Here is a 54,918-nt window from a genome sequence, read left to right as displayed (position 1 = left end):
GTGCGGCCGTTCAGCCTGATGCCCTACATCGGCGTCGCCGCCGCCTACGCGCTGCTGATCGTCTCGCTCACCCGCGGCTCGCTGGACGTCCGCGTGTGGGGCGTGGTCATCGGCGTGCTGCTGGTGACCGGCATCGTGGTGACCCGGCAGCTGATCGCCTTCACCGACAACGCGCGGCTGCTCGGCGAGGTCGACCGCAGCATGCAGGCCCTCGCGGCGCAGGAGGAGCGGTTCCGGGCCCTGGTCCAGCACTCCTCCGACATCACCGTCATCGCCGGGGCCGACCATGTGGTGTCGTACGCGAGCCCGGCCGTCGAGCGCACCTTCGGCGTACCGCCCGAGTCGGTGATCGGCCGGCGCATGGACGAGCTCACCGTGGCCGAGGGGCGCGACGAGTGGCGGGCCCGCCTCGACGACCTGCTGACCCGCCCGGGCGCCAGCATCACCCTGCGCCTGCGGGTCCCGCACCTCGACGGCCGCGCGCGCTGGCTCACGGCCGTGGTCACGAACCTCACGCACGTGCCGAGCATCGGCGGCGTGGTCTACAACGCGCACGACATCACCGACGTCGTCGCGTTCCAGGACCGGCTGCGCCACGAGGCGACCCACGACGCGCTGACCGGCCTGGCCAACCGGGCCCTGTTCGCCGAGCGCATCGCGGCCGCGGGCGGACGGGCGTCCGTCCTCATCATCGACCTGGACGGCTTCAAGGCGGTCAACGACACCTACGGCCACCACGCCGGCGACGCGCTCCTGCGCGCGGTGGCGGCCCGGCTGCGGCACTGCGTGCGCCCCACCGACACCGTGGCCCGCCTCGGCGGCGACGAGTTCGCGGTCCTGCTGCCCGACACCTCGCTCGCCTACGCCGAGGACCTGACCCGCCGGATGCACGAGTGCTTCGCCGAGCCGGTCGAGATCGACCAGGCGCTGGTCCCGATCCGGGCCAGCATCGGCGCGGCGTGCGGCGCCCTGGCCGACGCCGACGCGCTCCTGCGCGACGCGGACGCCGCGATGTACTCGGTGAAGCACGGCCTGCGCGACCGCGCCGCCCTCTGATCCCAGCGGTCGTGTCTCAGAGGTCGTGGCGGTACCAGGCGTTGGCCTCCACGTAGGTGGCGAGATCCCGCTCCGGCTCGCACACCACCGGCCCGAGCCCGCCGGCGACGACGACCGGCCCGGGCGCGTCGAACGGCAGGCCGGTCCACGCCCGCCACCGCTCCAGCGGCGCCGTGATGGTCATCGAGTGCGGCGCGACCGCCACGAACCGCCCGCCGGCCCGCTCGTGCACGCGCAGCCACGGGTCCTCGGCGGTGCCGTCGGCGCGGCGGCGGGCCACGTACTGCGCGAGCGGCACCAGCGGCTGGAGGTGCTTGCGGGTCGGGCGCACCGGGGCGAACAGCGCCGGATGCCCGAGCGCGGCGGCGTTGCGCCGGGCCAGCGCCAGCAGATGGCCGGAGACGCCCCGGCCGCGCAGCTGCGGCCGGACGGTCGCGAACAGCGCCGACACCTGCGGCCCGGTGGTCCCGGCGAGGGCGTCGGCGGCCGCGGACAGCAGCACCGCGTCGTAGCCGCCGCCGGGCAGTTCCCCGTCCTCGCCCGCGGTGAAGGGCAGCGTGCACAACATCCCCGCGGGCGCGCCGGTGTCGCGCTCGACGGCCAGCAGGGTGTACTGCGGATGCCGCTGCACCAGGGCCGGGAAGAGCGCCGCGGAGACCGGGTCCTGGTACAGGAACGGGGCCACGGTGGGGTCGTCGAACGTCGTGATGAGCGGCAGGCGGTCGGGCCGCTCGGCCAGCGTCGTCACCTCGAGCCAGGCGAAGTCCATGGAGATCAACCTATCGGTCCGCGCCACCGGTCCGCGGAACGCATGTTCTGCCCGGCAAACGCATGCGTGCGAGGCCTTCAGCGGCCGTTCGACCGGCCGATGTGTATACCGGTGGATCAGACCTTGCCCCGCCCGGGATCGGCGGGACAAAGTAGCTTGCAGCGCGCGGGAAGGAGTGGCGTGACGAGGCGGGTGACCTGGGCATATGCGCTCTGTGCGCTTGCGCTTGCCGTCTGTTACCGGCTGTTCCCGGACGCGGGCCTGCTCTGTTACGTCGGGCTCGTCGCGACCACGATCGCCGCGATCGTCTACGGCGTCCGCGCCCACCGGCCCCGCCGGAAGCTGCCGTGGCTGCTGTGGGGCGGCGGCTCCCTCGGCCTCGCGGCCGGCACCGCGGCCTCCCTGGTGCAGACCGACGTGCTGCACTCGGACCGGTTCCCGTCGGTCGCCGACGCCATCTCGCTCGGCGCCACGTTCCCGCTGCTGCTGCTCGGCCTGCTGATGCTGAGCCGCTCCGGGGCGGCGAACCGGGACTGGGCGACCGTCATCGACTCGCTCATCTTCACCGCCGGGGCGGGGCTGCTCGCCTGGGTGTTCCTCATCGACCCGTACCTCAGCGACCCCGGCCTCAACGCCGCGCAGAAGGCCGTCGCCAGCGCCTACCCGCTCGCCGACGTGATGCTGCTGGCCATCATGGTGCGGATGGTGCTGGAGGCCCGCCGCAGCTGGAGCGTGGCGCTGCTGCTCACCTCCGGGGCCGTGCTGCTCGTCTCCGACGTCGCGTTCAGCCTGCGCCGGCTCGACGGGGAGTGGGGCCTGGGCAGCTTCGTCGACGTCGGCTGGATCGTGTTCTTCGCCGCGGGCGGTCTCGCCGCGCTGCACCCGTCGATGGCGCAGCTGTCCGAGCCGCGGGTGATCGGCTCAACGCAGGTCAAGCCGCGCCGGGCGGTGCTGGGCGTCGCCTCGCTCGTCGCGCCCGGGATCCTCTTCGCCGAGGCGCAGTCCGGGCCGGTGCACAACGGGACCGTCATCGCGGTCGGCTCGGCCGCGCTCGTGGCGCTGTCGCTCGGCCGGGGCGGGCTCGCCGCCCGCAGCGTCGGGCACACGCTGTCCCGCGAGCGCGCGCTGCGCAAGGCCTGCGAGGCGCTGCTGTCGGCGACCGAGGTGGGCGCGGTCGAGGCCGTCGTCCGCCGGGCGGTCGGCTCGCTGCTGCGCCCCGGCACCGCCCACCGCACCGTGCTGCGCGTCGGCTCGGGGCGGTGCGAGGCCGTCATGAGCATGCAGTACGTCGCGAAGCTGCCCGAGGAGTCCGCGCGCGAACTGGACGGGTTCGAGCTGGCGCTGTACTGCCCCCTGAGCGTCGGCGGCGTCCGCCTCGGCGAGCTGTGGGTCGCCGCCGACGAGCGGGCCCTCGTCACGCTGCAGGAGTCGGCGCGCGTGCTGGCCGGCCAGGCCGCGAGCATGCTCGACCACATCGCGCTGAACCGGGAGATCGTCCGCCGCGACAGCGAGGCCTACTTCCGCACCCTGGTGCTCAACGCCGCCGACGTCATCCTCATCGTCGGCGACGACGACCGGGTCAGCTACGCCAGCCCCTCGGCCCAGCCGCTGTTCGGCCTGGACCCGATCGGCGCGCACGTGTCCGACCTGCTGGTGTCGGACGAGCGGATCCGGCGCGCCGACGGGTCCGCCGCCGACGTGGAGGTGACCGTCCGCGACCTGACCGGCGAGCCGACCGTCGCCGGCCGGGTGCTCACCATCCACGACGTGACCGAGCGCCGCCGCCTCGAGCGCGAGCTCATCGACCGCGCCTACCTCGACCCGCTCACCGGCCTCGGCAACCGCCTGCGCTTCCAGGACTGCGTGCAGAGCGCGACCGCCGCCGCCGTGCTCATCGTCGACATCGACGGCTTCCGCACGGTCAACGACACCATGGGCCAGGACGTCGGCGACGAGCTGCTCAAGGCGTTCGGCGAGCGGCTCGCGGAAGTGTGCCCGCGCGCCGCCGTGGTGGCCCGCCTCGGCGCCGACGAGTTCGGCGTGCTGGTCGAGCGCGCGGCCGTCGCCGAGGTCGAGGCGCTCGCCGCGCGGATCGTCGAGGACTTCCGCCCGCCGTTCCTGGTCCGCGGCAGCGTGGTGACGGCCCTGCCGAGCGTCGGGGTGGCCATGACGGCCGACGCCGCCGACGCCGCGCAGGTGCTGAGCGAGGCCGACGTCGCCCTGGACAGCGCGAAGGGGACGCCGGAGCGCTGGCGGCGGTACGAATCCGCGATGCACGCCCACACCCTGCGCCGGATGCGGCTGCGCACCGACCTGGACCAGGCCCTGGCCGAGGACGCGTTCGTGCTGCACTACCAGCCGATCGTCGAGCTCGCGACGGGCCTGCCGCACGGCTTCGAGGCGCTGGTGCGCTGGCAGCACCCGACCTTCGGGCTGGTGCCGCCGCTGGAGTTCATCGAGATCGCCGAGGAGTGCGGGCTCATCGTCCCGCTCGGGGACTGGGTGATGCGCCACGCCATCGCCACCGCGGTCGAGTTCCGGAGGTTGTACCACTCCGACGCCGCCCCCACGATGAGCGTCAACGTGTCCGTGCGCCAGTTCCGCTCCCCCGGCTTCGTCCAGCGGGTGCTGACCGAGCTGGCCCAGGCCGACCTGCCGCCCGGCGCACTCACGGTCGAGATCACCGAGAGCCTGCTGCTCGGCGACGACGAGCACATCCACGCCGACCTGGCCACCCTGCGCGCCGCCGGCGTGCGGGTCTCGATCGACGACTTCGGCACCGGGTACTCGTCGCTGTCCTACCTGCACCGCGTGGCCGTCGACGCGCTCAAGCTCGACAAGTCCTTCGTGGACACGATCGGGACCTCGCGGCGGCAGTACGACCTGGTCCGCGGCATCGTCCAGCTCGCCCGCACGCTCGACCTGGAGGTGGTGGCCGAGGGCATCGAGACCGAGGCGAACCGCCAGCGCCTCGTCGACCTGCGCTGCGGGTTCGGCCAGGGCTACCTGTTCACCAAGCCGCTGCCCCGCGACGAGGCGCTGGCCTGGCTGCAGTCACCGGGCCTGGTCGAGCCGGCCGCCTAGAGCTCCAGGATCCAGTGGTCGCACCGGATCGGTACGCCCTCGTAGTCCACGTCGCACGGCCCGTGGTTCACGAACCCGGTCCGCCGGGCCACGACGCCCGCGGCCCGGTTCTCGGCCCCGATGAACGCGTGGACCTCGCGCACCAGCCCCGACGCCCGCACCTCCTCGACGGCGAGGCGCACAGCCCCCGCCGCGAGCCCGTGCCGCCGCGCCCGGCCCGCCAGCAGCATGATGCCGAGCTCGTGGATCTCGCGCCCCTCCCAGGCGCTGCGGAACACGGCCACGACCCCGGCGGGCTCGTCGTCGGGGTCGGCGAGGATGGTGCGGTACCACTCCCGCTCCCGCCCGGCGACCCGCCGCTCGTGCACGGACTCGGCCCGCCCGCCCGGCGCCGGCCCGCCGAGGTGCGCCATGACCTCGGCATCGCCCTCCAGCTCAGCGGTGAGCCGGCGGTCCTGTTCGGCATACGGCCGAAGCCTCATGCATTGATCATCTCAGACTTCGGCCGGAATGATCGCCAGGAGCTGCGTCGGCGGCTCGAGCGCGTCCACGATCGTGTCGCCCTCGAGCCACAGCCCCCCGGCCCGGCACACGAGCGCGGCGGCCGCCTCGACGGGGCAGGGCAGCAGCGCCCCGCAGGCCCCGCACCGCGAGGGGTCGTCGGGATCCCGCTCCAGGTGCCGGGTCTGCAACTCGGCGGCAGTGGTGACGAGAACGCTGTCTGGATCGAGATGCAACATGCGCAGATCGTGCCGACGGGCGGCGTGACCGGTCCGCGAAGAAACGGGTGATCCGCCCTTTCACCCTGCGCTCCAGGCCACCCGCTCCGGGCCGCCCGGCCTCCGCTACGGGCCGCCGGGCAGGAAGTAGGAAGCGCCGAAGGACACCAGCACCGCGGCCGCGGCCACCACGCCGATCAGCAGCAGCTTCCCGGTCGGGCCGAGGCCCCGCCGGCGGGGCGGGCGCAGGCCGCGCCGCACGCGTTGCACACGGGCCGCGCGCACGGCACGGCGCTCGACGTCCCGGGCCCACTCGGGCTCCAGGCTCTCGAAGGGATCGCTGCTCACGGCGTCCGAGTATGCAGGATCCCGGGCGCCGGAGCTGTCCCCTGACCGGCCGCCTCGATGCGGTCCAGGGCGGCGTTGCGCGGCACGTGCCGGTGCAGCAGGTTCGCCTGGCCAGCGGCCAGGATCCCGGCCACCACCGGGGTCTCGGCCTTGCGGATCTCCAGGTCCGCCTCCTCGGCGGCGGCGAGCGCCAGCTGCGCCGCGACCGGGCCCGGCAGCGCCTGCCAGGCCGGCAGCAGCGTGTCGTTGATGGCGTCGTCGTACCACTGCGGCACGGTCGGCGGCGGCAGGTGCCCGGAGCGCCAGCGGCGCACGAGCGTGAGCGCCCAGCGGTCCCAGAAGGCGAGCTGCGCCAGCACGGTCGCGGCGCTCCAACCGGGCGTCACCGGTTTGCGTAGACCCTCGTCGCCGAGGGAGTCGATGAGTGCAGTCAGCCGTTGCCGCGCCGCGGCGTTCTCGTCCAGGGGTACCCGCTCCACCCACTCCACGGTACGGACCACGGTACCGTCCCGCATGATCAACTAGACCCCGGCGCGAGGGCCGATTCCCGCCAGCGCAGAGCGTTTCACGGGGGCACGCTGAGGGCATGTTCACTGTTCACGCGATCGACGCCGAGACCCTGGAATCCGTTCGCCGCACCGGCCGGGACGCCTCCGGCAACGCGCCCGAGCCGTGGCTGGCCGAGGGAGGCGAGCCCGTGCGCTGCTGCCTGCGCGACGCCGAGCCGGGCGAGCAACTGCTGCTGTTCGGGTTCGACCCGAAGCTGCCGCCGGACAGTCCCTACCGCGAGCTCGGCGCCGTCTTCGCCCACGCCGAGCCGTGCGCGGGGCCGGCGGCGACCGGCTACCCCGAGGGCTGGCGCGGCCGCCCGCAGGTCCTGCGCGCCTACGACGCGCGCGGCTGGATCCACCCGTCGACCCGCACCCACGACGGCACGAACCCCGAGGCCGAACTGGCCGACATCCTGGCGCATCCGGAGGTCGTGCGCGTCGACAGCCGCAACATCGCCTACGGCTGCTACATGTTCACGGTGACCCGCTGACCGCCGGTCACGGCGCGGCGCGAGGTCCCCGGTCGCGAGCGACCGGGGACCTCGGATCATGCACGCACGTTATGAGCAGGTCACCGCCGGCACGGCGTTGGTGCCGTTCCACGACGCCAGGAAGCCGAACGTGGCCGGCGGGGTGGCGTTCCACGACGCGGGGGTGACGGTCACGCTCGCCCCGGACTGGCTCACCGTGCCGCCCCAGAGCTGACTGATCGTCTGGCCGTTGGCGAACGTCCACTTGACCGTCCAGCCGGGCTTGGTCCCGGCCACGCTCACCTCGCCCTGGAACCCGCCCGGCCAGCTGCCGACGATCTTGTACGTCGCCGTGCACGCGCCGGCCGGCGGCGGGCTGGTGGAGGCGCTCGCGGACGGCGACACGGACTTGGACGGCGACACGGACGGGGACGCGGACGTGACCGACGGCGAGGCCGAGGACACCGTGCCGCCGAGGCCGGTCACGATCGCGTTGTAGGCGGTCGGCTTCTTCGCCAGGTTCTCGTCCCACGGCAGCGCCGCGCCCTGGCCGGAGAACGTCGAAGGCACCCACGAGTACTTGTCGGTGTAGTCCCAGATCGTGATGCCGACGCAGCGGGTCACCGCCACGCAGGCCTTCACCACGTTGTTGTAGTACGTGGCCTGGGTGGCGTCCTTGGTCGCGTCCCGCGGCAGGACCATGCGCACGTCCAGCTCGGTGATCGCCACGTCGACGCCGAGGTCGGCGAAGCGCTGCAGGTTCGCCTGCATGTTGGTCGGGAAGCCGTACTGGATCGCCAGGTGCGCCTGGAAGCCCACGCCGTCGATCGGCACGCCCTGGGCCTTGAGCGTCTTGACGAGGTTGTACATCGCGTCGGCCTTGGCGCCCTGGCCGTCGGTGTTGTAGTCGTTGATGTAGAGCTTCGCGTCCGGGTCCGCCGCGCGGGCGGTGCGGAACGCGTCGGCGATGTAGTCGCTGCCCATCGCCGTGTAGAACGGCGAGGTGCTGCGGAACGTGCCGTCGTCGTTGAAGGGCTCGTTGACGACGTCCCAGGCGAAGACCTTGCCCTTGTAGTGCGCGGCGACCTGGGTGATGTGATTCTCCATCGCCGCCTGCACCTGGGCCGCGGGCAGCTGCGAGACCCAGCCGGGCAGCTGGTTGTGCCACAGCAGGGTGTGCCCGCGGACCTTCATGTTGTGCGCCTGGGCGAACGTGATGACCGCGTCGCCCTTGGTGAAGCTGAAGGAGTTCTGGGTCGGCTCGGTGCTGTCCCACTTCATCGCGTTGCCCGGGGTGGTCTGGCCGAACTCGCCGCCGCCGAGGATCGCGGTGTAGGCGGTGTCGGTCAGCTCCGGGTTGTCGGTGGCGGAGCCGAAGTACCGGCCGCCGGCCGCGGCGAGCGACTGCAAGGTCTGCGTCGCCGCCTCGGCCCGGGTGATGACGAACGTGAAGGTGCCGGCGGCCACGAGCGCGGCCGCGCCTGCGATCAGTGCGCGTCTCATGACGAAACCCCCGCGAGGTGATCCTTGATGCCCTGGCCGAACGCGGTCGCGGTGCCGTTGTAGTTGCTGATGAGCGACGGGCCGCTCGAGCAGTCCCAGGTGTTCCAGGTCCAGCCGAGGTAGCCGATCCCCTTGCCGTCGGCCCAGTTCATGAGCGTGTCGACGAAGCCGTGCGAGCAGTCGTTCTCGCCGATCTCGGTCAGCGCCAGCGGCACCTGGGCCGCCACCGGGGCGAGCTGGCTGTCGTAGCAGGAGGTGTTGGAGCAGGTGTTGAAGTTGTAGATGTGCGCGAACGCCGCGATGTTGTTCTGCGGGTCGGTCGGCTTGTACTGCAGCCACTGCGTGAGGTCGTTGGAGTACGCCAGGCCGCCGATCATGATGACGTTCGTGGCGCCCGTCGCGCGCACGGCGTTGACCAGCGACTGGAATCCCGCGACCGAGTAGCCGATGCCGTTGCAGGTGCCGCCGTCGCGCCAGCAGGCCCAGCCGGTGCTCGCGCTGCCGGTGGCCCGCTCCGGGTACGGCTCGTTGAACAGGTCGAAGATGATCGCGTCGTTGCCCTTGAAGGCGTTGGCGACGCCGGTCCAGAAGCTCGGGGCGTACTGCGCGTCCGGCATCGGCTTCTGGCAGGTCGCCTTGACGTCGGAGCAGCCGGCCGACGGGCCGGTGTACTGCCCGTAGTTCCAGTGCATCTCCACGATCGGCGTGATGCCGTTGCTGACGAGGAGGTTGACGTAGGCCTTGACCGCGTTCTGGTAGTTGGCCCCGCCGTAGGCCGCCTGCACGTTGCTCGTGCCGACCCAGCACTCCTCGTTCAGCGGCACCCGCACGGTGCGGATCTTCCAGGTGCGCATCGCGGTGATGGAGGCCTGGTCCATCGGCCCGTCCCAGATGCCGTTGCCCTGGATGCACGCGAACTCGCCGCCGGAGCGGTTGACGCCCAGCAGCCGGTACGTGGACCCGGTGCTCGTGACCAGCTTGTTGCCGCTCACCTTGAGCTTCGGGGCGGCCCCGGCCGGCGGCGGCGACACGGACACGGAGGGGGACACCGACGGGCTGGCCGAGGCGCTCTTCGACGGGCTCGGGGAGTTCGTCGTGGTGCCGTTGCAGGTGATGCCGTTGAGCGTGAAGGCGGCCGGCTTCGGGTTGGAGCCGGTCCACGATCCGTTGAAGCCGATGCTGGTGCTCGCGCCGGTGGCGAGGGCGCCGTTGTACGACAGGCTGGCGGCCGTCACGTTCGCGCCGGACTGGGTGTAGGTCGCCGACCAGCCCTGGTCGACGTGCTGCCCGGCGGCGAAGGTCCAGCCGAGGGTCCACGACGACACGGCGTCGCCGAGGTTCTTGACGGTGATGGCGGCCGTGAAGCCGCCGGGCCAGTCGCTGGTGGTGTACGTGACCTGACAGCCCGCGGCGGCCTGTGCCGAGGTCGGCAGCAGGACCGCCCCGGCCGACGCGAGCAGCAGGCCGCCGGCCACCGCCAGGGTGGTTGTGCGGTACCGCATGTGGGCTCCTTGGGAAGCTTCTCGGATGGCGGTTGGAAGCGCTCCCATCCTTCGCCGCGTCCCGGGGCAGTCAAGCGCTTCGACACGTTTGTCCCCGTTGTCCGAGACGAGGACTGAAATTTCCACCGATGCGATTCGGAGCGTATACTCCGTTTCCATGGAGCTCGTCGATCGATTCCTGGCCGCCGTCGTCTCACCCGACCCCGGAGCCCTCGCCGACTGCTACGCCGAGCGCGTGGTCATCGAGATGCCGTTCGCCGTGCCCGGGCTCATGCCGGCCCGGCTGGAGACGACGCGGGAGGAACTGCGGACCCGCTTCCGCGCCGGCACGGCGGTGCGCCGCTACACGGACCTGTCGAACGTGCGCGTGCACGAGTGCGCCGACGGCTCGACCGTCATCGTGGAGTACGACGTCAATGGCCTGATGCACGCCACCGGCGAGCGCTTCGTGCTCCGGTTCGCGATGGTGATGACCCTCGAGGACGGGCTGATCGCCCACACCCGCGACTACGCCGACCCGATCGCGGGCGCACGGGCCCTCGGGCGCCTGCCGGAGCTCGTCGCGGCCCTCGGCGGCCGACCGTCTTAGGAGTCGAGGTCCTTGCGGATGTCCTCGAGGATCTTCGAGGTGTCCATGGGCGGGCGGGCCTCGACGCACAGCCGCTCCATCGCCTCCGCGTAGAGGTCGACGTCGTCGCGCTTGTCGAGGTACAGCGCCGACGTCAGCTGCTCGATGTAGACCACGTCGGGCAGGTCGTCGTCGGGGAAGCGCAGCAGCGTGAACGCGCCGCCGGCCGCCGCGTGGCCGCCCGCGTTGAACGGGATGACCTGCAGGCGCACGTTGGGCAGCGTGTTGTTGATCTCCAGCAGCGCCTCGATCTGCGCGCGCATGACGTCGTTGCCGCCGATCGGGCGGCGCAGCGCGGCCTCGTCGACGACCATCCACAGCTTCGGCGGGTCGGGCCGGTGCAGGATCTGCTGGCGCTGCATGCGCAGCTCGACCCGCCGCTCGATCTCGTCCTCCTTGGCCCGGCCGTGGCCGAGCAGGACGACCGCGCGGGCGTACTCCTGTGTCTGCAGCAGCCCCGGCACGAACTGCACCTCGTAGGTGCGGATGAGCGCCGCGGCCGCCTCGAGCCCGAGGTAGGAGTGGAACCAGCTGGGCAGCACGTCGCCGAAGCGGTGCCACCAGCCCGGGTTGTTGGCGTCACGGGCCAGCGCCAGAAGGCGCGAGCGCTCCTCGGGGTCGTCGACCCCGTAGAGGGAGAGCAGGTCGGCGACGTCGCGCTCCTTGAAGCCGACGCGGCCGAGCTCCATCCGGCTGATCTTCGACTCCGACGAGCGAATCTCCCAGCCGGCGTCCTCCCGGGTCACCCCCTGAGCCTCGCGCAGGCGCCGCAGATGGGCGCCCAGCAGCATCCGGAGGACCGTTGGGCCTCCGGACGCTCCTCCTTCAGTTAGACCGGTCGTCACCGTGCTGCCTCCGGGACCGTCATGGTCGAACAGTCGCGAGCCGCGAGCCTCCCCCGCGACCGGAGTAAGCATGCCATGACCCGACAGTAAGCGGGAGTGGGCTCGCTCGGGACGGCGGCGGCGAGCCTGCTCGATCTTCGAATGCTGATTACTCAGCCGCTAACAGATTGTCGAAGTCACCGTCGCCGGCGCCGCCGAGGAAGGCGGCGATCTCCTCGTAGGTGTAGATGAGCGCCGGCCCCTCGGGGTCGCGCGAGTTCCGCATGGCGAATCCGGCCCCCCCGGGCAGGCGGGCCAGCTCGACACAGTTGCCGCTGGGGTTGCTGCGGCGGCTCTTCTGCCAGGTCACACCGGGGAGGTGGCCGGCCGGCATCCCGTTATACGTCTGCTCCATCGACATCTCTCTGACGACCTTGGTTGAAAGTTCACCAAGCACCCGGCATCTGCACGTGCATCGGCTCTTGCTTCTGCAGCCGATAAAGCGCATGCTAGCGCATGTGCGGATGTCAGGGGTCGCTCACAGCAAGTGATCAAAACCAGACATTCGGACCCAAATGATCGGGTGACTTCCCCAGCTGCGATCTGAAGGGACGAGCGCATGGATCCCCTCGCCTTCATGGCCGGCGCGGCCGCGGCGGCTGGGGCGTGCGCGGCTCTTCCTCTCTACGTGCGCGCGCGACGCGCGGAGCGCCTCGCGGCCCGGCTCGGTGCCGAGCTCGAGATCGAGCGCCACGCGGCCAGCCACGACCCGCTCACCGGCCTGCCCAACCGCCGCGCCTTCTACCAGCGCGGCACCGTGCTGGTCGCCGACCGCGGGCAGCACCCCCTGGTCGCCGTCGTCCTCGACGTCGACGGGTTCAAGCAGATCAACGACGTGTTCGGACACTCCGCCGGCGACGAGGTGCTCGCGACGACCGCCCGGCGCCTGAACGCGTACGCCGACGGCGGGCTGGTGGCCCGGCTCGGCGGCGACGAGTTCGCGGGCCTGCTCCCCGGCGGCTCCGGCAGCACGCAGGAGCAGGCCGACCGGCTCGCCGAGGCCCTCGCGGCCCCGATGCGGCTGGCCGGCCAGGTTGTCACCGTGAGCGTGTCCGTCGGGCTCGTCCCCGTCGAGCCCGACGCACACCTCGCCGACGCCGTGCACCGCGCCGACGCGGCCATGTACCGCTCCAAGGGCACCCGCCGCCGCCCCCACGCGGCCGCGCCCCCGCTCACCGTGCACGCGGCCGCCCGCCTCGGCGACCACCAGCACCTGGTGCACACCACGCTTCGCCTCGGCAAGCCCCGCGACACCACCTCCCCCCGTCCGTCCACGGCGACGTGAAGGATTCGCAATGGAGCTCCCAGACCTCGTCCGCCAGCGCCGCCGTCACCAGCCGCGCCCGCGCGGGTGGCTGGCCGCCAAGCTCAAGCGCGGCGAGCTGTGCCGCGACTGCGGCCGCCCGTGGCCGTGCGACGAATACGTGACGGCCCGCAACTCGGTGCTCGTCTACGCCCTGCGCCGCCTCGAGGTCGTCCGGCCCGGGAGCCTTGGGTGACGTCCGCGGCCCACATGCCGGCCCGCCCCGAGTGGCGGTGCACGGGATGTGCCGACCCGTGGCCGTGCGCGGCCAAGCGGGCCCAGCTCGTCGCCGAGTACGCGGAGAATCCGGCCGAGCTGCGCACCCTCATGGCCCTGCGGGTCGCCGACGCGGCCGAGGACCTGCGCCAGTTCGGGGCCGAGCAGCTCTGGCAGCGCTTCCTCGGCTGGACCCCGGCGCCCGGCCAGGGCCCGGTCATCCGCTGGGTGGCGAACCCCCCGCTGGGCGGCGACCGGCGCCGCCCGCCGGCCCGCCAGCAGATCGACCCCCGCACCAGCGGCACGGCCGCACAGGCCGCCGCCGCCCAGGTCTCTACGCTGCCCGGGCCACCACCGGGTAGTGGTCCGAACCGGATTCCGCCGCAGCGCCGGTCACGACGCGGCACTCGGTGAAGCGGGCGGCGCTCGCCGGCGTCGCCCACAGGTAGTCCAGCCGCATCCGCGTGAACTCGGCGCCCCCGCCGCCGGAGGTCGGCACCGTCCAGCCCGCCCCCGAGCCGCACCGGCGGAAGAGGTCCACGAGCCCCCGCCGGGCCAGCAGCGCCGTCGCGCGCACGTCGGGCCGTCCGCGATCGAGGTGGCGGCGACGGTACTGCGGTGCCAGCGCCGACAGCCGCGCCTCGTGCGAGTCCCAGGGGTCGAGCGTGTTGAGGTCGCCCAGCAGCACGCCCTCGCCCCGCCGCCGCAGGAACGCGGCCAGCCATCCCGCCTCGGCGACGCGCACCCGGCCCCAGTAGGGGCACAGGTGCGCGGACACGAGCGTCAGCGCCCCGAGCGGCGTGGCGACCCGCACCCAGGCCGCCGCGTGGAAGAACGGCCGCGCGATGCGCCCGGCGCCGAGCACCCGCAGATGCCGCGCGACCAGCAGCCCGACCGGCTGCCCCCGCCACGAGTGCGCCACGACCGGCCGCATGCCGGTCAACGCGCCCAGATCCGGCTCCCCGCGCAGTTCCTGCACCGCGACGACATCCGGCGACTGCGCCGCAATCACGTGCCCGATCTGCTCCAGCCGCCCGGCGCCGCCGAGTTTGATGTTGTACGTCATGAGCGTCAGCGACATATCGTGCCCTCGTGAATCATGCAGTACAGCCGGCCGTGCAGGCAGCCACAGACGCCCTGCGCGACGCCCGTGCCGAGGCCACCCGCACCCTGACCGACCTCATCCGGATCCCCAGTGTGGGCGGGACGCCCGAGGAAAGCGAGATCGTCCACCGCGTGGCGGACCTCCTGCGGGCCGAGGGCGTCGAGCTGGACCTGTGGCGGATCCCGGTGCCGGAGCTGGAGTCCCGCGCGGACTTCCCGGGCATGGAGGTGGCGAGGGCCGAGGCCTGGGGCCTGGTCGCGCGGATCGGCGGAACGGACCCGGACGCCGGGTCGCTGATGCTGAACGGCCATCTGGACGTGGTACCCCCGGGAGATCCCGGCACCTGGTCCACCTCGCCGTGGTCGGGCGACATCCGCGACGGCCACGCCTACGGCCGCGGCGCCTGCGACATGAAGGGCGGATTCGTCGCGGCGCTCCACGCGTTCCTGGCCATCCACCGCACCGGCACCCGCCCGCGCGGTGACCTGCTGCTGGCCGCCGTGATCGGCGAGGAGGACGGCGGCCTGGGCACCTACGCGGCCCTGGACCGCGGCTGGCGCGCCGACGCCTGCGTGATCACCGAGCCCACGGCCCTGGACGTGCTGGCCGCGAACGGCGGCGCCCTGACCTTCCGCCTGCGGGTGCCCGGCCTGGCCGCCCACGCCTGCGCCCGGACGTCCGGCGTCAGCGCGGTGGAGAAGTTCCAGCTGATCTTCCCGGTGCTGCGGGCGCTGGAGGCCACCAGGAATCGCCGGGTGGACCCGATGATGCGCCGGTGGGACATCGCCTACCCGCTGGAGGTGGGGACGGTCCGGTCGGGCGACTGGGCCTCGACGGTGCCGGACCTCCTGGTCGCGGAGGGCCGCTTCGGCGTCGCGCTGGACGAGCCGGTGGACAGCGCCCGGGCCGAGTTCGAGTCCACGGTGGCCGAGGCGTGCGCGCAGGACCCGTGGCTGCGGGAACACCCGGTGACCGTCGAGTGGTGGGGCGGGCAGTTCGCCAGCGGCCGCTGCCCCGACGGCACCGGCCTGGTGCAGCGGGTCGTGGAGACGCATCGGGCGCTGACGGGCGCCGAGCCGGCCGTGGTGGGCGCCCCGTACGGCTCCGACCTGCGCCTGCTGACCGCCGCCGGCGTCCCGTCCGTCCAGTTCGGCCCCGGCGTCGGCTACGGCCACTGCCCGGACGAGCGGGTCAGCCTGGAGCAGGTCCACGCCTGCGCCGAGACGCTCGTACACCTAGCGCTGAAGGTTGGCCACGCAGCGTAGTTCTTTTGCAAGTTCGGGCATTCGAGGGTGCGGAGCCATTGACCCGTTGCTGTTAAGACAGTTAACTAAAAAACCGGGTCGGCCATCCGATCGGTCGATTGCATATATCGATGGTCTTCATATAGTGATGGGTATGACTGGCTTACCGTTACGCGAACCGACGTTCCTGGTCTTGACCGCCTTGGCAGCCGAGTCACAGCACGGCTACAGCATCCTCGACGATGTCCGGCGCATCTCGGAGGGCCGGGTCCGCCTGCAGGCCGGGACCCTCTACGGCATCCTGGACCGCCTGAGAGCCGACGGCCTGATCGAGGTGGACCGCGAGGAGGTGGTGGCGTCGCGACTGCGCCGCTACTACCGGCTCAGCCGCATCGGCCGGGACCTGCTGAGCGCCGAGACCCTGCGCCTGCACCGGAACGCGGCCGCGGCCGACCGAAGACTGCACCTGGCCTCCGGCGAGGCCGCAGCGTAGAACCGCCGGCCCCACCGTGCACACGGTGGGGCAACACCCCGCGCCGCTAGCGCCGGGCGCCGAAGACCCCGGGCGTCACCCCGACGTGGCGCTTGAAGTGCCGATGCAGGTGCGCCTGGTCGTGGAACCCGGCTTCGGCCGCGGCCTCGGCCGGCTTCCGTCCGGCCAGCAGCAACCGGCGGGCCAGCTCGATCCGCCGGCTCACGAGGTACCGGTGCGGCGCCAGCCCGAACGCGGCCGTGAACGTCCGGACCAGATGCCCGGGATGGCTCTCGAGCAGCAGCCCGGCCTCCCGCAGCGTGATCCCCTCGGCGAGCCGGTCCTCGAGCAGCTCCCGCAGCCCCTCCGCCAGCCGCCGGGGCCGGGCCGGGTCCTCCCGGTGCCGCCGGTCGAGGTGCGTGAGCAGCCGCGACCGGATCAGCGCCAGCCGGCTCTCCGCCTCGAGCTCCTCACCGGCCCGGCCGAGCGCCTCGTGCAGCTGATGGATGCGCAGCCGCAGCGCCGCGTCGCGCAGGCCGGACGCGTCGACGGCCGCGCCGGCCAGGCCGGGCGGCAGGACCGACGAGTCCAGGTAGACGACCCGCTTCCGGAACCCGTCGTGGGTCGCCGCGCGCCCGTCGTGCGCCACCAGCGGCGGCAGCAGGGTCACCGAGGCCCCGGCCGCCCCGCGCCGGTGCCGGTCGAGATCGAACCGGATGGCCCCGGAGTCCACGATCAGCAGCGTCCAGACGTCGTGGACGTGCGGCGGGTACGCGTGATCGACGAAGTGCGCGTGGAAGACCTCGGCCACCCCGGGCACCCGGGGCCGCCACGCGGCCACAACTTCGTCGCCCACGTGCACAACGTACAAGCCACGGACCGCCGCGGCGGCAAGGCTCGGCCCATGACCTTCACCACCAAGATCGCCGTCCTGCTGCGCGACGACCTGCCGACCTGGCAGCGCCTGAACGTGACCGCCTTCGTGATCTCCGGAATCGCCGGCACCGAGCCCGGCCTGCTCGGCGAGGACTACGAGGACGCGGACGGCACGCGGTACCTGCCGATGCTCGGCCAGCCGGTCATGATCTTCGAGGGCGACGCGGCGCTGCTGGCGCAGGCCCACACGAGGGCCTTGGACCGGGCCTTGGCCTGCGCGATCTTCACCGACGAGCTGTTCAAGACCGGCAACGACGAGGACAACCGCGCCGCGGTGCGAGCCGTGCCGAGGCAGGCCCTGTCCCTGGCCGGCCTGGCGGTCCACGGCCCGAGGAACGCCGTCGACAAGATCCTCAAGGGCGCGCGACTGCACGGCTGACGTGCCATTTCAGCGGTACGTCAGCGACGACCCCGATCCTTGTTCCCATGGACACGACTCCCCTGCACCTCCAGCTCCCGCCGGAGGCCGCCCCCGACGCGATCATCGAGCGGCTGCCGGTGCGCAACCTGCTCGACCGCCTCCCCCCGCGCCGCCGGGCCGTGCTGGTGCTCCGCTACGTCTGCGACCTCTCCATCGAGCAGACCGCCCGGACCCTGGGCTGCAGCACCGGCACGGTGAAGAGCCAGTCCGCGCGCGCCTTGGCCACGCTGCGCACGCAGGCGGCGCGGGCCGGGCTCTGAATTTTTTGTCGTACCCGGGTGCCAGGATGCCGGCATGTACTTCGTGGAGCGCGGTTACGGAGTTCCTGTCCTGGCGGTGCACGGCTTCACGCCCGACCACCGCCTGATGCTCGGCTGCCTGGAGCCGATATTCGCCCGGATACCGGGCTACCGGCGCCTGTATCCGGACCTGCCCGGCATGGGCCGCACTCCCGGCGACGGCATCGACTCGTCGGACGACGTGCTGGCCGCCCTGGACGCCTTCGTCACCGAACACATCGGCACCGAGCCGTTCCTGCTGATCGGCGAGTCCTACGGCGGCTACCTGGGCCGCGCGGTGGCAAGCCGCCGCCCGGACCAGGTGCGAGGCCTGGCCCTGATCTGCTCGATCGGCACCGCGGTCGAGCACGCCGAGCGCACCGTGCCCGAGCACGCGACCCTGCGCATCGACCCGGACCTGGACGCCGATCCCGGCTTCACCGAGATGGCCGTGGTGCGCACCGCCGCGGCCTACGAGCGCTTCAAGGCCGAGGTGCAGCCCGGCCTGGACGCGGCCGACGAGGCCACCCTGGCTCGCATCCTGCAGCGCTACGCCCTGTCGACGGAGCCGGAGTCAGGCCCCCCGTTCACGAGGCCGGCGCTCATCCTGTGCGGCCGGCAGGACGGCATAACCGGCTACGAGGACCAGTATGCGCTGCTCCCCCACTATCCGAGGGCGACGTTCGCAGTCCTGGACGTGGCCGGCCACAACCTGCAGTTCGAGCAGCCAGAGCTCTTCGAGGCCCTGCTGACGGAGTGGATGACGCGCACGACCACCGGCTGAATCGCTCCCAGCCCCACCGTGTACCCGTCGCCCACAGCGCCTTCAACATGCCGAAGCCGGGGCTGCCCTTGTGAGTACGGCCCCGCAGGTAAGGCACCAACGCTAGGCGGCCCCGGCTTCGGCATGTTCCCCCTAGGTGTGGGCGACGGGTACACGGTGGGGCAACACCCCCATCGGCACCCAGAGCCCCCGCCGGAGGCGCCCCTGTCCCTCATGAAGTCGGAAAGCCACCCGCCGGAGGTGAAGGTTTGCGCCGAATCCGCTCGGGAACGGGCAAGCGATGAGCGGCGACTCCGCACCCGGTCGATGGCGCGCCATCAGCGTAGTGCTGGTGGCCGCCTTCATGACGCTGCTCGACGTCAGCATCGTCAACGTCGCGCTGCCCTCGATCCGGTCCGACCTGGGACTCAGCTCCGGCGCCCTGCAGTGGGTGCTGTCCGGCTACGCGCTCACGTTCGGCCTGCTGCTCGTGCCCGCCGGCCGCTTCGGGGACGCCCGGGGCCGGCGGAATGTGTTCATCGCCGGGCTCGCCGCCTTCACGCTGGCCAGCGCCGCCGCCGGGCTGGCCACCACGGCGCTCTGGCTGGTGGTGGCGAGGCTGGTGCAGGGAGCCGCGGCCGGAGTCGTGAATCCCCAGGTCTCCGGGCTGATCCAGCAGCTTTTCGCGCCGGCCGAGCGGGGAAGGCCGTTCGGGCTCCTGGGGGCCACCGTCGGAGTATCCACCGCCGTGGGTCCCCTGCTGGGCGGGCTGCTGATCCAGATCTTCGGGGCGTCCGAGGGCTGGCGCTGGATCTTCTACATCAACCTGCCGATCGGCATCGTCGCGATCGTGCTGGCCGCGAAGTGGATTCCCGGACGGGACGAGCCCGGGCAGCGCGAGACGCTCGACCCGATCGGCGTCGTGCTGCTGGGCATCGGCGTCGTGCTGTTGCTGCTGCCGCTCGTGCAGGAGCGCGAGTGGCACGGCGCGGTGAAGTGGCTGCTGGCGGCGGCGGCCGTCGCGGTGCTGGCCGGGTTCGTGGCCTGGGAGCGGCACTTCGGCCGCCGCGGTACGCCGGTGATCGACCTGGACCTGTTCCGGGTCCGCTCCTACGGCCTGGGCTCGCTGCTGGGCCTGTGCTACTTCGGCGGCTTCACCTCGATCTTCTTCACGTACACGCTGCTGCTCCAGAGCGGCCTGCACTACTCGGCGCTGGAGGCCGGTCTGGCCACCACCCCGTTCGCGCTGGGCTCCGCGGTCGCCTCGGTCGCCGGCGGCCGCACCGTGAACCGCTTCGGCCGCCCCCTGGTCGTCGCGGGCCTGATCCTGGTGGTCGGCGGCCTCTGCGCCACGGTCTACGCCCTGCACCTGGTGCCCGGGCACGGCGCCGGGTTCGCCACCGCGATGCCGCTGCTCGTCGCCGGAGTCGGCAGCGGCCTGGTGATCAGCCCCAACCAGACGCTGACCCTGGCCGAGGTCCCGGTCAGCCGGGCCGGAAGCGCGGGCGCGGTGCTCCAGACCGGCCAGCGCATCGGAACCGCGGTCGGCATCGCCGCCGTCGGCGCCGTATTCTTCAACCAGTTGGCCAACCACGACAACAACTGGACGCGGGCCTTCCAGGCCTCGCTGCTCGTGACGATCGCCTTCGTCGTGGCCGCCCTGATCGCCGCGACGATCGATGTGGTCGCGGCCCACCGGCAGCGCACAGCCCCGGCCGAAGATCGAGGCGCGCACGGCGACATTCCCGGCGACCAGAAGCACTAGCACCGGCGCACGGGAGCAGCAGCCCGGCGACCAGGCCAGGAGCACGCGCAACGCGGGCGCCGGCATGACCCCGGCAACCGCCCGGCACCACCACAACCGGCCCGGCATCGCGGCGAACGCTCTGGCGGCATGCAGCGGCGCCGGTGGCGCTCAGCTCCGGTCGAGGGCCGGGGTGCGCACGGCGGCGGCGCTCGCGGCGACGAGCAGCGCCAGCAGGGCGGGCAGGGCCAGGGCCACCGGCAGCGGCACGGCCTGGGTCGCCGCGCCGATCAGCACCGGGCCGGCCAGGAAGCCCGCGTATCCCATGCTCACCGCGACCGACAACGCCCGCGCGGGCTGCGACGGATTGCGCGCGGTCGCGGCCGAGAACACCTGCGGGGCCACGCAGGACAGCCCGGCGCCGAGACAGGCGAAGCCGGCCACGCCCGAGTACCGCTCGTCGATCAGCAGCGCCACCCCCAGGCCCGCGGCCGCCAGCAGCCCGCCGAGCCGGACCAGGTTCGCCGGCCCGAGCAGCACCGTCAGGCGGTCCCCGACCAGGCGGCCGGCGGTCATGGCGATGGCGAACGCCGCGTACCCGGCGGCCGCGAACCCCGCGGTGCCGCCCAGGTTGTCGCGCAGGTACACGGCGCTCCAGTCGGCCGCGGCGCCCTCGCCGACGAGGGCGCAGAAGGCCAGGGCGCCCAGGAGGTACACGCCGTCGAGTCGCCCGGTGCTCACGTCGCCGGTCGCGTCCGCCTCGGGCTCGGGCGCGAGCCAGCGCAGGGCCCACGCCGCGAGCCCGACGGCCAGCGCGGCGACCAGCAGGAACGTGCCCTGTGGCGACCAGCCCAGCTGCGCGCACAGCCCGCCGAGCGCGGCGCCGGCGAACCCGCCGATGCTGTAGACGGCGTGGAACGAGGAGATGATCGGCCGGCCGTACGCCCGCTGCACCCCCAGCGCGTTGGCGTTCATGGACACGTTGAGGATGCCGTGGTTGACGCCGAACACGAGCAGCGCGACGGTGAGCAGCGGCAGCGACGGGGCGTAGGCGGCGGGAAGCAGCAGCACCCCCTCCAGCAGCGCGGTCGGGGTCGCGACGCGCACGCTGCCGAACCGGTCCACGAGCCGGCCCGCGCCCAACTGTCCCACGATGGCGCCCGCGGCCAGGCCGAGCAGCGCCACGCTCAGCCGCCAGTCGTCCAGGCCCAGCCCGTGCTTGATCGCGGGCACCCGGGACGTCCACGCCCCGAGGGTGCCGCCGAACAGCAGGAACAACAGGCACCCGGCGACGCGCGCGCGGCGGAGCTGAACTGGCACCAGCGCACGCTACCCCGCCCGCGGCCACTGCGCGCACCCTAATTCCGCGTCGCGAAAAAACAGCCCCACCGTCAACACCGCCGCCGTCAAACATCGACGTCCTCAAGACCGCCGCCGTCACGTGGGCCCGAGCCGCGGCGAGGAATCGCGACTCACGCGGGCGTCGCGGAACCGCGAAACGAATCGCGGCCGCGGCGGGGCCGGGCGGCTCACGCGCGTCGCCGGGGAGAGTCGCGGCGCGGCGCGGAGGGCGGGGCCGGGCGGCTCACGCGCGTCGCCGGGGAGAGTCGCGGCGCGGCGCGGAGGGCGGGGCCGGGCGGCTCACGCGGACGTCGCCGACAGGCGGAGCGCGCCGGAGCGAGTCGTGACGTGCCGGGCGCCCCGTGGGGTGCCGATCGGGCGGGTGGCGGGCCCGCGGCGGGGTTGTTCGAGAATGTGGCATGCGTTTTGGCATTCTGGGGCCGCTCGAAGTCCTCGATGACGACGGCAACGTCGTCGCGGTCGGCGGGCCCAAGCCTCGGGCGCTGCTCGCCCTGCTGCTGCTCGAAGCCGGCCACGTCGTCCCCCTGGAGCGGCTCGGCGGCGAGAGTCCCAACGCGCTGCAGACCCAGGTCTCCCGGCTGCGCAAGGCGCTGCCCGGCGGTCTCGTCGAGTTCGTCGCCGGCGGCTACCGCATCGCCGTCGACCCCGAGGACGTCGACGCCCACCGGTTCGGCGCCCTGGCGCGGGAAGGCCGGCAACGGCTCGCGGCGGGCGACGAGCGCGGCGCGGCAGTCGTCCTTCGCGCCGCGCTGGCGTTGTGGCGCGGCCCGGCGCTGGCCGACCTGGCCGGAGCCGCGCAGGCGGTGCCGCTCGAGGAGGCTCGGCTCGCCGCCGTCGAGGACCTCGTCGAGGCCGAGCTCGGGCTGGCCGAGGGCACCCCCGTCGGGCCCCTGCGCCGGCTCGTCGCCGAGCATCCGTTCCGGGAGCGGCTGCGGGCCCAGTTGATGCGGGCCCTGCACGCCGGTGGGAGGACGGCGGAGGCGCTCGAGGTGTTCGACCAGGGGCGGCGGCTGCTCGCCGAGGAGCTGGGGACCGATCCGTCGGCCGAGCTCAGCGCCGTACACCTGCGGCTGTTGCGGCCCGAACCGGCGGCCCCGGCCCGGCGGGGGGTGCCGGCGCCGCTCACCCGCATCATCGGGCGCGGGGCCGAGCTCGAGCGGATCGCCGCGCTGCGGGATGCCCGGCTCGTCACGCTCGTCGGGCCGGGCGGCGCCGGGAAGACCCGCCTCGCCGTCGAGGTCGCCACGGCGGGCGCCTGCTTCGCCGATCTCTCCGCCGTGTCCGACGAAAAAGCCGCGTCCGACGGAAAAGCCGCGTCCGACGGAAAAGCCGCGTCCGACGGGGAAGCCATGTCCGACGGGAAAGCCGCGTCCGACAGGCAAGCCGTGTCCGACGGGGAGGCCGTACCGCACGCGGTGGCGGCCGCGCTCGGGCTGCGCGACGGCGGGCTCGCGCCCGCGGCCGCGACCGATCCCGTGCGCCTCATCGTCAACGCCGTGGGCGAGCAGGAGCTGCAGCTCGTGCTCGACAACTGTGAGCAGGCGCTCGCGGCCTGCGCCGCGCTCGCCCGGGCGCTGCTCGCCGGGTGCCCGCGGCTGACCATCCTGGCCACCAGCCGGGAGCCGCTCGGGCTCACCGGGGAGGCGCTGGTGCCGGTCGGGCCGCTGCCCGCCGACCCGGCCGTCGCGCTCTTCGCCGAGCGGGCCGCCGCCGTGCGCCCGGGCTTCGCGGTCGGGCCCGGCAACGAGGCGGACGTCGCCGGGATCTGCGCGCTCGTGGACGGGTTGCCGCTGGCCATCGAGCTCGCCGCGGCCCGGCTCCGCCAGCTCGACCTCGCCGAGCTGGCGGCGCGCCTCGCGCAGCACGAGCACTTCGCGCTGCTCTCGCGCGGGGACCGTACCGCGGCCGACCGGCACCGCACGCTGCACGCCGTCGTCGACTGGAGCTGGCGGCTGCTCGGCGCCGAGGAGCGCTCGGCCGCGGCGCGGTTCTCCGTGTTCGCCGGCGGCGCGAGCCGGCGTGCCGCGCTCGCCGTGTGCGGGATCGAGGAGGACACGCTCGCCGATCTGGTCGATCGCTCGCTGCTGGTCGCGCGCGACGGGCGTTACCGGATGCTCGAAACGATCCTGCTGTTCTGCCGCGAACGGCTCCCGGCCGAGGAGCGGGACCGGCTCCAGCGCGCCCACGCCGAATATTTCCTCGCGCTCGCCCGGGAGGCCGACCCACATCTGCGCCGCGCCGAGCAGCTCACGTGGCTCGCGGCCCTCGCCGCCGACCACGAGAACCTCATGGCCGCGCTGCGCTGGTCCGCGGCCGCCGACCGGCCGGCGGCGATGCGCCTGACCGCCGCCCTGGCCGCGTACTGGTGGCTGGCCGGCCGCCGCCACGAGGTCGCCCCGATCGCGGCCGCGCTGCTGGACGGCCCGATCGAGGGCCTGGAGGAGGAGTACGTCAGCTGCGTGGTCCACGCCGAGTCGCGCGCCTCCGCCGAGCACCGCCGGCGCGCGGGCGAGGTGATGGCCGCCCTCGACCGCCCGCTGCGCCACCCGTTCGGCGCCGCGGTGTGGGGCATGGTGCGCGTGCCGGGCGTCGGCCCCGACCCGAGCCCCGTCATCCTCTCCGGCGACCCCTGGAACCGGGCGCTGCAGGACCTGGGGCTGGCCCTGCTGGCGGTCCTCGGCGGCCACCCCGACGAGACGGAGATGCTGGACGTGCTGGCCCGGTTCCGCTCGGTGGGCGAGCGCTGGGGCATCGCCCAGGCCCTGGACTGGCTGGCCCACCTCGCCTCCTGGCGCGGCGACCACGCCCTCGCGCACGAGCGGTGGGCCGCCGCCCTGGCCGCCTTGGAGGCGCTGGGCGCGGTGCAGGAGGCGGCCGACGTCCTGTGCCGTCGTGCCTCGGACCACCTCCGCCAGGGCGATCCGGCCGCGGCCGAGGCCGACTTCCGCCGCGCGACCGGCTCGCCGTCCGCGGAGCTGGGCCTGGCCGAGGTCGCCCGCCACCGCGGCGACCTGGAGGCGGCCGCCGCGCACCTGAGCCGCGCCGGGCACGGGACCCGCCCGGGCGACCCCGGCACCGTCTACGTCCGCGCGAGCATCCTGACCGCCCAGGCCCGCCTGGCCGAGGCGGAGCACCGTCTCGCCGACGCCGCCCGGCGGCACGACGAGGCGTGGGCGGCGGCGCAGCTGGCCCCGCTCGCGTCGAGCTTCGCCGACGTGCTCGAGGGCCGCGCGGGCCACGCCGTGCTGACCGGCGACGCGCGGGAGGCCGCCCGGCTCCTGGGCCGCGCCACGGCCCTGCGCGGCACCGCGGTGGCCGGCGACCCGGACGTGACCCGCACCGCCGCGGCCGCGACGCAGCGCCTCGGCGCGGACGCGTTCGCCGCGGCCTATGCCGAGGGCCTGCGCGGCGATGCCCGGTGACGGTGCGGAGCCGGGCGGCCACCGATCCGCGATGAGACCGGGGCCGGTCCAAATACATCGATCGTTCTCGCAGTGAAGCATTTAACATCAACTTCATGGCACCGTCAGCAGCGCAGCAATTCGCCGAGATCAGCACGCCCGAACCCCCCGGGCCGCCCCGCATCCTCATGCGGCAGGCGGTCGTGCTCGGTGGCAGCATGGCCGGGCTCATGGCCGCACGGGTCCTGTCCGACCACGCCGAGCAGGTGCTCATCATCGAGCGCGACCCGACCGAGGGCACCGGGCCCCGCCCCGGCGTGCCGCAGGGCACCCAGGTGCACGCCCTGCTGCCGGCCGGGCAGACGCAGCTGGACCGCTGGTTCCCCGGCTTCAGCGAGGGCGCGGTCGAGGCCGGGGCGCCGGACTACGGGCGCACCGACGGCCGGGTGTACATCAACAACAGGCTCCGCGAGGTGCCCGACCCGCCCCCGCAGCGCCCGATCCTCATCACCACGCGGCCGTTCCTGGAGTCGCAGGTGCGCCGGCGGGTGCTGGACCTGCCGAACGTGACGATGGCCTTCGGGCGGGCCGAGAACCTCGTGTTCACCGAGTCGGCCGTGCGCGGGGTGCGGTACGTGCCCGAGGGTGCCGAGGAGGTCACCGAGATCGCGGCGGACCTCGTCGTCGACGCGATGGGGCGCTCGAGCCGGCTCAACGACTGGTTGGAGGAGCACGGCTGGCCGCGGGCGCCGATGCAGCGGATGCCGATCAAGCTCAACTACGCCTCGGCGCTGTTCGAGCGCGACGAGTCGGTCAGCGACGCGTGGGTGGTCATCACCCAGGAGACACCGGGCGGCGGGCGGGTCCCGCGCATCGGCGGGGTGCTCTCGGTGGAGGACAACCGCTGGCTGATGCTGGTCGCCGGGTACGACGAGGATCGCCCGTCCCGCGACGCCGCCGAGTACGCGCAGCGCTGCCGCGCGTACTTCCCGTCGATGTTCGGCGACATCGCCGAGCACGGGCGGATGATCGGCGGGGTCATCACGTACCACCAGGCCGACAGCCGCCGCCGCGACTTCGACACGCTGGAGCGCCTGCCCGCCGGGCTGGTCGCGGCCGGGGACGCGGTGGCGTCGTTCAACCCGGTGTACGGGCAGGGGATGACCTCGGCCACGCTGCACGCGTCGTGCCTGTCGGCGTGGCTGCAGACCGGGCCCGACGTCACCACGACGCCCGCGAAGCCGTACTTCGACAGGGTCCGCGTCATCGTGGACGCCGCGTGGCAGGTGTCGACCTTCGCCGACCTGGGCCTGCCGCACATCACGTCGGGGCAGCCGCGGGGGTACCGCGTGATCCGCTGGGCCGGCGACCTGCTGCTGCGCGCGTCCATGAAGGACGAGCCCACCTGCCGGCGCCTCAACAGCGTGACGGCGATGGAGCAGCACCCGGCGGCGCTGGCCAAGCCGGGCGTGGTCCTGCGGGCGCTGCGGCTGCGGCTGCTCGGGCGGGTCTAGCCGAACGCGAGCGTGAACCGGGGCGCGGCCACGATCGGCCGCGCCCGCGCCACCCCGGGCGTCCGTGAAGGTACCGGTCACCGCCGAATGTTCACCCGCCACGCGTCGATCCCGTCACGCGTCTCGGAGGAGCGTGTGCGTCATGACCTTGAACAGGCGTGACGTGTTGGCCGTGACCGGCCTCGGGCTGGTCGGCGGCGGACTGGGCGGGGCGTTCCCCGGCGCAGGGCCGGCCGCGGCGAGCCCCGCCGACGAGCGGACCGGCACCGGGATGCGGGACGGGTACGGGCCCTTACGGCGGGCGGGCAAGGCGCTGGCGCTGCCCGCCGGGTTCTCCTACCGCACGTTCGGCGCGGCCGGGACCCGGATGAGCGACGGGCTGGCCACGCCCGGGTGCCACGACGGGCAGGCCGTGTTCGACGCCGGACGCGGGCGCGTGCGGCTGATCCGCAACCACGAGATCGACCTGGACATCCCGGGCGCCGGGCGGCGGGCGCTCGGCCCGCGCAACGCCTACGACCGGGCGGCGCCGGCGGGGTGCACCTCCTCGCTGTACGACATCGGCTCCGGAAAGCTTGTGGAGAGCTTCCTCGTGCTCAACGGCACGCTGTCCAACTGCAGCGGGGCGGCGACGCCGTGGGGCTCCTGGCTGTCGTGCGAGGAGACCACGGACGGCGTCAAGGCCGGGTTCGAGAAGCCGCACGGGTACGTCTTCGAGATCCCCGGCACCGCGCGCGGCCCGGTCGAGCCGGTGCCGCTCAAGGCGATGGGCCGCTTCGAGCACGAGACCGCGCCGGTCGACCCGCGGACCGGGATCGTCTACATGACCGAGGACAACGGCGACCCCGGCGACGGGTTCTACCGGTTCGTGCCGCGCCGGCCCGGGCAGCTGGCCGCGGGCGGACGGCTGCAGATGCTCGCCGTGACCGGCGACAAGGCCTACGACACGGCGACCGGGCAGCGCGTCGGCGAGGTGCTCGACACCCACTGGGTCGACATCGACGAGCCGGACCCGTCCGACGCCGAGGAGAACCCGGGCTCCGTGTACTCCCAGGGCCGCGCCAAGGGCGGCTGCCGCTTCCTGGGCCTCGAGGGCTCCGCGTGGTCGGACGGCGGCGTCACGTTCGTGGCCAGCGAGGCCGGCGACGGGGAGAACGGGCAGGTGTGGCGGTACGTGCCGGCCTCACACGACGCCGGCAAGCTCCAGCTGCTGTTCGAGTCGCCCAACCCGAGGACGCTCAACCAGCCGGACACGGTCGCCGTCTCGCCGAGCGGGATGCTGCTGCTCGCCGAGGATGGCGACGGCGAGGACGAGGCCGGCGGGGACAACTGGCTGCGGGTGCTCACGCCGTCCGGGTTCGTCGCCAACCTGGCCCAGGTGATCGAGCCCCTGGACCTGCACTACTGGAACCCGGAGGACTTCCCGCAGCCGGGGCCGACCGGGGCCAGCGAGCTCGCGGGGGCCGCGTTCACCGGGGACGGCAAGTACCTGTTCATCAACGTGCAGTACCCCGGCGTGACCTGCGTGATCACCGGGCCGTGGCACGCAGGGGGCCGCTGAGCCGCAGGCGGCCGCGGGTCACGGTCCGGGTGGCGACGGTGAGCCAGGCGGCCACGAGCAGCACGTAGAGGGCGACCGCCAGGGTCGCGAACATGGGCGAGCCGGTCTGGCGGGCCAGGCCGGCCGCGCCCGTGACGCAGGTGCCGACCGGGAACGTGAACGCCCACCAGGCCGGCGTGAACGGCAGGCCACCCGGGGCGCGGGCGGTGCGCAGGGTCACGGCCGCCGCGAAGGCGAGCCACAGCAGGGCGAAGCCGAGCGCGGCCACGCCGTAGAGCAGGGCGAAGACCTCGGCGCCGCGGCCGTACTCCGGGGACAGGACGGTGCCCGCGGGCCCGGCCAGCGCGTGCGCGGCGGTCACCGACTGGCCGAGCGGGCCGAGGACGATCCACAGCGTGGGTACCGTCGCCGGCTCGCCCGGCCCGTGGTGCAGCAGCCGGCCCCAGAGCTGGGCGATGATCGCGACGGCCGCGAAGAGACTGATGCCGAAGAGCCCGTAGCAGCACAGCAGGGCGTCGGGGCGTACCGATGCCGGGAAATGGGCGATGAGGGGCGCTCCGGTGGCCGCGGACACCATCGGGGGCACCACGGGCATCAGCCAGGCGCCGGTGACGACGGCGTCGCGGCGGGCGCTGAGCAGCAGCGGCACGGCGACCGCGGTCACCAGGCCGAGCAGCGTGCCGGCCAGCCACAGCGCGACGGCGACCGCGACCAGCGGCGTGAACAGCAGCGTCCCGGCGCCGACGGTCATCAGCGCCATCGGCAGCGCGCCGAGCACCGGGGCGGTCGCGGGGTCGATCGGGCGGCCGGCCGCGTCCACGACCGCCTTCACCAGCAGCGCGGACGCGAGCACCCAGACGACGGTGGCGGCCGGGTGCAGGCCCGGCACGTGGCCGGGCAGCGCGACGGCGGCGTTGGCGACGATGCCGGTACCCATGACCGCGCTGAAGTCGCCCGGCCGCAACGGTGCTCTGTCCATGGCCTCGAATCTGCCGGTTCCGGGCGGGGTCCGGTAGCCGGGCACTGCCTGTGAGGTCATAGGCTTCGGTTATGCCTCTGCCGAGCACGGTGACCGACCTGACCAGCTTCGACCTGCTGCTGTCGGTGGCCCGGCTCGGCTCCGTCGGGCGCGCGGCGGCCGCGCACGGGATCTCGCAGCCGGCGGCGAGCGCGCGGCTGCGGCAGCTGGAGCGGCGCCTCGGCGTGACGCTGCTCGACCGCGGGCCGCGGGGCTCGTCGCTGACCGAGACCGGGGCGCTCATCGCCGACTGGGCGCGGGCGGCGGTCGACGCGGCCGACGCGCTCGCGGCCGGGATCGCGGCGCTGCGGACCTCGCGGCACAGCCGGCTCACGGTCGCGGCGAGCCAGACGGTCGCCGAGTACCTGCTGCCGGCCTGGCTCGTCGCGCTGCACGCCGGCAGCCCGGGGCTCTCGGTGACGCTGCAGGCGCTGAACTCGTCGGACGTGGCGGCGCGGGTCCTCGGCGGGGAGGCCGACCTCGGGTTCGTCGAGGGGCCGGCGGTGCCGGGCGGGCTCGACGCGGCGGTCGTCGGGGCCGACCGGCTCACCGTGATCGTGGCGCCCGGGCACCCGTGGGCGCGGCGGCGGCGCGGGATCACCGCCGCCGAGCTGGCGGCGACGCCGCTCGTGTCGCGGGAGGCGGGCTCGGGGACGCGGGGCGCGCTGGAGGCGGCGCTGCCCGGGGCGGTGCCCGCGCCGCTGCTGGAGCTGTCGTCGACGACGGCCATCAAGCACGCGGTCGCCGCCGGGAACGCGCCGGCGGTGGTCAGCTCGCTGGCGATCGTCGCCGAGCTGGCGGCCGGGACGCTGGTGGCGGTGCCGGCGGGGGACGTGTCCCTGCAGCGCCGCCTGCACGCCGTGTGGCCCGCGGGGCGGCAGCTCGCCGGGCCGGCCCGGGACCTGCTGGCCATCGCCCGCCGCCGCTGAGACCCGCCGGCGAGCAGCTCCCGCACGTTCTCGGCGCGCCCCTGCACGCCCCGCTGACAGTAGCCGAGGGCGTTGTCAGCGGATTGGTCGTGGGCTGTCAGCGGGGGCCGCGACCGTGAACGGCATGAAGCACACCACGGTTCTCATCTCCGGCGCCAGCATCGCCGGGCCGGCCCTCGCGTTCTGGCTCGCCCGCTACGGCTGCGACGTCACCGTCGTCGAGCGGTCCGCCGAGCTGCGCCTCGGCGGGCAGGCGGTCGACTTCAAGGGCGAGACGCACCGCACGGTGCTGCGGCGCATGGGGCTGCTCGACGAGGTCAAGGCGCGCCAGACCGGCGGGCACGACCAGACGATCGTCGACGAGCACGGCAAGGCGCTCGCGGTGATCCCCGGCGAGTTCACCGGCGGGGAGATCGAGATCACCCGCGGGGATCTGGCTTCCCTGCTGTACGAACACACGCGCGGCCGGTGCGAGTACGTCTTCGGCGACACGATCACGTCGCTGACCGAGGTCGGCGACAAGGTCCACGTCACCTTCGCCGAGGCCGCGCCGCGCTCGTTCGACATCGTCGTCGGGGCCGACGGCATCCACTCCAACGTCCGGCGGCTGGCCTACGGGCCCGAGGAGGACTATGTGCGGTTCCTCGGGCACTACTACGCGCTCGTCGGGCTCGGGGCGGACGGCGCCCCCGCGATGTACAACGAGCCGGGCCGCATGGTCGCGATCGGCGGCCCCAAGGCGCCCGCGTTCTTCGTGTTCAAGTCCCCGCAGCTGCGGTACGACCGCTACGACCCCGAGGCCGCGAAGCGGATCCTGCGCGAGGCCTACCGCGGCGGGAAGTGGCGCGTGCCGGAGCTGCTGGCGCGGCTCGACGGCGCCGAGGACGTCTACCTGGACTCGATCAGCCGCTCCGAGGTCCCCGCGTACTCCAAGGGGCGCGTCGTGCTGCTGGGCGACGCCGCGTACGGCAACACCCTCGGCGGCTTCGGCACCGGGCTCGCGGTCGTCGGCGCGTACGTGCTCGCCGGCGAGCTGCGGGCCGCGAACGGGGACCACCGCGTGGCGTTCGCGGCCTACGAGTCGGCGTTCCGGGGCTACGCGAAGATCTCCAAGCAGGGCAGCGCCGGCCCGTTCCTGGCTCCCCCGACCCGCGGCCGGATCGCGATGCGCAACTGGACGTTCCGCTCCCCGTGGCTGCTGGGCATGATGCTGAAGCTGACCGACAAGTACGCCACGGGCATCGAGCTCAAGCAGTACTGAGGTACCCTCCCGCGTCATGACGGGGATGCCGATCACCGCGCTCGATCTCACCGGGTTCGAGCCGTTCGAGCACGAGCAACTCGCGTGGCGCGACGCCGACGGGACCGCGCTGACGCTGCACTACTTCGACCTGCCGCCGGACCTGCCCGCGCCGCTGGATCAGGTCGCGCAACTGCAGGCCGGGCGGGCCCGCAGCGCCGCGGAGGCGGGCGGCGGCCTCGTCGAGTGCACGGTCGAGCCCGTCGACGGCGTGCCGGCCCTGCGGCAGATCATCAAACTCCCCCACTGGCAGGGTCACGGCCAGGTGTTCCTCGGCTCGTACACGATTCCCCGGGCGACCTGCAGCACCGTGATCAAGCTGCAGGCGCCCGAGTACGGCGACACCGGCATCCGCGAGGCGTTCATCGCGGCCCGGATCGGGTTCGAGGACTTCATCACGCCCTCGCCGTACGCGCCCGGCCTCACCGGCGGGCTTCCGTTCCACCGGGCGGACGACCCGCGCTACGACGAGGAGTTCCCGCAGCACCCGCTGTCGCTGATCCGCGCGAAGCTGGCCCGGCTCGGCCCCGGCATCCGCCTCGACGAGCGGTTCAAGGCGCTGCCCGCGTTCGGGTGACCGGCGATCAGGTGCGGGTGGCGGCCGGACGCCTGGCCGCCACCCGCCTTTCGGGGGGTGGTGCGTCTCGCACCCGGGTCCGCGCACCGGCCTTCGGCGGTGACCGGTGCGCGGACGTTCTGGGCCGGTTATCCGTTGTAGACGCGGAACTCGGAGACCTGGCCGGCCGGCCAGCCCGTGTTCGCCGTGAAGGTCAGGCGCAGATAGCGGGTCGTGACCGTGGACGGGAACGTGATGGTGACCGTGTTGCCGGTGGCGGGATCGAAGGTGTACCCGGCCGAGCCCACGATCGCCGAGAACGTGCTGCCGTCCGTGCTGCCGCTCACCGACAGGGTCTGCGTGCGCGTCGCCCACGACGACTGGGGCGGCAGGGTGAGCACGACCCGGCGGGTGGCCACGGCGCTGCCGAGGTCGACCTGCAGCCACTGCGGCCAGGCGTTGTTCGCGCTCTCCCAGTAGGTGCCGGTGTTGCCGTCGACCGCGTTGCCGCTGCCGTACACCTGCGTGTGGCTGCTCTCCGCCGTCGGGCGGCCCGCGGCCAGGTTCGTGTTGTTGTTCGGCGGGGCCGCGGTCGTCGCGGTGACCGCGTTCGAGGCGCCGGAGGCGTTCCCGGCCGCGTCGAAGGCGGCGACGGTGAACGTGTAGGCCGTCGAGGCGGTCAGGCCCGTCGCGGTGAAGGCCAGCGTGGTGGTGGTGCCGATGACGGTACCGCCCCGGCTGACGCGGTAGCCCGCGACGCCGACGTTGTCCGTGGCGGCGTTCCAGGCCAGGGCCACCGTCGTGTCCGTGGTGCCGGTGACGCGCAGGCTGCCGGGGACCGACGGCGCGGTCTGGTCCGGGCCGGTCGGGAACGGGACCGTGAACCGCGCCTCGGTCAGCCCGATCTGGCCCTTGAGCATCCGGCCGCCGTCGTTGGTGAGGCGCAGGTAGTAGTCCGACGAGCACGGGGTGCCGTCCTCGTCGAGCGCGCGCATGCCGGCGTTGGTGGGCTGCCAGGCCGCGCTCTCGGCGGTCTTGGCGATCTGGTTGCCCTCGTTGAACTCGTCGAACATCGAGATGTAGACGCTCTTCACGCCGGCCCGGGTGTGGTTGTAGAACTGGCGCCACATGAGCTCGCCATGGCGGCGGTGGCCGGCCGCGAGGTCGCCGGGGATGACGCACGGCTGGTAGTCGATGCCGCGGCCGTTGAGGTCGGCGAGGTCGCCCAGCACGCGGTTCTGGTAGAACCAGTCGGCGCCCGCGTTGTCGCTGATCCGGCCGACCATCCACGGGGAGACCATGTCGAAGGCGTGGTAGACGTCGATGAACCCGGCCCGCGAGTCGTCGGTGCCGAACCGCCAGTGGGTCGGCACGCCGCCGATGACGTAGCAGCCCTGGCCCTTGAACCAGTTGATGACGTCGAGGCACGCGGCCGGGGCGAACGGGCGGCCGTCGTCGTTGAAGCCGAAGCCCCAGATGCACACGACGGGCTTGCCGTTCTGGCGGGCGTAGGCGGACGAGGCGGTGTGCGCGGCCATCTTGTTCGTCCAGTCGGCCTTGATCTCGTTCTGCATCGTCAGCCACCACGTGACGTCGTACATGATGTAGAACTTCCGGCCGTAGGCCTCGGCCGCCGAGCGCACCTTCTGGGCCATGGCGTCGCGGGTCGCGCCCTCGCCGCCGTTGGGGTTGAAGCGCTGCAGGGCCGCGGTGTCGCAGCCGTTCTGCTGCATCCAGCGGAAGTGGGTGTCGACGGTCTGCTGGTCGTAGGACGAGAAGAGGTTCGCCGGCTGGCCGTTGCCGAGGTTGGCGAAGTTGGTGCGGTACCCCTTCGTGAAGTCGCGCATATCCGGCCAGCACGTGATCGAGCACGCGCCCGGGGCCGGGCTCTGCGACCAGTTCGGGCTGTAGTGCCACCAGCCGTTGATCGGGGCTCCGTCGCCGATGCAGGCGAACCAGCCCTGGTAGCCGACGGTGACCTTGCCGACCACGTCGCCGGGCGCGCTGGCGGCGAACGCGGTCGAGGCTCCCTCGGCGGCGAGCGGCAGCGCGCCGGCGGCGGCGCCGGCGAGCGATGTGGCGATGACGGAGCGGCGGGAAACTCCCATGTGGACTCCTCGGGTGTCACCCCGGCGACGGCCGCGCGCCCGCCGGGTGCTCGGCGGGGGCCGGACATGTCGGGGCATGGCGGGGAACGGGCCTGGGCGGGGCCCGCACACCGGCACTGAGCAGCTCACGCGGGTGGGGACGCGCGGTTGGCGGCGCTGACCAAATGTCGGCTTCTGGCGTGGAATCCTGCCAGCAGTCGCGCCTTCACCGCAATACTTCGATGTGTCGATCGCAATTTTTCGACTTCGGACGGTCGCGATCGGCGCCGCGGCCGGGTCGGCGCGCAGGCGTTCGATCCACCGCACCACGTGCGCGGCCACCGTGCGGTGCTGGGCGTCGCTGAGGGCGTCGTAGCGCCGGCGCCGCGCCGCCCGTGCCCCGGGCGCGCCAGGGCCCGGCGGTCTCGGCGGCGTCGCTCACGGACGTTCGACCGGCGCCCACAGGCTCGGCAGGTTGACCACGACGCCTTCCTGGCTGCTACGGGCGATGACGACGACCGCCTCCTCCGCGCCCGGGTTCTCCTCGCGGTGCGGCACGTAGGGCGGGACGAAGATGTAGTCGCCCGGCCCGGCCTCCAGCCGGATCTCCTCGCCGCCCTCGGCCGCGTCCTTGGCGAACACGAAGACCGGGTGGCCGGAGACCACGTAGATGGCGGTCTCGGCCTCGCCGTGGTGGTGGTCGCCCGAGCTGGTGGCCGGGGCCACGTGGGTGCGGCCCATCCAGAGCTTCTCCGAGCCGACGGTCTTGCCGGAGATCGCCTCCAGCCGGGTCATGCCCGAGGTCTGGCCGGTGTCGCCGGTCAGCTCGGCGCCGCGGACGTGCCGCAGCGGGGCGTGCCAGTGCTCGTCGCTCATCGCAGGGCTCCCTCGGGTTCGCGCAACAGGTCGGCGACGGTCGTGCCGGTGAGGACCTCCTCGGTGCGGGCCTGGATCTCGCGCCACACGGCGGCCACGGCGGGCGTGCGGCGCGGGTCGTCGTCGGGCCCCTCGCCGTGCACGCTGAGCAGCCCGCCGTCGACGGCCGCGACCACCTCGGCGAGGGTGATGGACTCGGCCGGCCGGCCCAGCCGGTAGCCGCCCTCGCAGCCGCGCCGGCTGCGCACGAGCCCGGCCCGGCGCAGGTCCCGCAGGACGGCCTTGAGAAAGCGGAAGGGGATGTGCTGCTCGGCGGCGATCGCCTCGCAGACCAGCGGGCGGCTCGGATCGGCGGCGAGGCCGGCCAGCGCGCGGATCGCATAGTCCGCCTTCGCCGAGATGCGCATCGCCAAACCATACCAACGGACTCTGGTTTGGAGCTAATGTGCCCTGGTGACCTTTTGTCCGATTTGTCGTTGAGCCGGGCAGACACGAGACGGGAGCTTCGAATGAACCGCAGGAGCCTGCTGCTGGCGGCCGGCGCCGTCGGCGTCACGACCGTGGTCGGGGGCGCGGGCGCGGCCGCCGCGATCGCCGCCGGCGACCCCGAGGGCAGCCGCACGCCCCGGCCGATGCTGACCTGGGAACTGACCGGCGGCTTCGTCCCGGCCGGCTGGAACGCGCTGCGGGCGCCGCGCCTGGTCGCCTACGACGACGGCGTGCTCATCGCCGACGCGGGCAAGCGGCTGCGCATCGGCCAGGGCGAGGTGCGCTCGCTGCGCAACCACGCGACCACGGTGCTGCGCGACCCGGCCAACGCCCGCCGCCGCCCCGGCGCCCCGATGATCGCCGACGTGCCGTCGACGGTGTTCACGGCGCGCACGAACGGGCGCAAGTTCAGCCTGCAGTTCGAGGGCCTCGAGGAGACGCGGCGCGACCGGGCCTACCCCACGCCGGCGTACTCCCTGCTGGACCACTGCGCCCAGCTGCGCGACCGGGTGAACCGCGCCGGCACGGCCTGGAACCCCGACGCCGTCCGCATGATCGTGGTGCTCCTGGACGCGGCCCAGCCCGTCACGACGCCGGTGCGGCCGTGGCCGGCGGGCGTGCCGGTGCCGCAGTTCCGCAAGAACGAGTTCCTGGCCCAGCAGGACCTGCGCGACCGCCAGGCCCGCGCCCTCCAGCGGGCCGTGCCGCACTCGGACACGGTCCAGTGGCCGGTCTTCCGGCTCCCGGACGGCCGGCGCGCCCAGATCAACTGGCGCTTCCTGCTGCCCCACGAATAGCCTTCAGCGTCTCCACCAGCACGCGGTACGTCACGTCGACGTCCTGCCCCATCTGGAACCCGGTGCGCAGCACCGCGAAGCCGTGCAGGGCGGCCCGCAGCACGCGGGTCGCGTGCACCACCTGGTCGTCGGTGAGGTCGTAGCCCTTGAACACGGCGAAGACGACGGCGAGGAAGCGATCGGCCGCGGCCGTGACGCCCGGGTCCGGGTCGATGCGCTGCGGCATGAACGCGTAGCGGTGCGGGCGCCGGGTGACGTAGTCGCGGTAGGCGAACGCGAGCGCCTCGAGCGCCGCGTCGCCACTGCGGCCGAGGATGGCCGCGGTCGCCTCGGCGGTGAACTCGTCGATGATGCGCACGGCCAGCAGCGCGCGCAGCTCGGGCAGGCCGGCGACGTGCTTGTAGAGCGAGGGCGTCGCCACCCCGCACTCCCCCGCCACGGCCGCGAGCGTCAACGCCTCCGGGCCGCCGGCGTCGACCACGCGCAGCGCGGCGTCGACGACGGCGGCGGGGTTGAGCCCGGCCCTAGGCACCGGCCGTCCCGGCGATCCGAATCCACATAGCCCCAAAGCTAACGCGGTTAGCCTAGCCGGTCAAGCCATGCGCGGGCCGAGCGCGGCGCAGTAGGGTGCGGGAATGAGCGCACTCGCACAGGCCGGACGGGACTATCGCGCGCAGCGGCCGATCTCGCTGCTCGGCGGGCGGCTGACGGTGACGCTGCCCGAGGGGGCGCGGGCCGAGGCGCGCGGCCAGTCGCTCATGGGCGTGGCCGCCGACGAGCAGGCCGAGACCCGGGTCCTGCTCGACCTCGACGGTGAGCGCCTGGTGCTGCTCGCGTCCGAGCTCTTCCGCGTCGTCGAGGGCGACCTGGAGCCCGCGATCGCGGCCATCGCCCAGACCTGGGAGCTGCCCGCGGGGCAGCGGCTCGTGCCGCTCGACACCGCGGACGGGACGGTCGCCTACGGCTACTTCCCGCTCGACTCCCACCGCCAGGCCGTGCCGATCGCGGACGCCTTCGTGCGCACGGCGGATGCGGCGGTCGTACGCGTCCAGCTCTTCGTCTCCCCGAACGCCGCCGACGACCGCGAGGGCCTGACCGACCTGGCGACCCGCGTCCTGGGAACGATCGAGCGCGGCGAGCGCACCCTGTCCTCGGGGGCCGGCGAGCGCGTGCTCACGAGCCTCGACGGCGAGACGATCCTGACCCTGGCGGCGCCGGAGCGCTGGGTGGCGTATCAGGAGCCCGGCCTCTCCTTCGTCGTGCTCCGCCTGTTCCGCCTGACCCCGCTGGGCGGCCCGTTCGCGTCGGTCACCCTGTATCGCGGCAGCGCCCCGTCGCTCGTCCACGAGCGCTTCCCCGCCGAGGCGGTCACCCGCTCCGGCGGCCGGCTCCTGGGCCTGCCGACCGACTGGATCCACGTGCACACCGGGATCGGCGGCACGTCGGCGGTGCACATGCGGGAGGCGCTCGTCGAGGACGGCTCGGGCCAGTTCGTGCACGCCCTGGCCGAGACGGACGACCCCGCCTTCGAGCCCGAGATCGACGCGCTCCTCGGATCGATCGTCCGGGCCGGCTGAGCGAGACTCAGCCGATGCCGGCCGCACGGCAGGCCTCGGCGTACTGGCCCGCGCACAGGGCGCCCGCGGTCACGAAGCCGTCCTTGATCACGGTTCCGGCGATCGTGTCCTTCGTGACGGCCACCGGGTCGAGCAGGATCGAAGGCACCTGGCCGGCGCCGTTGTCCACAGTGGACGTCTCCGTGGGCTTCCTGCCGCGCAGCAGATCGTCGGCCAGGGCCGCGGCCGTCTCCGCCTCGGCACGGATCGCCTTGTAGACCGTCATGTACTGCTCGCCGACCAGGATTCGTTGCAGCGCCGCGGTTTCGGCGTCCTGCCCGGTCACCGGGACCGCCGGCATCCCGGCCGCCTTCATGGCCGCGATCGCCGCCCCCGCGGTGCCGTCGTTGGCCGCGTACACGCCGACGATCGTGCGCCCCCGCAGGGTCGGCAGGATGCCCGCCGTCCAGGCCTTCGCGTTGTCCGGGTTCCACTCGGCGGTGTCGGACTCGGCCGCCACCTTCACCTTGCCGTCCAGCCCCGCGTGCGCACCCTGCTTGAACAGCGTCGCGTTGTTGTCGGTCGGCGAGCCGTTGATCCACAGGATCTCGCCCTGCGACGCCTTCGGGCCCAGCGCGGTCAGCAGCGCCTGGGCCTGCAGCGCGCCGACCTTCGCGTTGTCGAAGGAGATGTAGTAGTCGACCGCGGTCTTCAGCACGAGCCGGTCGTAGGAGATGACGGGCACCCCGCGGCGCTTCGCCTCGGTCACGATCTCGCCCGCCGCGACGCTGTCGACCGGGGTCAGCACGAGCACCTTCGCGCCCTGGTCGAGCGCGTCCTTCGCCTGCTGCAGCTGGGTCGCGGCGTTCTGCTCGGCGTTGCGGTAGTCCACGGTGCAGCCGGGGCACAGCTCGGAGAGCTTCTGCGCGAAGTACGGCTGGTCCCCGGCCTCGTAGCGGCTCGCCTTGCGCTCGGGCAGCAGCAGCGCCACCCGCGCGGCGGGGCCGCCGCCGGTCGCGTCGGTCTTGAGGGTCTCGGTGCAGCCCGACGCGAGCACGGCGACGGCGAGCACGGCGGCGAAAGCCTTACGCATCAGGGATTCCTCAGTACTTGAAGCGGGAGACGAGCACGCGCATCTCGGAGGCCATCGAGGCGAGCCGGTCGACCGCCTCGCCGGTGCTGGACACGCCCCGGTTGGTCAGCTCGGTCGCGTCGGCGACCCCGGCGATGGTGCCGGCGATGTCGGTCGAGCCGCCGGCCGCCGCGCCCACGCTGTGGCTCATCGAGCGGGCGGTGACCGCCTGCTCCTCGACCGCCGCGGCGATCGCGTTCTGGTACTCGCTCATCTGCGCGATGACGTCCCCGATCTGCCCGATGGCGGCGACCGCGTCCTCGGTGTCGAGCTGGATCGCCTGCACCCGCCGGCCGATGTCGTCGGTCGCCCGCGCGGTCTCCCGCGCCAGGTCCTTGACCTCCTGCGCGACGACCGCGAACCCCTTGCCGAAGTCGCCGGCCCGGGCCGCCTCGATGGTCGCGTTGAGCGCGAGCAGGTTCGTCTGCCCCGCGATCGAGTTGATGACCTTGACCACCTCGCCGATCTCGGTGGACGAGGCGCCGAGCTTGCCGATCGTGTCGTTGGTCGTGGCCGCGATCGCGACCGCCGACGCCGTCACCGTCGCCGCGTGGGCGGTGTTGCGCGAGATCTCGTCGATCGCGTCGCCCATCTCCGACGCCCCGCCGGCGACCGCGGCCACGTGCTCGCTGACCGTCCCGGCCGCCCGCGCCACCTCGCCCGCCTTGCTGTTGGCCGACTTCGCGCTGGTGTCGATCTGCCGGCTGATCGCGGTGAGCTCCTCGGCCGCGGCCGCGAGCGTCGCCGAGTTGTCGCCGAGCGAGCGCACCGCCTCCCGGGTGCTGGCCGTCGCCGCCCCGAGCGCCCGGGCCATCTCGCCGACCTCGTCGCGCTGGGCCACGTCGGCCTCGGCGGTCAGGTCGCCCGCCGCGACCGCGTTGAGCACCGCGTGCACGCGGCGGATCGGGCGGACGATGAGCCCGGTCAGGTACCGGCTGAGCACCATCGCCAGCGCCAGCCCCGCGAGCAGCGCGACGACCATCGCGATCCGCGCGGTGCGGTAGGCGCTCGCGGCCTGCCCGGCCCCGGCCTGGCCGCTGGACTGCTCGAAGCGCATCAGGTCCTCGAGCGCGCCCATCGCGTTGCCGCCGACCGTGTCGCCGTCGCCGAGGTACGCCTGCTGGAATCCCGCGTTGTCCCCGGCCTGGATCAGCGGGAGCAGCCGATGGTCGCGGATGTTGCGAAACGCGCCCCACCAGATCGTGAACCGGTCCAGGAGATGCCGCTGCTCGACGTCGCGAACCGTCGCCCGGTAGGCCGCGACCTCCGCGTCGACCTGCTGCTCGGCCGCGGCGATGTCGTCGGTGAACGCCTTGCTCGCCACCGGCCCGTTGGACAGCGCCAGGTTGGCCACGTCGTTGCGCACGCGCAGCGCGGCCCGGTCGAGCGCGGCGAGATGCGCCGCGGGCACCAGGTTGAGCTTGTAGAGTTCGGCTGCGCGGTTGTTGACCTGTTGCAGGCTGAACACGCCGACACCGAGCACCACGGCGCCGACCAGGCACCCCACGAGCACGAGCAGCATGAGCTTGCGGGCCATCGGCTGGTCGGCCAGCCACCGTCGCTTCTCGGCTGCCACGCGCACGCCCCTTCACCGATCACAGAACCGGCAGTCTCATCGGCGTGCGCGCCCGGTTCCTGAGAGGTTGCGCGCTCAGAGGCGGCGCAGATGCGCGATCCCGAGCACCAGGGCGGAGCTCCCCTCGGCCCTGAGCCGCCGCGCCGCCATGAACGCGAGGACGGCCGAGCCCGCGTACACCGCGAACGGCACGAGCAGCGGCACGAACCGGAACGCGAGCACACCGGTGACGATCGCGGTGACCAGCCCTACAGGGCGCGGCGGAGCCATTCCTCGACGCCGGCGACGTGGATCGAGGCCCAGGAGCGGGCCAGGTCCGGCTGGCGGGACGCGATCGCGTCGACGATGGCCTGGTGCTGCTCGCGCGTGCGGGCCGCCGCGCCCTCCTGGGTCAGGCCGCGCCAGATGCGCGCGCGGGTCGTCGGGCCCGACAGCCCGTCGATCAGGGAGCACAGCACGGCGTTGCCCGAGCCCGCGGCGATCAGCCGGTGGAACTCCAGGTCGTTGGCGACCAGCGCCTCGATGCTCGGCGCGTCGCCGAGCGCGTCCAGGACGGCCTGGAGCCTGGCCACGTCCGCGTCGGTCATGCGGGTCGTGGCCAGGGCGGTCGCGGCCGGCTCCAGGATGCGGCGGACCTCCAGGAACTGCAGCACGGTGTCGTCGCGGTGGAAGTCCACGACGAAGCTCAGGGCGTCGAGCAGGAGGTCGGGCGCCAGGCTGGTCACGTAGGTGCCGTCGCCCTGGCGGACGTCCAGGACCCGGATCATCGACAGCGCCTTCACGGCCTCGCGCAGGGAGTTGCGCGACAGCCCCAGGCGCTCGGCCAGGTCCGCCTCCTTGGGCAGGCGGTCGCCCGGGCCCAGCTCGCCCGAGGTGATCATGCCCTTGATCTTGTCGATGGCCTCGTCGGTCAGTGCCACTGTTGCCTCCGCGGCGACTGTACTTCGGCCAGCCCGTACACCTCGCGCGCCGTCGCCGAGAACACCTCGGGCGCCGCCACCAGGGCCCGCGTGCGCGCGAGGGTCTCGGCGTAGGAGACGGCGAGGGTCGACACCGGCCAGTCCGAGCCCCACATGAGCCGCTCGGGTCCGAAGCACTCGAGCGCGAACTCGACATAGGGCCGGACGTCCGGGACCTCGGTGAACAGCCCGGAAACCTTGGCGGTGACGTTGGGCATTCGCGCTATATCCGAAATATCCGATCGCCACGCCGCGAAGTCGCGCGGCTTGCCCAGGTGATCGAGCACGAACCGGACCGAGGGACACGCCGCCGCGACGGCCACCGCCGAGGGCAACTGATCCGGCCGCAGCACCAGGTCGAAGACGAGCCCGGCGCGGCCGTAGGCGGCCAGCCCGGCCCGCACGTCGGCCCGCGAGAGGTAGTCCGTCTCCTCGGCCTGCACCTGAGCCCGGAGCCCGACCAGGTACTCGGCGCCGGGCAGATCGAGATACGCCCGGAACCCGGGCGCCGCGGGATCGTCCCAGGCGACGACGCCGGCGATCTCGGGCGTCGCCGCGGCGTGGGCGAACAGCACCGCGGCCTCGTCGGCGTCGCACCGCCCGCCCTCGACCAGCACCGTCCGCGCGACCCCGGCGGCCGCGAGCTCGGCCCGCAGGTCGGCCGGGGTGAACGTGCGGCGGATCGGGGCCAGCTCGGGGGCGTCGAGCCAGTCGTAGCCCTCGCCGAGGCGCCACAGGTGCTGGTGCGCGTCGACGATCACAGCAGTCCCCGCGCGCCCAGCTCGGCCCACAGGGCATCGGGGGGCGGTGCGGCGAACAGCGCGGCGTTGCGGCGCACCTGACCGGCGTCATCGGCCCCGAGCACGACCGCGGAGACGACCGACTCTCGACCGGGAAAGGCGATCGCGGCGGCGGGCAGCGTGGTGCCGAGCGAGCCGCACACGGAGGCGATCCGCGACGCCCGCGCGACGAGTGCCGCGGGCGCGTCGCCGTACTCGTAGTGCAGCCCCGCCCGCGGCACGTCCTCGGCGAGCAGCCCGCTGTTGAACACCCCGGCGGCGAGGACGGACACCCCCGTGGCGGCACACGCGGAGAGCAGGTCACGGGCCGGCTGCTCCAGCAGGGTGTACCGCCCGGCCACCATCACCGCGTCGGGCGCGCACTCGGCGACGACCCGGGCCAGGACGGTGACATCCTTCGAGCCCGCTCCGATCGCGCCCACGACACCCTCGGCCCGGAGTTCGGCCAGGGCCGGGAAGCCCTGCCGCAGCGCCGAATCGGGCTGGAACTCCGGGTCGTGCAGGAGGGCCACGTCGACGCGGTCGAGGCCGAGCCGCTCCAGGCTCGCCTCCAGCGAGCGGCGCACCCCGTCGCGGCTGAAGTCCCAGACGCGGCGGTGCGTGCGCGGGACCGCGAACCCGTCGGCCAGGTCGTCGCCGCCCCCGTCGACGGGCTCGAGCAGGCGGCCGACCTTGGTGCTCACCGTGAACTCGGCGCGCGGCCGGTCCGCGAGGGCCGCCCCGAGCCGCCGCTCCGACAGGCCGAGGCCGTAGTGCGGGGCGGTGTCGAAAGTGCGGATGCCGCACTCCCAGGCCGCGTCGACGATGGCCCGGGCCTCGGCGTCGCAGCGCTCGCGCCACAGGTTGCCCAGCTGGGCACAGCCCAGCCCGAGCGCGGTCACGTCCTGGGCCTGACCCTCAGGCCGTGCATGCCGCCGTCGACGGACAGCACGGCGCCGGTGGTCGCGCTGGCCAGCGGGCTCGCGAGGTAGGCGATCGCGTGCGCGACCTCGTCGGCCGAGACCAGCCGGCCGGTGGGCTGGCGGGCCCGCAGCGCGGCGAGCTCGGCGTCGGGGTCGGCGGCCTGGTCGAGCAGCCGGCGGACCCACGGGGTGTCGGCGGTGCCCGGGTTCACGCAGTTGACCCGGATCCCGTCGCGCACGTAGTCGGCGGCCATGGCCGCGGTCAGCGACTGCACGGCGCCCTTGGTCGCGCTGTAGAGGGCGCGGTCCGGCAGGCCCGCGTGCGCCGCGATCGAGCAGGTGTTCACGATCGCGGCGCAGGCCGAGCGGCGCAGGTGCGGCAGGGCGGCGCGGGTGACCCGGACCAGGCCGACGACGTTGACGTCGTAGACGCGGTGCCACTCCGCGTCGGCGTTGGCCTCCACGGTGCCGATCGCGCCGATGCCGGCGTTGTTCACCAGGATGTCGATGCCGCCGAGGCGGGCGGCCGCGGCCTCGACGCCGGCGCGCACGGCGGCGTCGTCGGTCACGTCGGCGACGAAGCCGGCGACGCCCTCGGGGATGCCGTCGGTGCGCAGGTCGAGGCCGGCGACGCGGGCACCGCGGGCGGCGAGGTGGCGGGCGGTGGCCAGGCCGATCCCGGAGGCGGCCCCGGTCACGACGACGGCGAGACCGTCGAACTCTCCAGTCACGAAGCTCTCCCAAACATCGGAGGACTGTTGTCTACCAGCCGGAGAGAACGGCCCGCAAGGGGTCGGCGACCATCGATAGGTCGGATGTCACTACTCCATGCCGCGCCGCCCGGGCGTCCAGAACGGCTTGGTCAGCACCGATCGCCGCGGCCAGCCCCGGTCGCGGACGAGGTGCTGCTTGACGGCCTGCACGGCGCGCGCCTCCCCGGCGACATAAGCCTGCCCGGATTCCTCCGGAAGAGCCAGCCGCCGTACCGCATCGACGAGCCCGTCCCGCGACACCCACGTGACGTTCCCGTCGAGGGCGAGCCGGTCCGCGGGCTCGGCCTCGATCACGACCCGGCTCGCGGCCCGCTCGGCGGCCGGCAGCGCCCGCAGCATCGGGCCGAACGCGACCGAGGCGGTCTCCTCGCCGACGAAGAGGTGGTGCGGCGCCGAGCGGGTCACGAAGTCGCCCTTGGGCTTGCTCAGCAGCACCTCGTCGCCGGGCCGGGCCGCGCCCATCCAGCGCGCGCCCGGCCCGTCGCCGTGCAGCAGCGCCTGCAGCTCGATGGTGTCGGCCTCGCGGCTCCACACGGAGTACGTCCGCAGCAGCGGCGCCAGGGCACCCTTCGCGCCGACGTCGACGCGCACCTGCTGACCCGGCTTCCACTCGGCGTCGCGCAGCGCGCCGGCCCGCAGGCGCAACCGGCGGAACCGCCCGGTGGCGGGCTCGGCCTCGGCCACCGTGGCCCGCACGAACAGCATCTCCCAGAGCTTCATGCCCGGGGACGCTACCGTCTATCGGCGATATATCGGAACCTTCGCCGGGTGCATTGTCACAATGCATCGCGGCATCAATGCACCGGCGCATCAGAAGCATCGGGGCATCACAGCATCGGACAGCGCAAGGGCCCGGCGCCGAATCCGGCTCCGGGCCCCGCGGACGCCCACGCGGGCGCCTCCTAGATGTCCTCGTCCAGCTGCGTTCCGCGGCGGGGGTCACGGATGCTGCGGCCGGTGGAGTCGACGGCGCCGTCGTCCACGCGGCCGCCGCGGGCCAGCTGGTGCTCCAGGCTCTGCTTGCGCTCGGCCTCGAAGCGCGCCGCCTCGCGGGCCGCCGCCTCGGGGCTGTTGGGGTCGATTCCGGTCGGGTCATGCGCGTTCATGCTGCTCACTCCCAGTGCTCGGCGGGTCGGGACGGGCGGGTCGGGACACAGTACCCAGGGTGAACTGCACTAATCCAGAGCCGTGGCACGCCGGATTCTCACAGCGCCGTCGGCGGCCGGCCGCACGCGTGGCTAGATTCGAAGACGAGGACTAGCGAAGGAGAACTGACGCATGTCAGCACAGAGCAGCGCGGCGAACGCGGGCACGATCGACGTCGGCGGCGACCTGACCGTCAACCGGCTCGGCTTCGGCGCGATGCGCATCACCGGCGACGGGATCTGGGGGCCGCCCCGCGACCGCGAGGAGGCCAAGCGGGTCCTGCGCCGCGCCGTCGAGCTGGGCGTGAACTTCATCGACACCGCCGACTCCTACGGGCCCGACGTCAGCGAGGAGATCATCGCCGAGGCCCTGCACCCCTACGCCGACGACCTCGTCATCGCCACGAAGGGCGGCCTGACCCGGTCCGGCCCGAACCAGTGGGCGCCCGACGGCCGGCCCGAGCACCTGCGCGAGGCCCTCGAGGGCAGTCTGCGCAAGCTGCGGGTGGACACGATCACGCTGTACCAGTTCCACCGCGCCGACCCCCGCGTCCCGCTCGAGGAGTCCGTCGGGGCCATCGCCGAGCTCAAGGCCGAGGGCAAGATCCGGCACATCGGCGTGTCGAACTTCAGCGAGGAGCAGCTGCGGGCCGCGCAGCGGATCACCCCGGTGGTGTCCATCCAGAACCGGTACAACGTCGACGACCGCGGCTCGGAGGCGCTGGTCGACCTGTGCGAGCAGGAGTCCATCGTCTTCCTGCCCTGGGCCCCGATCCAGAACCTCGACGGGAACGCCACGATCGAGGCGGTCGCGAAGAAGTACGAGGCCTCGCCCCGCCAGGTCGTGCTCGCCTGGCTGCTGGCCCGCTCGTCGTCGATCCTGCCGATCCCCGGCACCGGGTCGGTCGGGCACCTCGAGGACAACATCGCCGCCGCCGGCATCAAGCTGACGGCCCAGGAGGTCTCGGACATCACCCGCAACGCGTAAAAAGAAATCCGGGCGCGATGTCGGATCCGGGCCCTCCCCTTCGAGGAGGGGATGAAGGACCACTTCGCGTGAGGAGACTGTTGTGCGGTACGTGATGCTGCTCGAGGCGACCCAGCCCCAGACGCCGCCCCCCGCCGGGCTCATGGAAGCGATCATGAAGCTCGGCGAGGAGGCGACGGCCGCGGGCGCCCTGATCGACAACGCCGGCCTGCTGCCGAGCGCGGCCGGCGCGCGGATCACCGTGACCGGCGGCGACCTGACCGTCACCGACGGGCCGTTCACGGAGACCAAGGAGATGATCAGCTACGCAGTCTACGAGGTCCGCTCCAAGGAGGAGGCGGTCGAGTGGTGCAGCCGCTTCATGAAGGTCCACCGCGACCTGTGGCCCGAGTGGGCGGGCTCCTGCCGCATCCTGCAGGTCATGGAGTTCTGAGCCGATGAGCCCCAACCGGCGCTCAGACCGGCCGGACGTGCGCCGCGTGGTGGAGGCGGTCTACCGCATCGAGTCCGCCCGCATCATCGGCGCGCTCGCCCGGCTGGTCCGTGACGTCGGGGTGGCCGAGGAGCTGGCCCAGGACGCCCTGGTGGTGGCCCTGGAGCAGTGGCCGGACCGGGGCGTGCCGGACGATCCCGGCCCGTGGCTCATGGCCACGGCCAAGCACCGGGCGATCGACTACCTGCGACGCCAGGAGACGTACCGCCGCAAGCTCGCCGTCGTCGGGGCCGAGGACGGCTTCAGCGAGGAGACGGCGATCGTCGACGCCCTCGACGACCACATCGGCGACGACACGCTGCGGCTGATCTTCACCGCCTGCCACCCGTCGCTGACGACCGAGTCGCAGGTCGCCCTCACCCTGCGGATGCTGGGCGGCCTGCGCACGGACGAGATCGCCCGGGCCTTCCTGACCACGCAGGCGTCGGTCTCGCAGCGGATCCTGCGGGCCAAGAAGGCGCTGCGGGGCGTGGCGTTCGAGCTGCCGCCGGCGAGCGAGGCGCCGGCGCGGCTGTCGGCGGTGCTCGGGACCGTCTACCTGATCTTCAACGAGGGCTACTCGGCGACCGCGGGCGCGGACTGGGCGCGGCCCGAGCTGGCCAAGGAGGCCCTGCGCCTGGGCCGGGTGCTGTGCGGGCTGATGCCGGACGCGCCCGAGGTCCACGGCCTGACGGCGCTGATGGAGTTGCAGGCCTCCCGGATCGGCGCCCGCACCGACGCCGAGGGCCGCCCCGTGCTGCTGGCCGACCAGGACCGGCGCCGCTGGGACCGGCTGCTGATCCGGCGCGGGCTGGCCGCCCTGGCGCGCGCCGAGGAGCTGGGCACGCTCGGCCCCTACGGCCTGCAGGCCGCGATCGCCGCGGGTCACGCCCGGGCGCGCGCGTTCGAGGACACGGACTGGTCCCGCATCGCCGCGCTGTACCGCCTCCTGTCCCACGTCGCCCCGTCGGCCGTCGTCGAGCTCAACCGGGCCGTCGCGGTCGGGATGGCCGACGGCCCGGCCGCGGGCCTGGAGCTGCTCGACGGGCTGCGCCTGCCCGGCTACCCGCACCTGCCGGCCGCGCGCGGCGAGATGCTCGAGCGCCTGGGCCGCACCGCGGAGGCACGGGCCGCGTTCGCCGAGGCCGCCCGACTGACCAGGAACGACGCCGAGCGCGCGGTGTTCACGAGACGCGCGTCATCCGCTTGAGGCGGTACATCTCGGCGTCCGCGCGCCGCAGGAGACCGTCCGGGTCGCCGGGCGGGCCCTCGGCGAAGCCGACGCTCGCGCGAATCGGCAGGAGCCGGTCGTCGACCCGGACCGGGGCCTCCATCAGGGTCAGGAAGCGCGCGGCCGCGCCCGCCGCCGCTTCGCCGTCCGCGTCCGGGAGCAGCACGGCGAACTCGTCGCCGCCCAGCCGCGCCGCCAGGCCCGGCGGCGGCGTGGCCGCGGCCAGGCGCTCGGCCACCGCGACCAGCACCGCATCGCCGGCGTGGTGCCCGTAGGTGTCGTTGACGAGCTTGAAGTCGTTCAGGTCGACGAGCAGCACGGCGCTGTGCGAGTCCGCGGCGGCGAGGCGGGCGTCGAAGAGCGCCCGGTTGGCCAGCCCCGTCAGGCCGTCGTGCGTGGCCTGGTGCCGCAGCTCGTCCTGCAGGAGCCGGGCCTGGGTGGCGTCGCGGGCGTTGCTGACGTAGGCCCCCACGCCCGGCACGTGCAGCAGGTTCCGGCTGACCACGTCGAGCCAGCGCCAGGAGCCGTCCGCGTGGGCGTAGCGGACCTGGTAGGTGACCGTGGCGTCCGGCGCCGAGCGCAGCTCGTCCATGGCCGGGAGGAAGATCCGCAGGTCGTCCGGGTGGATGTGCGCGACGACGGGCGTGCCGAGCACCAGCGCCGGCTCCTTGCCCAGCAGCCGCTCGGTGGCCGGCGACACGTACGTCAGGGTCCCGTCGACCCCGACGAGGGAGGTGATGTCGGTCGAGTGCGCCAGCAGGCTGCTCATCCGCCGCTCCTGGCCCTTGAGCTCGCGCATGAGGGCCGCGTTCTCGGCGAAGGCGAGCAGCTGGCGGCTGACGGCCAGCACGGTGGCGACGAAGAGCCCGCCGAGCAGGATCCACGTGTCCGCCCCGACGCCGTCGCGCAGGACGAAGGGCAGCCCGGCGAACATGCCCGCCAGCGTCGTGTACGGCAGCAGGCTGTAGGGCTTCGGCAACCGCTGGGCCGCGGGGACCGGCGGGCCGCAGACCTCCTGCAGGCGCGGGCCGAGCACCAGCAGGACCGACGACAGGAACTGGGCGCCGAGCAGCATGCTGAGGTGCGCCGAGCCGGGCGACACGAGCGACCCGGCCGCCCCCTGCAGGATGGAGGCCGCCAGCATCGGCGCCGCCGCGGCGACGGTCAGCGGCGCGTTGCCGCTCAGGATCAGCTTCACCGCGGAGAAGCCGGCCACCAGGATGATCGCCGTGCCCAGCAGCAGGGCGACCAGGGCCCCGACCGGCCGCCCGGTCTGCGCGGGCAGGAGCAGCAGCCAGGCCAGCACGGCCACGCCGACGAGCACCGAGGCGGCGTCGAGCCAGAAGCGCAGCCGCGCCGCCCGCGTCAGCAGGCGTCCGGGGTGGGTCAGCATGATCCACACCATGTACGCGGCGCCCACGAGGATCGCGCCGGCCTGGAACGCGTTGGGCACGGCCGCCGCCGCCCCCGGGCGCGCCCACGCGACGACCGTCTGGCTGACGTCGCCGAGCAGGAACAGCAGCGAGATCCGGCTCACCGCGCGCCAGAACCGCCGCGTGTCGGCGGGCAGGTCCATCCGGGTGACCCGGCGCGAGGCGTGCCAGAGCAGCAGGTCGGTCAGCGGCAGCAGTGACCAGAAGAGCCGGACCTGCGCGGCGTCGGAGCCGAGCCCGAGCAGGAACCAGAGCACGAGCACGCCGCCGGCCGCGACCAGGGCCCGCACCCAGGGGTCGCGGCGCACGGCGGCGAGTCCCCGGCTCACCCGGGCCGCCCCGCCGCCGCGTCGCGGGCCGGGTTCAGCCGGGCGAAGGCGGCCTCGAGGTGCTCGGCCGGGCCGGGCCTGGCGAAGTGGTAGCCCTGCGCCAGCCGGCAGCCGAGCTCGTGCAGCACCTCGGCCTGCTCGGCGGTCTCGATGCCCTCGGCGATCGCGGGCAGGCGGCGGCTGCTGCCGAGCTGGAGCACGGCCCGGGTGAAAGCGTGGTCGCCGTCGGGCCCGGGGCCGGTCGGCACGAACGAGCGGTCGATCTTGAGGATGTCGACGGGGAGCTGGTTGAGGTACGACAGCGACGAGTAGCCGGTGCCGAAGTCGTCGATGGCGATGCGGACCCCGTGCCCGCGCAGGCGCCCGAGCGCGCCGGGCAGCGCGTCGGCGTCCCCGGCGAACACCGACTCGGTGATCTCCAGGACCAGGGCCCGCGCCGGCAGCCCCGTGCGGTCCAGCACCGCCAGGACTTCGTCGGCGAATCCGGGCTCGGCGAGCTGGCGCACCGAGACGTTCACGGTGATCGAGGTGCCGAAGCGCTCGTACCAGCCGCGGGCGTCCCGGCAGGCCCGCTGCAGCACCCAGGCGCCGATGGGCACGATGAGCCCGGTCTCCTCGGCGACGGGGATGAACGCGTCCGGCGGCACCGGCCCGCTCGCCGGCGTCCACCGCAGCAGCGCCTCCACGGCCACGATCCGCGCGCCCGGCAGCTCGACCACCGGCTGGTAGTGCACGGCGAGCTCGCCGCGCTCGATCGCGTGGCGCAGCCCGGCGCTGATCCGCGTGAAGGTCTCCCGGGCGCTTCGGAGCTCCGATCGGTACGGCACCACGCGGTCGCGCCCGCCCCGCTTGGCGGCGCGCAGGGCCAGCTCGGCATCGGCCACGGCCTCGCGCGGGTCCTGCCCGTCGAGGTGCACGAGCCCGATGCTGGCCGCGAGGTGCACGACCCGCCCGCCGACCCGCAGCGGCGCCTTGACCTCGGCCCGCAGGAGCTCGGCGAGCTGCTCGGCCCGCTCCTGCGACCCCGGCGCGGCGCCGTGCTCCACGAAGAGCGCGAACTCGTCGCCGCCCAGCCGGGCCAGGGTGTCCCCGGGCGCCGCGATCGAGCGCAGGCGGTGCGCCAGCGCGATGAGCACCTCGTCGCCGAACGCGATCCCGTGGGCGTCGTTGAGGTCGGTGAACCGGTCGAGGTCGAGCAGCAGCAGCGCGTGCCGGGGCCCGGCGGCGCCGTCCGCCCGGTCCAGGCTCCACTCCATGCGCTGCGCGAGCAGGGCCCGGTTGGCCAGCCCGGTCACCGGGTCGTGCAGGGCGCCGTGGCGCAGCTGGTCCTCCAGCGCGGCCCGCTCGTCGAGCGCGGCCTGCAGCCGGCGCCCGTTCGCCTCCAGCTCGGCCTGGCGGCGCTGGGCGAGCCGGGCCAGGCCGCCGAGGCGCGTGACGAGCAGCACCGACAGCACCGCGGCGAGGACCGAGGGCACGATGAGGTGCCGCCACTCCCCCGACCCGCGCAGGCCGCCGGTGGTGAGGAGCCGGTAGACGGTCGCGGCCGGGCCGAGCAGCGTGGCCGCGCCGAAGAGCAGCAGCCGGCGCGAGGAGACGACCTCGGCGGCCGCCGCGGGCACGGCCGGGCGCTCGCCGGCCAGCCGCGGGTGCAGCCCGGCCAGGCCGAGCACCAGGTAGGAGCAGAGCCAGAGCGCGTTGTCGAGCCAGGCCACGTCGCGGGTGGAGCCGGCCGCCGCGTGCGCGAAGAAGATCGTGTTGGCCGCGAGCAGCAGCCCGGCGCCCGCGAGCACCAGCCGGTTCGCGCGGTTGCGGGCCGCCCCGGAGAGCAGCACGCGCACGACGACGGCGAACAGGACCAGGTCGCAGACGGGGTACACGAGCGCGAGGCTCAGCGCCAGGGGGCCGATGGCCGCATGGTGCAGGTACGGATGCAGCAACAGCATCCAGTCGATGACCGCGAACCCGGCCACCACGATGGACGCGTCCAGCAGGGCGAGCCGGGCCCGTCCCCCGGCGGCGCCGATGAGCCCGGCGATGAGCAGCGCGTAGGAGGTCAGGTACCCGAGGTCGTTCCACGACGGGAAGGGCACCTGACCGTGGTGGGTCAGCGCCTCGATCGTCCACACGAGGTCGGAGAGCAGCCGGACGGCGAACCCGGCGCCGACGAGCCGCCACGCGGGTTCGACCGAGCGGCGGTCGCGGGCCATCCGCAGCAGCAGCGGGGCGGCCCCGGCCAGGCCGCCGAGCATCCACAGGACGCGGGCGAGCGGGCCGGCGGCCAGCGACGAGCCAACGATCGCGGCGGCACCGGCCGCGACCAGAAGCCGGGCGCGTCCATGCATGCCTACCAGCTCACCGGCCGCGGGTTGCGCATCCGGTGCACGGGCGGTGTCCCGCGGTTGGTCTTTTGAACCGGCCGCCACGGGGGAAACAGGATGATGTGCGGGTTCTCGGCGGACGGTACCGACTGCGGCGCAAGCTGGGCGAAGGTGGCATGGCCAGCGTCTGGGAGGCGCACGACGAGGTCCTGGACCGTGAGGTCGCCGTGAAGCTGCTCACCCCCGAGCACACCGCGGACCCCGAGGCGTTCGATCGGGCCCGCAACGAGGCCCGCTCCGGCGCCCGCTTCGCGCACCCGAACGTCGTGTCGGTGTTCGACTTCGGCACCTCGCGGCGGGCCGGGCGCGGGACCGCGTACCTGGTGATGGAGCTGGTCGAGGGCCAGCCGCTGGACGCCGTGATCAACGAGGGGCCGCTGGACTGGCGGGTCGCCGGCCGGGTGTGCGCGGAGGTCGGGGCGGGCCTGGCCGCGGCCCACGGGCACGGCGTCGTGCACCGCGACATCAAGCCGGCCAACGTGGTGCTGACCCCGGCCGGAGCCAAGATCCTCGACTTCGGGGTGGCCGCCCGCACCGGGCAGCCGGATCAGCTGCCGGAGGGAACGCTGATGGGGACGCCGGCGTACCTCGCGCCAGAGCGCCTGCTGCCGGGCGCGGCAGCGGCCCCGCCGGCCGACGTGTACGCGGTCGGGGTGCTGCTCTACCAGTGCCTGACCGGGCGGCTGCCGTTCCCGGCCGACACCGACGAGCAGATGCTGCACGCCCACTGCCACGTCCCGCCCGAGCCGCTGCCGCGGATCGCCGGGATGCCCGAGGAGGTCCTCGAGGTCTGCGAGGCGAGCCTGGACAAGCGGCCGGAGGCGCGGCCGACCAGCGTGGCGCTCGCGCTGATCCTGTCGGCCGCGGTCGACGTGCCGGTACACGTGCCGCCCGTGCTGCACCCGCACGCCATGTCGCCGACCCTGCACGCGACGACGGAGGCGATATCCGCTTGACCGCCGTGTGAGGGTCGGCCTGTGGATGACTCCTTCCGGCTCAACCGGGCGCAGTGGGACGAGCGGGCACCGGCGCATGCGGCGTCGCGCGGGTACAACCTGCAGGGCTTCGACGACCCGGAGCACCTCAGCGACGTCGTGCGCTTCGACCGGCCCCGCCTCGGCGACGTGCGCGGGCTGCGGGCCGTGCACCTGCAGTGCCACATCGGCACCGACACGCTCTCCTTGCACCGGCTGGGCGCGCACGTCACCGGTCTCGACTTCTCCCCCGTGTCCCTGGCCGAGGCGCGCGCCCTGGCCGGGCGGGCCGGGGCGGACATCGACTACGTGGAGTCGGACCTCTACGGCGCCCCCGGGGTGCTCGAGGCGGGCGCGTTCGACCTGGTGTACACCGGGGTCGGCGCCCTGTGCTGGCTGCCCGACATCCGCCGGTGGGCCGGGGTCGTGGCGACCCTGCTGCGCCCCGGCGGGCGGCTGTTCATCCGCGAGGGCCATCCCGTGCTGTGGGCGATCGACGAGACGCGCAAGGACGATCTGCTGGTCCTCAGCTTCCCGTACTTCGAGACGCCGGAGCCCCTGGTGTGGGAGGAGGCCGGCACGTACGTCGACACGACGGCGCAGTTCCAGCACAACGTCACCCACTCGTGGAACCACGGGCTGGGCGAGATCGTGAGCGCGCTGCTCGCCGAGGGGCTCCAGCTCACGATGCTGGAGGAGCACGACAGCTGCCCATGGGACTTCTACCCGGGGCGGACGGTCGAGGACGCGGAGGGTGAGCACCGGCTGGCCGAGGGGCGTGCGCGTCTGCCGCTTACATACACTCTGCAGGCGCGTAAACCGTAGATCTCATCCTTTGGGAGGCCGTGCCGTGGGCGAGGAGCAGGACGTCAACCAGGTCGTGGCCGAGGCCGCCCGTGCCGCCCGCGCCGCGGCCGCATCGCTCGCCGCGGCACCGGCCAAGACCATCGACGAGGCCCTGCGCGGGATGGCCCGCCGCCTCGCCGCCGGCCCGGGCGCGATCCTCGAGGCCAACCGCGCCGACGTGGCCGCGGCCGAGGCCGGCGGGATGAGCGGCGGCCTGCTCGACCGGCTCCGCCTCGACGAGGCCCGGCTGGCCGGCATGGCCGAGCAGCTGAACATCCTCGCCGACGTGGAGCCGGAGCCGGCCCGCCGGACGGTCCGCGAGCTCGGCGGCGGGCTGGTGCTGCAGGAGTGGCGGCGCCCGGTCGGCGTCATCGGCGCCAACTACGAGGCCCGCCCCAACGTGACCGTCGACGTCGCCTCGCAGCTGATCAAGAGCCAGAACGGCGGGGTGCTGCGCACCGGCTCGGCCGCCCTGGCCTCGGCGATCGCGCTCATGGACGAGATCGTCGCGCCGGCCCTGGCCGAGGCCGGCCTCGACCCGGCCGCGGTGCAGCTCATCCGGGCCCGGGGCCGCGAGACCGCCGACGCCCTGGTGTCCCAGCCGGGCCTGGTCCCGCTGGTGATCCTGCGCGGCAGCGGCGAGAGCACCCGGACCCTGGCCGAGAAGGCGGCGCTGCGGGGCGTGCGCACCCTGGCCCACGCCGACGGCGGCGGCGTGCTCTACATCGACGCGGCGGCCGACCTCGGCAAGGCGTTCGCGCTCATCACCGCGGGCCTCGACCGGCTCGGCGTGTGCAACCGGCTCAACCTGCTGCTCATCCACCGCTCGCACTACGAGGACCTGGTGCCGCGGGTCACCGAGGCCGTGGCGCCGCGGATCGCCGTCTCGCTGCCGCCGCACGCGCACGCGCTGGGCTACGAGTGGGCGCTGGACTCCGATCGCGAGGCGACGATCACCGTGGCGCCCGTCGACTCCCCGCTCGCCGCCGCGCGCCTGGCCAACGACGAGACGTCGGGGCTGGCCGCGGGGATCGTGACCGAGGACGCGGCGGCGGCCCGGGAGTTCCTCGGCGCCTACGCCGGCACCGGCGCGTTCTGGAACGCCACGACCCGGCTGCTGGACGGGTTCAAGCTGCTCAACGTGCCCGAGACGGGGATCAACATCGACCGCGTGCCGGGGCCCCGGGGGCCGGTGACGTTCCGGGACCTCTCGCTGCGGCAGTACGCGGTCGTGCCGGCGGACCGGCTCGGCGACCTCGACTAGATACTCGACTAGTGTCCTGCGCCGTAAGTTCGCCTAATAAGTGGGTGTAGGGTGGTGGGATGCCGAGGACCGGGCGTCCTATCACCCCGTTGGTGTTGTCTGACGAGGAACGCGTGACGTTGGTTCGCTGGTCGCGGCGGGCGAAGTCGTCGCAGGTGCTGGCGATGCGCGCGAAGATTATTCTGGCCTGTGCCGAGGGCGTCTCGAATACCGATGTGGCCGCGGATATCGGTGTGCATCTGTCCACTGTGGGTAAATGGCGTAGACGGTTTCT

The 54,918-nt window shown here is 73.7% G+C and carries 55 protein-coding genes and 1 pseudogene (1 of these 56 only partly in view); 28 read left to right on the top strand and 28 right to left on the bottom strand.

The features are described from left to right. Positions 1-1,056, top strand: partial view of a diguanylate cyclase domain-containing protein gene (locus ABT369_RS34385; protein ID WP_350618322.1) — the 3' portion only. Its footprint begins 825 nt before the window's first position; only the last 1,056 of its 1,881 coding nucleotides appear in the window; the start codon falls outside the window, past its left edge; its stop codon occupies positions 1,054-1,056. Between the two features lie 16 nt (positions 1,057-1,072). Here ABT369_RS34385 and ABT369_RS34380 read toward each other — a convergent pair whose 3' ends face one another. After that, complete coding sequence (locus tag ABT369_RS34380) at positions 1,073-1,825, bottom strand: N-acetyltransferase (RefSeq protein WP_350618320.1); 753 nt, start codon at positions 1,823-1,825, stop codon at positions 1,073-1,075. A gap of 180 nt (positions 1,826-2,005) precedes the next feature. Here ABT369_RS34380 and ABT369_RS34375 point away from each other — a divergent pair, with 180 nt between their 5' ends. Next, complete coding sequence (locus ABT369_RS34375) at positions 2,006-4,909, top strand: putative bifunctional diguanylate cyclase/phosphodiesterase (RefSeq protein WP_350618318.1); 2,904 nt, start codon at positions 2,006-2,008, stop codon at positions 4,907-4,909. On the opposite strand, the gene ABT369_RS34370 is transcribed toward ABT369_RS34375, so the two are convergent. From ABT369_RS34370 to ABT369_RS34355, 4 genes are all read right to left on the bottom strand, one after another. Next, positions 4,906-5,391, bottom strand: coding sequence for a GNAT family N-acetyltransferase (locus ABT369_RS34370; RefSeq protein WP_350618316.1), 486 nt, complete (start codon positions 5,389-5,391; stop codon positions 4,906-4,908). The two genes, ABT369_RS34375 and ABT369_RS34370, sit on opposite strands and share 4 nt — an antisense overlap. 12 nt (positions 5,392-5,403) lie before the next feature. Then, a complete protein-coding gene (locus ABT369_RS34365) occupies positions 5,404-5,649 on the bottom strand; it encodes a hypothetical protein (protein ID WP_350618314.1) in 246 nt (81 codons plus the stop codon). 105 nt (positions 5,650-5,754) lie between these two features. Beyond that, entirely contained in the window at positions 5,755-5,976 is a 222-nt protein-coding gene (locus ABT369_RS34360; protein ID WP_350618312.1) for a hypothetical protein, read from the bottom strand. Continuing rightward, positions 5,973-6,455 (bottom strand): maleylpyruvate isomerase N-terminal domain-containing protein, encoded by a 483-nt coding sequence (locus tag ABT369_RS34355; RefSeq protein WP_350618310.1) that lies wholly within the window; start codon positions 6,453-6,455, stop codon positions 5,973-5,975. Before ABT369_RS34355 ends, ABT369_RS34360 begins: the two co-directional genes overlap by 4 nt. Before the next feature lie 107 nt (positions 6,456-6,562). Here ABT369_RS34355 and ABT369_RS34350 point away from each other — a divergent pair, with 107 nt between their 5' ends. Continuing rightward, on the top strand, positions 6,563-7,018 hold the full coding sequence (locus ABT369_RS34350; RefSeq protein WP_350618308.1) for a DUF1203 domain-containing protein: 456 nt from the start codon (positions 6,563-6,565) through the stop codon (positions 7,016-7,018). Positions 7,019-7,087: 69 nt separating this feature from the next. Here the strand turns inward: ABT369_RS34350 and ABT369_RS34345 are convergent, their stop codons facing one another. Both ABT369_RS34345 and ABT369_RS34340 read right to left on the bottom strand, forming a co-directional pair. Continuing rightward, on the bottom strand, positions 7,088-8,500 hold the full coding sequence (locus ABT369_RS34345; protein ID WP_350618306.1) for a glycoside hydrolase family 10 protein: 1,413 nt from the start codon (positions 8,498-8,500) through the stop codon (positions 7,088-7,090). Then, positions 8,497-10,002 carry a cellulose binding domain-containing protein gene (locus tag ABT369_RS34340; RefSeq protein WP_350618304.1) on the bottom strand — a complete coding sequence of 502 codons (1,506 nt, stop codon included), beginning with the start codon at positions 10,000-10,002 and terminating at the stop codon, positions 8,497-8,499. The genes ABT369_RS34345 and ABT369_RS34340 overlap by 4 nt, the downstream gene beginning before the upstream one ends. A gap of 157 nt (positions 10,003-10,159) precedes the next feature. On the opposite strand from ABT369_RS34340, the gene ABT369_RS34335 reads away from it, so the two are divergent. Then, a complete protein-coding gene (locus ABT369_RS34335; RefSeq protein ID WP_350618302.1) occupies positions 10,160-10,591 on the top strand; it encodes a nuclear transport factor 2 family protein in 432 nt (143 codons plus the stop codon). Here the strand turns inward: ABT369_RS34335 and ABT369_RS34330 are convergent. Continuing rightward, positions 10,588-11,475: a Sco1979 family transcriptional regulator gene (locus ABT369_RS34330; protein ID WP_497977759.1), complete on the bottom strand. Its 888-nt coding sequence runs from the start codon at positions 11,473-11,475 to the stop codon at positions 10,588-10,590. The genes ABT369_RS34335 and ABT369_RS34330 overlap by 4 nt on opposite strands. A 148-nt stretch (positions 11,476-11,623) precedes the next feature. Further along, positions 11,624-11,869 (bottom strand): DUF397 domain-containing protein, encoded by a 246-nt coding sequence (locus tag ABT369_RS34325; RefSeq protein ID WP_350618298.1) that lies wholly within the window; start codon positions 11,867-11,869, stop codon positions 11,624-11,626. Between the two features lie 204 nt (positions 11,870-12,073). Here ABT369_RS34325 and ABT369_RS34320 point away from each other — a divergent pair, with 204 nt between their 5' ends. From ABT369_RS34320 to ABT369_RS34310, 3 genes are read left to right on the top strand one after another with little or no spacing between them, the layout of a single operon-like run. Next, the gene (locus ABT369_RS34320; protein WP_350618296.1) at positions 12,074-12,799 is read left to right on the top strand and encodes a GGDEF domain-containing protein; all 726 of its coding nucleotides are present in this window, start codon (positions 12,074-12,076) and stop codon (positions 12,797-12,799) included. 10 nt (positions 12,800-12,809) lie between these two features. Beyond that, positions 12,810-13,013, top strand: a complete 204-nt coding sequence (locus ABT369_RS34315) for a hypothetical protein (protein ID WP_350618294.1) — start codon at positions 12,810-12,812, stop codon at positions 13,011-13,013. Continuing rightward, positions 13,010-13,447, top strand: a complete 438-nt coding sequence (locus tag ABT369_RS34310) for a hypothetical protein (RefSeq protein WP_350618292.1) — start codon at positions 13,010-13,012, stop codon at positions 13,445-13,447. Before ABT369_RS34315 ends, ABT369_RS34310 begins: the two co-directional genes overlap by 4 nt. Here the strand turns inward: ABT369_RS34310 and ABT369_RS34305 are convergent. After that, positions 13,368-14,114 (bottom strand): endonuclease/exonuclease/phosphatase family protein, encoded by a 747-nt coding sequence (locus ABT369_RS34305; protein WP_350618290.1) that lies wholly within the window; start codon positions 14,112-14,114, stop codon positions 13,368-13,370. The two genes, ABT369_RS34310 and ABT369_RS34305, sit on opposite strands and share 80 nt — an antisense overlap. 11 nt (positions 14,115-14,125) lie before the next feature. Between ABT369_RS34305 and ABT369_RS34300 the strand changes: the two genes are divergently transcribed. After that, positions 14,126-15,403: an ArgE/DapE family deacylase gene (locus ABT369_RS34300; protein ID WP_350618288.1), complete on the top strand. Its 1,278-nt coding sequence runs from the start codon at positions 14,126-14,128 to the stop codon at positions 15,401-15,403. Between the two features lie 133 nt (positions 15,404-15,536). Continuing rightward, entirely contained in the window at positions 15,537-15,875 is a 339-nt protein-coding gene (locus tag ABT369_RS34295) for a PadR family transcriptional regulator (protein WP_502891853.1), read from the top strand. A gap of 46 nt (positions 15,876-15,921) precedes the next feature. Here the strand turns inward: ABT369_RS34295 and ABT369_RS34290 are convergent, their stop codons facing one another. Beyond that, complete coding sequence (locus ABT369_RS34290) at positions 15,922-16,710, bottom strand: helix-turn-helix transcriptional regulator (RefSeq protein WP_350618284.1); 789 nt, start codon at positions 16,708-16,710, stop codon at positions 15,922-15,924. Positions 16,711-16,758: 48 nt separating this feature from the next. Between ABT369_RS34290 and ABT369_RS34285 the strand changes: the two genes are divergently transcribed. The 4 genes and pseudogenes from ABT369_RS34285 to ABT369_RS34270 all read left to right on the top strand — a co-directional run bounded on the left by ABT369_RS34285 (position 16,759) and on the right by ABT369_RS34270 (position 20,017). Continuing rightward, a complete protein-coding gene (locus tag ABT369_RS34285) occupies positions 16,759-17,169 on the top strand; it encodes a DUF2000 family protein (RefSeq protein WP_350618282.1) in 411 nt (136 codons plus the stop codon). After that, positions 17,136-17,471: pseudogene (locus ABT369_RS34280) on the top strand (sigma-70 family RNA polymerase sigma factor); the annotation flags it as partial. The gene ABT369_RS34285 and the pseudogene ABT369_RS34280, both read left to right, overlap by 34 nt. 34 nt (positions 17,472-17,505) lie before the next feature. After that, complete coding sequence (locus tag ABT369_RS34275) at positions 17,506-18,273, top strand: alpha/beta fold hydrolase (protein WP_350618280.1); 768 nt, start codon at positions 17,506-17,508, stop codon at positions 18,271-18,273. 280 nt (positions 18,274-18,553) lie between these two features. Further along, complete coding sequence (locus tag ABT369_RS34270) at positions 18,554-20,017, top strand: MFS transporter (protein WP_350618278.1); 1,464 nt, start codon at positions 18,554-18,556, stop codon at positions 20,015-20,017. A gap of 150 nt (positions 20,018-20,167) precedes the next feature. Here ABT369_RS34270 and ABT369_RS34265 read toward each other — a convergent pair whose 3' ends face one another. Then, positions 20,168-21,316 (bottom strand): MFS transporter, encoded by a 1,149-nt coding sequence (locus tag ABT369_RS34265; RefSeq protein ID WP_350618276.1) that lies wholly within the window; start codon positions 21,314-21,316, stop codon positions 20,168-20,170. A 440-nt stretch (positions 21,317-21,756) separates the two neighbouring features. Between ABT369_RS34265 and ABT369_RS34260 the strand changes: the two genes are divergently transcribed. The 3 genes from ABT369_RS34260 (at position 21,757) to ABT369_RS34250 (ending at position 27,834) form a co-directional block, all read left to right on the top strand. Further along, positions 21,757-24,780, top strand: a complete 3,024-nt coding sequence (locus tag ABT369_RS34260) for an ATP-binding protein (RefSeq protein WP_350618274.1) — start codon at positions 21,757-21,759, stop codon at positions 24,778-24,780. Positions 24,781-24,875: 95 nt separating this feature from the next. Further along, positions 24,876-26,273, top strand: a complete 1,398-nt coding sequence (locus tag ABT369_RS34255; RefSeq protein ID WP_350618272.1) for an FAD-dependent oxidoreductase — start codon at positions 24,876-24,878, stop codon at positions 26,271-26,273. A 142-nt stretch (positions 26,274-26,415) separates the two neighbouring features. After that, positions 26,416-27,834 (top strand): alkaline phosphatase PhoX, encoded by a 1,419-nt coding sequence (locus ABT369_RS34250; protein WP_350618270.1) that lies wholly within the window; start codon positions 26,416-26,418, stop codon positions 27,832-27,834. Here ABT369_RS34250 and ABT369_RS34245 read toward each other — a convergent pair. Further along, positions 27,803-28,813: a TDT family transporter gene (locus tag ABT369_RS34245; protein WP_350618268.1), complete on the bottom strand. Its 1,011-nt coding sequence runs from the start codon at positions 28,811-28,813 to the stop codon at positions 27,803-27,805. The two genes, ABT369_RS34250 and ABT369_RS34245, sit on opposite strands and share 32 nt — an antisense overlap. Before the next feature lie 71 nt (positions 28,814-28,884). On the opposite strand from ABT369_RS34245, the gene ABT369_RS34240 reads away from it, so the two are divergent. From ABT369_RS34240 to ABT369_RS34230, 3 genes are all read left to right on the top strand, one after another. After that, positions 28,885-29,781, top strand: a complete 897-nt coding sequence (locus ABT369_RS34240) for a LysR family transcriptional regulator (RefSeq protein ID WP_350618266.1) — start codon at positions 28,885-28,887, stop codon at positions 29,779-29,781. A gap of 124 nt (positions 29,782-29,905) precedes the next feature. Then, positions 29,906-31,042 (top strand): FAD-dependent monooxygenase, encoded by a 1,137-nt coding sequence (locus ABT369_RS34235; RefSeq protein ID WP_350618264.1) that lies wholly within the window; start codon positions 29,906-29,908, stop codon positions 31,040-31,042. Between the two features lie 16 nt (positions 31,043-31,058). Further along, positions 31,059-31,658 (top strand): hypothetical protein, encoded by a 600-nt coding sequence (locus ABT369_RS34230; RefSeq protein ID WP_350618262.1) that lies wholly within the window; start codon positions 31,059-31,061, stop codon positions 31,656-31,658. 128 nt (positions 31,659-31,786) lie between these two features. Here ABT369_RS34230 and ABT369_RS34225 read toward each other — a convergent pair whose 3' ends face one another. The 3 genes from ABT369_RS34225 to ABT369_RS34215 all read right to left on the bottom strand — a co-directional run bounded on the left by ABT369_RS34225 (position 31,787) and on the right by ABT369_RS34215 (position 35,007). Further along, a complete protein-coding gene (locus ABT369_RS34225; protein ID WP_350618260.1) occupies positions 31,787-33,745 on the bottom strand; it encodes a discoidin domain-containing protein in 1,959 nt (652 codons plus the stop codon). Positions 33,746-34,162: 417 nt separating this feature from the next. Then, positions 34,163-34,600 carry a cupin domain-containing protein gene (locus ABT369_RS34220; protein WP_350618258.1) on the bottom strand — a complete coding sequence of 146 codons (438 nt, stop codon included), beginning with the start codon at positions 34,598-34,600 and terminating at the stop codon, positions 34,163-34,165. Beyond that, positions 34,597-35,007, bottom strand: coding sequence for an RrF2 family transcriptional regulator (locus ABT369_RS34215; protein ID WP_350618256.1), 411 nt, complete (start codon positions 35,005-35,007; stop codon positions 34,597-34,599). Before ABT369_RS34215 ends, ABT369_RS34220 begins: the two co-directional genes overlap by 4 nt. Positions 35,008-35,109: 102 nt before the next feature. Here ABT369_RS34215 and ABT369_RS34210 point away from each other — a divergent pair, with 102 nt between their 5' ends. After that, positions 35,110-35,886 (top strand): hypothetical protein, encoded by a 777-nt coding sequence (locus ABT369_RS34210; RefSeq protein ID WP_350618254.1) that lies wholly within the window; start codon positions 35,110-35,112, stop codon positions 35,884-35,886. Here ABT369_RS34210 and ABT369_RS34205 read toward each other — a convergent pair. Then, complete coding sequence (locus ABT369_RS34205; RefSeq protein WP_350618252.1) at positions 35,855-36,418, bottom strand: TetR/AcrR family transcriptional regulator; 564 nt, start codon at positions 36,416-36,418, stop codon at positions 35,855-35,857. The genes ABT369_RS34210 and ABT369_RS34205 overlap by 32 nt on opposite strands. Positions 36,419-36,521: 103 nt before the next feature. Here ABT369_RS34205 and ABT369_RS34200 point away from each other — a divergent pair, with 103 nt between their 5' ends. After that, entirely contained in the window at positions 36,522-37,463 is a 942-nt protein-coding gene (locus ABT369_RS34200) for a hypothetical protein (protein ID WP_350618250.1), read from the top strand. A gap of 7 nt (positions 37,464-37,470) precedes the next feature. On the opposite strand, the gene ABT369_RS34195 is transcribed toward ABT369_RS34200, so the two are convergent. The 9 genes from ABT369_RS34195 to ABT369_RS34155 form a co-directional block, all read right to left on the bottom strand. Continuing rightward, positions 37,471-38,535: a sugar ABC transporter substrate-binding protein gene (locus tag ABT369_RS34195; RefSeq protein WP_350618248.1), complete on the bottom strand. Its 1,065-nt coding sequence runs from the start codon at positions 38,533-38,535 to the stop codon at positions 37,471-37,473. A gap of 10 nt (positions 38,536-38,545) precedes the next feature. Then, complete coding sequence (locus ABT369_RS34190) at positions 38,546-40,150, bottom strand: methyl-accepting chemotaxis protein (protein ID WP_350618246.1); 1,605 nt, start codon at positions 40,148-40,150, stop codon at positions 38,546-38,548. A 75-nt stretch (positions 40,151-40,225) separates the two neighbouring features. Beyond that, the gene (locus ABT369_RS34185; RefSeq protein WP_350618244.1) at positions 40,226-40,372 is read right to left on the bottom strand and encodes a hypothetical protein; all 147 of its coding nucleotides are present in this window, start codon (positions 40,370-40,372) and stop codon (positions 40,226-40,228) included. A 26-nt stretch (positions 40,373-40,398) separates the two neighbouring features. Continuing rightward, positions 40,399-41,070 (bottom strand): FadR/GntR family transcriptional regulator, encoded by a 672-nt coding sequence (locus ABT369_RS34180; RefSeq protein ID WP_350618242.1) that lies wholly within the window; start codon positions 41,068-41,070, stop codon positions 40,399-40,401. Beyond that, entirely contained in the window at positions 41,061-41,870 is an 810-nt protein-coding gene (locus ABT369_RS34175) for an amidohydrolase family protein (RefSeq protein WP_350618240.1), read from the bottom strand. Before ABT369_RS34175 ends, ABT369_RS34180 begins: the two co-directional genes overlap by 10 nt. Beyond that, complete coding sequence (locus ABT369_RS34170; protein WP_350618238.1) at positions 41,867-42,790, bottom strand: aldo/keto reductase; 924 nt, start codon at positions 42,788-42,790, stop codon at positions 41,867-41,869. The genes ABT369_RS34175 and ABT369_RS34170 overlap by 4 nt, the downstream gene beginning before the upstream one ends. Continuing rightward, the gene (locus ABT369_RS34165) at positions 42,787-43,542 is read right to left on the bottom strand and encodes an SDR family NAD(P)-dependent oxidoreductase (protein ID WP_350618236.1); all 756 of its coding nucleotides are present in this window, start codon (positions 43,540-43,542) and stop codon (positions 42,787-42,789) included. Before ABT369_RS34165 ends, ABT369_RS34170 begins: the two co-directional genes overlap by 4 nt. A 90-nt stretch (positions 43,543-43,632) precedes the next feature. Continuing rightward, on the bottom strand, positions 43,633-44,304 hold the full coding sequence (locus tag ABT369_RS34160) for a siderophore-interacting protein (RefSeq protein ID WP_350618234.1): 672 nt from the start codon (positions 44,302-44,304) through the stop codon (positions 43,633-43,635). Between the two features lie 182 nt (positions 44,305-44,486). After that, positions 44,487-44,690, bottom strand: a complete 204-nt coding sequence (locus tag ABT369_RS34155) for a hypothetical protein (RefSeq protein ID WP_350618232.1) — start codon at positions 44,688-44,690, stop codon at positions 44,487-44,489. A gap of 172 nt (positions 44,691-44,862) precedes the next feature. Here ABT369_RS34155 and ABT369_RS34150 point away from each other — a divergent pair, with 172 nt between their 5' ends. The 3 genes from ABT369_RS34150 (at position 44,863) to ABT369_RS34140 (ending at position 47,399) form a co-directional block, all read left to right on the top strand. Continuing rightward, entirely contained in the window at positions 44,863-45,717 is an 855-nt protein-coding gene (locus ABT369_RS34150; protein ID WP_350618230.1) for an aldo/keto reductase, read from the top strand. An 82-nt stretch (positions 45,718-45,799) separates the two neighbouring features. Further along, complete coding sequence (locus ABT369_RS34145) at positions 45,800-46,150, top strand: YciI family protein (RefSeq protein WP_350618228.1); 351 nt, start codon at positions 45,800-45,802, stop codon at positions 46,148-46,150. A 4-nt stretch (positions 46,151-46,154) separates the two neighbouring features. Next, entirely contained in the window at positions 46,155-47,399 is a 1,245-nt protein-coding gene (locus ABT369_RS34140) for an RNA polymerase sigma factor (protein ID WP_350618226.1), read from the top strand. Here the strand turns inward: ABT369_RS34140 and ABT369_RS34135 are convergent. Together ABT369_RS34135 and ABT369_RS34130 are read right to left on the bottom strand one after the other, a co-directional pair. Continuing rightward, a complete protein-coding gene (locus ABT369_RS34135; RefSeq protein WP_350618224.1) occupies positions 47,374-49,182 on the bottom strand; it encodes a diguanylate cyclase domain-containing protein in 1,809 nt (602 codons plus the stop codon). The two genes, ABT369_RS34140 and ABT369_RS34135, sit on opposite strands and share 26 nt — an antisense overlap. After that, positions 49,179-51,524: a putative bifunctional diguanylate cyclase/phosphodiesterase gene (locus ABT369_RS34130; protein WP_350618222.1), complete on the bottom strand. Its 2,346-nt coding sequence runs from the start codon at positions 51,522-51,524 to the stop codon at positions 49,179-49,181. Before ABT369_RS34130 ends, ABT369_RS34135 begins: the two co-directional genes overlap by 4 nt. 98 nt (positions 51,525-51,622) lie before the next feature. Between ABT369_RS34130 and ABT369_RS34125 the strand changes: the two genes are divergently transcribed. From ABT369_RS34125 to ABT369_RS34110, 4 genes are all read left to right on the top strand, one after another. Next, entirely contained in the window at positions 51,623-52,516 is an 894-nt protein-coding gene (locus ABT369_RS34125; RefSeq protein ID WP_502891852.1) for a serine/threonine-protein kinase, read from the top strand. Between the two features lie 21 nt (positions 52,517-52,537). Then, a complete protein-coding gene (locus ABT369_RS34120; protein WP_350618218.1) occupies positions 52,538-53,359 on the top strand; it encodes a class I SAM-dependent methyltransferase in 822 nt (273 codons plus the stop codon). A 25-nt stretch (positions 53,360-53,384) separates the two neighbouring features. Next, positions 53,385-54,644, top strand: coding sequence for an aldehyde dehydrogenase family protein (locus ABT369_RS34115; RefSeq protein ID WP_350618216.1), 1,260 nt, complete (start codon positions 53,385-53,387; stop codon positions 54,642-54,644). Between the two features lie 92 nt (positions 54,645-54,736). Continuing rightward, on the top strand, positions 54,737-54,918 hold a 182-nt coding region (locus ABT369_RS34110), incomplete at its 3' end, for a helix-turn-helix domain-containing protein (RefSeq protein ID WP_350618214.1).

It is taken from the genome of Dactylosporangium sp. NPDC000244 (assembly GCF_040300725.1).
In the GTDB taxonomy this organism is placed as follows: domain Bacteria; phylum Actinomycetota; class Actinomycetes; order Mycobacteriales; family Micromonosporaceae; genus Dactylosporangium.
Note: the sequence above shows the minus strand (reverse complement) of the source record. Positions and strands in the feature narration are given on the sequence as shown.

What these genes read in the sequence shown, in the direction of transcription:
- ABT369_RS34380 (WP_350618320.1), bottom strand. Translation starts at nt 1,825, where the DNA reads ATGGACTTCGCCTGGCTCGAGGTGACGACGCTGGCCGAGCGGCCCGAC.
- ABT369_RS34370 (WP_350618316.1), bottom strand. Translation starts at nt 5,391, where the DNA reads ATGAGGCTTCGGCCGTATGCCGAACAGGACCGCCGGCTCACCGCTGAG.
- ABT369_RS34365 (WP_350618314.1), bottom strand. Translation starts at nt 5,649, where the DNA reads ATGTTGCATCTCGATCCAGACAGCGTTCTCGTCACCACTGCCGCCGAG.
- ABT369_RS34350 (WP_350618308.1), top strand. Translation starts at nt 6,563, where the DNA reads ATGTTCACTGTTCACGCGATCGACGCCGAGACCCTGGAATCCGTTCGC.
- ABT369_RS34345 (WP_350618306.1), bottom strand. Translation starts at nt 8,500, where the DNA reads ATGAGACGCGCACTGATCGCAGGCGCGGCCGCGCTCGTGGCCGCCGGC.
- ABT369_RS34340 (WP_350618304.1), bottom strand. Translation starts at nt 10,002, where the DNA reads ATGCGGTACCGCACAACCACCCTGGCGGTGGCCGGCGGCCTGCTGCTC.
- ABT369_RS34335 (WP_350618302.1), top strand. Translation starts at nt 10,160, where the DNA reads ATGGAGCTCGTCGATCGATTCCTGGCCGCCGTCGTCTCACCCGACCCC.
- ABT369_RS34325 (WP_350618298.1), bottom strand. Translation starts at nt 11,869, where the DNA reads ATGGAGCAGACGTATAACGGGATGCCGGCCGGCCACCTCCCCGGTGTG.
- ABT369_RS34320 (WP_350618296.1), top strand. Translation starts at nt 12,074, where the DNA reads ATGGATCCCCTCGCCTTCATGGCCGGCGCGGCCGCGGCGGCTGGGGCG.
- ABT369_RS34315 (WP_350618294.1), top strand. Translation starts at nt 12,810, where the DNA reads ATGGAGCTCCCAGACCTCGTCCGCCAGCGCCGCCGTCACCAGCCGCGC.
- ABT369_RS34305 (WP_350618290.1), bottom strand. Translation starts at nt 14,114, where the DNA reads ATGTCGCTGACGCTCATGACGTACAACATCAAACTCGGCGGCGCCGGG.
- ABT369_RS34295 (WP_502891853.1), top strand. Translation starts at nt 15,537, where the DNA reads ATGACTGGCTTACCGTTACGCGAACCGACGTTCCTGGTCTTGACCGCC.
- ABT369_RS34285 (WP_350618282.1), top strand. Translation starts at nt 16,759, where the DNA reads ATGACCTTCACCACCAAGATCGCCGTCCTGCTGCGCGACGACCTGCCG.
- ABT369_RS34275 (WP_350618280.1), top strand. Translation starts at nt 17,506, where the DNA reads ATGTACTTCGTGGAGCGCGGTTACGGAGTTCCTGTCCTGGCGGTGCAC.
- ABT369_RS34270 (WP_350618278.1), top strand. Translation starts at nt 18,554, where the DNA reads ATGAGCGGCGACTCCGCACCCGGTCGATGGCGCGCCATCAGCGTAGTG.
- ABT369_RS34260 (WP_350618274.1), top strand. Translation starts at nt 21,757, where the DNA reads ATGCGTTTTGGCATTCTGGGGCCGCTCGAAGTCCTCGATGACGACGGC.
- ABT369_RS34255 (WP_350618272.1), top strand. Translation starts at nt 24,876, where the DNA reads ATGGCACCGTCAGCAGCGCAGCAATTCGCCGAGATCAGCACGCCCGAA.
- ABT369_RS34250 (WP_350618270.1), top strand. Translation starts at nt 26,416, where the DNA reads ATGACCTTGAACAGGCGTGACGTGTTGGCCGTGACCGGCCTCGGGCTG.
- ABT369_RS34245 (WP_350618268.1), bottom strand. Translation starts at nt 28,813, where the DNA reads ATGGACAGAGCACCGTTGCGGCCGGGCGACTTCAGCGCGGTCATGGGT.
- ABT369_RS34240 (WP_350618266.1), top strand. Translation starts at nt 28,885, where the DNA reads ATGCCTCTGCCGAGCACGGTGACCGACCTGACCAGCTTCGACCTGCTG.
- ABT369_RS34235 (WP_350618264.1), top strand. Translation starts at nt 29,906, where the DNA reads ATGAAGCACACCACGGTTCTCATCTCCGGCGCCAGCATCGCCGGGCCG.
- ABT369_RS34230 (WP_350618262.1), top strand. Translation starts at nt 31,059, where the DNA reads ATGACGGGGATGCCGATCACCGCGCTCGATCTCACCGGGTTCGAGCCG.
- ABT369_RS34225 (WP_350618260.1), bottom strand. Translation starts at nt 33,745, where the DNA reads ATGGGAGTTTCCCGCCGCTCCGTCATCGCCACATCGCTCGCCGGCGCC.
- ABT369_RS34220 (WP_350618258.1), bottom strand. Translation starts at nt 34,600, where the DNA reads ATGAGCGACGAGCACTGGCACGCCCCGCTGCGGCACGTCCGCGGCGCC.
- ABT369_RS34215 (WP_350618256.1), bottom strand. Translation starts at nt 35,007, where the DNA reads ATGCGCATCTCGGCGAAGGCGGACTATGCGATCCGCGCGCTGGCCGGC.
- ABT369_RS34210 (WP_350618254.1), top strand. Translation starts at nt 35,110, where the DNA reads ATGAACCGCAGGAGCCTGCTGCTGGCGGCCGGCGCCGTCGGCGTCACG.
- ABT369_RS34200 (WP_350618250.1), top strand. Translation starts at nt 36,522, where the DNA reads ATGAGCGCACTCGCACAGGCCGGACGGGACTATCGCGCGCAGCGGCCG.
- ABT369_RS34195 (WP_350618248.1), bottom strand. Translation starts at nt 38,535, where the DNA reads ATGCGTAAGGCTTTCGCCGCCGTGCTCGCCGTCGCCGTGCTCGCGTCG.
- ABT369_RS34160 (WP_350618234.1), bottom strand. Translation starts at nt 44,304, where the DNA reads ATGAAGCTCTGGGAGATGCTGTTCGTGCGGGCCACGGTGGCCGAGGCC.
- ABT369_RS34155 (WP_350618232.1), bottom strand. Translation starts at nt 44,690, where the DNA reads ATGAACGCGCATGACCCGACCGGAATCGACCCCAACAGCCCCGAGGCG.
- ABT369_RS34150 (WP_350618230.1), top strand. Translation starts at nt 44,863, where the DNA reads ATGTCAGCACAGAGCAGCGCGGCGAACGCGGGCACGATCGACGTCGGC.
- ABT369_RS34140 (WP_350618226.1), top strand. Translation starts at nt 46,155, where the DNA reads ATGAGCCCCAACCGGCGCTCAGACCGGCCGGACGTGCGCCGCGTGGTG.
- ABT369_RS34130 (WP_350618222.1), bottom strand. Translation starts at nt 51,524, where the DNA reads ATGCATGGACGCGCCCGGCTTCTGGTCGCGGCCGGTGCCGCCGCGATC.